At 40.3% G+C, this 57671-nt stretch carries 53 protein-coding genes, 1 tRNA gene and 3 pseudogenes (2 of these 57 running past the window's edge); 29 read left to right on the forward strand and 28 right to left on the reverse strand.

Annotated features, from left to right (window positions below; translation table 11 throughout):
- Both MKI85_RS02555 and MKI85_RS02560 read right to left on the reverse strand, forming a co-directional pair.
- A protein-coding gene (locus MKI85_RS02555; protein WP_241624685.1) for a toxic anion resistance protein crosses the window boundary here: on the reverse strand, positions 1-442 show its 5' portion. Its footprint begins 677 nt before the window's first position; only the first 442 of its 1119 coding nucleotides appear in the window; the start codon lies at positions 440-442; its stop codon lies beyond the left edge, outside the window.
- Positions 443-449: 7 nt separating this feature from the next.
- Positions 450-1250, reverse strand: coding sequence for a tellurium resistance protein (locus MKI85_RS02560; RefSeq protein WP_241624687.1), 801 nt, complete (start codon positions 1248-1250; stop codon positions 450-452).
- A gap of 289 nt (positions 1251-1539) precedes the next feature.
- Here MKI85_RS02560 and MKI85_RS02565 point away from each other — a divergent pair, with 289 nt between their 5' ends.
- Positions 1540-3594, forward strand: a complete 2055-nt coding sequence (locus tag MKI85_RS02565; RefSeq protein WP_241624689.1) for a TonB-dependent receptor plug domain-containing protein — start codon at positions 1540-1542, stop codon at positions 3592-3594.
- A 209-nt stretch (positions 3595-3803) separates the two neighbouring features.
- On the opposite strand, the gene MKI85_RS02570 is transcribed toward MKI85_RS02565, so the two are convergent.
- Positions 3804-4919: a beta-ketoacyl-ACP synthase III gene (locus tag MKI85_RS02570; RefSeq protein WP_241624691.1), complete on the reverse strand. Its 1116-nt coding sequence runs from the start codon at positions 4917-4919 to the stop codon at positions 3804-3806.
- A gap of 30 nt (positions 4920-4949) precedes the next feature.
- Positions 4950-8876, reverse strand: coding sequence for an ATP-dependent RNA helicase HrpA (gene hrpA, locus MKI85_RS02575; protein WP_241624693.1), 3927 nt, complete (start codon positions 8874-8876; stop codon positions 4950-4952).
- 504 nt (positions 8877-9380) lie between these two features.
- Between hrpA and ahpC the strand changes: the two genes are divergently transcribed.
- Positions 9381-9944 (forward strand): alkyl hydroperoxide reductase subunit C, encoded by a 564-nt coding sequence (gene ahpC, locus MKI85_RS02580; RefSeq protein ID WP_100241618.1) that lies wholly within the window; start codon positions 9381-9383, stop codon positions 9942-9944.
- Positions 9945-10141: 197 nt separating this feature from the next.
- On the forward strand, positions 10142-10348 hold the full coding sequence (locus tag MKI85_RS02585) for a KTSC domain-containing protein (protein WP_100241644.1): 207 nt from the start codon (positions 10142-10144) through the stop codon (positions 10346-10348).
- 59 nt (positions 10349-10407) lie between these two features.
- Here the strand turns inward: MKI85_RS02585 and MKI85_RS02590 are convergent, their stop codons facing one another.
- The 4 genes from MKI85_RS02590 to MKI85_RS02605 form a co-directional block, all read right to left on the reverse strand.
- Positions 10408-11010, reverse strand: a complete 603-nt coding sequence (locus MKI85_RS02590; RefSeq protein WP_241624695.1) for an O-methyltransferase — start codon at positions 11008-11010, stop codon at positions 10408-10410.
- 64 nt (positions 11011-11074) lie between these two features.
- Complete coding sequence (locus MKI85_RS02595) at positions 11075-11296, reverse strand: DUF1653 domain-containing protein (protein ID WP_241624697.1); 222 nt, start codon at positions 11294-11296, stop codon at positions 11075-11077.
- Positions 11297-11472: 176 nt separating this feature from the next.
- On the reverse strand, positions 11473-12567 hold the full coding sequence (locus tag MKI85_RS02600; protein ID WP_241624699.1) for a fatty acid desaturase family protein: 1095 nt from the start codon (positions 12565-12567) through the stop codon (positions 11473-11475).
- Between the two features lie 14 nt (positions 12568-12581).
- Positions 12582-13649, reverse strand: a complete 1068-nt coding sequence (locus tag MKI85_RS02605; RefSeq protein ID WP_241624701.1) for a ferredoxin reductase — start codon at positions 13647-13649, stop codon at positions 12582-12584.
- A 138-nt stretch (positions 13650-13787) separates the two neighbouring features.
- On the opposite strand from MKI85_RS02605, the gene fabR reads away from it, so the two are divergent.
- Complete coding sequence (gene fabR / locus MKI85_RS02610) at positions 13788-14483, forward strand: HTH-type transcriptional repressor FabR (protein WP_241624703.1); 696 nt, start codon at positions 13788-13790, stop codon at positions 14481-14483.
- A 75-nt stretch (positions 14484-14558) separates the two neighbouring features.
- Here fabR and rapA read toward each other — a convergent pair whose 3' ends face one another.
- The 9 genes from rapA to MKI85_RS02655 form a co-directional block, all read right to left on the reverse strand.
- Positions 14559-17396, reverse strand: a complete 2838-nt coding sequence (gene rapA / locus MKI85_RS02615; protein WP_241624705.1) for an RNA polymerase-associated protein RapA — start codon at positions 17394-17396, stop codon at positions 14559-14561.
- Positions 17397-17540: 144 nt separating this feature from the next.
- Positions 17541-18182 carry an RluA family pseudouridine synthase gene (locus tag MKI85_RS02620; protein ID WP_241624707.1) on the reverse strand — a complete coding sequence of 214 codons (642 nt, stop codon included), beginning with the start codon at positions 18180-18182 and terminating at the stop codon, positions 17541-17543.
- 131 nt (positions 18183-18313) lie between these two features.
- Complete coding sequence (locus MKI85_RS02625) at positions 18314-19018, reverse strand: phosphopantetheine-binding protein (protein WP_241624709.1); 705 nt, start codon at positions 19016-19018, stop codon at positions 18314-18316.
- A 4-nt stretch (positions 19019-19022) separates the two neighbouring features.
- Positions 19023-19436, reverse strand: a complete 414-nt coding sequence (locus MKI85_RS02630; RefSeq protein WP_241624711.1) for a GlcG/HbpS family heme-binding protein — start codon at positions 19434-19436, stop codon at positions 19023-19025.
- 62 nt (positions 19437-19498) lie between these two features.
- Complete coding sequence (gene hemL, locus MKI85_RS02635; RefSeq protein ID WP_241624713.1) at positions 19499-20800, reverse strand: glutamate-1-semialdehyde 2,1-aminomutase; 1302 nt, start codon at positions 20798-20800, stop codon at positions 19499-19501.
- Between the two features lie 40 nt (positions 20801-20840).
- Positions 20841-21461, reverse strand: a complete 621-nt coding sequence (gene thiE, locus MKI85_RS02640; protein WP_241624715.1) for a thiamine phosphate synthase — start codon at positions 21459-21461, stop codon at positions 20841-20843.
- 136 nt (positions 21462-21597) lie between these two features.
- Positions 21598-22002, reverse strand: a complete 405-nt coding sequence (gene rnk, locus MKI85_RS02645; protein WP_241624716.1) for a nucleoside diphosphate kinase regulator — start codon at positions 22000-22002, stop codon at positions 21598-21600.
- Between the two features lie 166 nt (positions 22003-22168).
- Positions 22169-23422, reverse strand: a complete 1254-nt coding sequence (glyA, locus tag MKI85_RS02650) for a serine hydroxymethyltransferase (RefSeq protein WP_241624717.1) — start codon at positions 23420-23422, stop codon at positions 22169-22171.
- Between the two features lie 154 nt (positions 23423-23576).
- Positions 23577-24803, reverse strand: coding sequence for an alpha/beta hydrolase (locus MKI85_RS02655; protein ID WP_241624718.1), 1227 nt, complete (start codon positions 24801-24803; stop codon positions 23577-23579).
- A 236-nt stretch (positions 24804-25039) separates the two neighbouring features.
- On the opposite strand from MKI85_RS02655, the gene MKI85_RS02660 reads away from it, so the two are divergent.
- The 3 genes from MKI85_RS02660 to MKI85_RS02670 all read left to right on the forward strand — a co-directional run bounded on the left by MKI85_RS02660 (position 25040) and on the right by MKI85_RS02670 (position 27042).
- Positions 25040-25738 (forward strand): exonuclease domain-containing protein, encoded by a 699-nt coding sequence (locus MKI85_RS02660; protein WP_241624719.1) that lies wholly within the window; start codon positions 25040-25042, stop codon positions 25736-25738.
- A gap of 87 nt (positions 25739-25825) precedes the next feature.
- A complete protein-coding gene (locus MKI85_RS02665) occupies positions 25826-26488 on the forward strand; it encodes a hypothetical protein (protein WP_241624720.1) in 663 nt (220 codons plus the stop codon).
- 206 nt (positions 26489-26694) lie between these two features.
- A complete protein-coding gene (locus MKI85_RS02670) occupies positions 26695-27042 on the forward strand; it encodes a hypothetical protein (protein ID WP_241624722.1) in 348 nt (115 codons plus the stop codon).
- Positions 27043-27728: 686 nt separating this feature from the next.
- Here the strand turns inward: MKI85_RS02670 and mobR are convergent.
- Entirely contained in the window at positions 27729-29405 is a 1677-nt protein-coding gene (gene mobR, locus MKI85_RS02675) for a phenol degradation transcriptional regulator MobR (protein WP_241624724.1), read from the reverse strand.
- A 386-nt stretch (positions 29406-29791) separates the two neighbouring features.
- Here mobR and MKI85_RS02680 point away from each other — a divergent pair, with 386 nt between their 5' ends.
- The 12 genes and pseudogenes from MKI85_RS02680 to MKI85_RS02735 form a co-directional block, all read left to right on the forward strand.
- Positions 29792-30058, forward strand: a complete 267-nt coding sequence (locus tag MKI85_RS02680) for a phenol hydroxylase subunit (protein ID WP_241624726.1) — start codon at positions 29792-29794, stop codon at positions 30056-30058.
- A 42-nt stretch (positions 30059-30100) separates the two neighbouring features.
- Positions 30101-31102 (forward strand): aromatic/alkene monooxygenase hydroxylase subunit beta, encoded by a 1002-nt coding sequence (locus MKI85_RS02685; protein WP_241624727.1) that lies wholly within the window; start codon positions 30101-30103, stop codon positions 31100-31102.
- 12 nt (positions 31103-31114) lie between these two features.
- Entirely contained in the window at positions 31115-31384 is a 270-nt protein-coding gene (locus tag MKI85_RS02690) for an MmoB/DmpM family protein (protein ID WP_241624728.1), read from the forward strand.
- A 50-nt stretch (positions 31385-31434) separates the two neighbouring features.
- Entirely contained in the window at positions 31435-32961 is a 1527-nt protein-coding gene (locus tag MKI85_RS02695; protein WP_241624730.1) for an aromatic/alkene/methane monooxygenase hydroxylase/oxygenase subunit alpha, read from the forward strand.
- Between the two features lie 67 nt (positions 32962-33028).
- The gene (locus MKI85_RS02700) at positions 33029-33391 is read left to right on the forward strand and encodes a phenol hydroxylase subunit P4 (RefSeq protein WP_241624732.1); all 363 of its coding nucleotides are present in this window, start codon (positions 33029-33031) and stop codon (positions 33389-33391) included.
- A gap of 12 nt (positions 33392-33403) precedes the next feature.
- Positions 33404-34465 (forward strand): NADH:ubiquinone reductase (Na(+)-transporting) subunit F, encoded by a 1062-nt coding sequence (locus tag MKI85_RS02705; RefSeq protein ID WP_241624734.1) that lies wholly within the window; start codon positions 33404-33406, stop codon positions 34463-34465.
- A gap of 115 nt (positions 34466-34580) precedes the next feature.
- Complete coding sequence (gene catA, locus MKI85_RS02710; protein WP_241624735.1) at positions 34581-35501, forward strand: catechol 1,2-dioxygenase; 921 nt, start codon at positions 34581-34583, stop codon at positions 35499-35501.
- A gap of 130 nt (positions 35502-35631) precedes the next feature.
- Entirely contained in the window at positions 35632-36513 is an 882-nt protein-coding gene (locus MKI85_RS02715; protein ID WP_241624737.1) for a SphA family protein, read from the forward strand.
- Positions 36514-37317: 804 nt separating this feature from the next.
- Positions 37318-38442, forward strand: coding sequence for an ABC transporter ATP-binding protein (locus MKI85_RS02720; protein ID WP_241624739.1), 1125 nt, complete (start codon positions 37318-37320; stop codon positions 38440-38442).
- A gap of 21 nt (positions 38443-38463) precedes the next feature.
- Complete coding sequence (locus MKI85_RS02725) at positions 38464-39480, forward strand: Fe(3+) ABC transporter substrate-binding protein (protein ID WP_241624741.1); 1017 nt, start codon at positions 38464-38466, stop codon at positions 39478-39480.
- An 82-nt stretch (positions 39481-39562) separates the two neighbouring features.
- Entirely contained in the window at positions 39563-41191 is a 1629-nt protein-coding gene (locus tag MKI85_RS02730) for an ABC transporter permease (protein ID WP_241624743.1), read from the forward strand.
- A gap of 441 nt (positions 41192-41632) precedes the next feature.
- A pseudogene (locus tag MKI85_RS02735) lies at positions 41633-42424 on the forward strand (cation transporter); the annotation flags it as partial.
- 381 nt (positions 42425-42805) lie between these two features.
- Here the strand turns inward: MKI85_RS02735 and MKI85_RS02740 are convergent.
- The gene (locus MKI85_RS02740; RefSeq protein ID WP_241624744.1) at positions 42806-43045 is read right to left on the reverse strand and encodes a thioredoxin family protein; all 240 of its coding nucleotides are present in this window, start codon (positions 43043-43045) and stop codon (positions 42806-42808) included.
- Positions 43046-43064: 19 nt separating this feature from the next.
- A complete protein-coding gene (locus tag MKI85_RS02745) occupies positions 43065-44084 on the reverse strand; it encodes a permease (protein ID WP_241624746.1) in 1020 nt (339 codons plus the stop codon).
- Between the two features lie 141 nt (positions 44085-44225).
- Between MKI85_RS02745 and MKI85_RS02750 the strand changes: the two are divergent.
- From MKI85_RS02750 to ribA, 3 genes and pseudogenes are all read left to right on the forward strand, one after another.
- Positions 44226-44455 (forward strand): annotated as a pseudogene (locus MKI85_RS02750) (Fic family protein); the annotation flags it as partial.
- A 109-nt stretch (positions 44456-44564) separates the two neighbouring features.
- Positions 44565-44765 (forward strand): annotated as a pseudogene (locus MKI85_RS02755) (IS5/IS1182 family transposase); the annotation flags it as partial.
- Positions 44766-44959: 194 nt separating this feature from the next.
- Positions 44960-45562, forward strand: a complete 603-nt coding sequence (gene ribA / locus MKI85_RS02760) for a GTP cyclohydrolase II (RefSeq protein WP_241624748.1) — start codon at positions 44960-44962, stop codon at positions 45560-45562.
- A gap of 119 nt (positions 45563-45681) precedes the next feature.
- On the opposite strand, the gene trpA is transcribed toward ribA, so the two are convergent.
- The gene (gene trpA / locus MKI85_RS02765; RefSeq protein ID WP_241624750.1) at positions 45682-46467 is read right to left on the reverse strand and encodes a tryptophan synthase subunit alpha; all 786 of its coding nucleotides are present in this window, start codon (positions 46465-46467) and stop codon (positions 45682-45684) included.
- Complete coding sequence (trpB, locus tag MKI85_RS02770) at positions 46464-47675, reverse strand: tryptophan synthase subunit beta (RefSeq protein ID WP_241624752.1); 1212 nt, start codon at positions 47673-47675, stop codon at positions 46464-46466. Before trpB ends, trpA begins: the two co-directional genes overlap by 4 nt.
- 102 nt (positions 47676-47777) lie before the next feature.
- On the opposite strand from trpB, the gene MKI85_RS02775 reads away from it, so the two are divergent.
- Complete coding sequence (locus MKI85_RS02775; protein ID WP_241624754.1) at positions 47778-48659, forward strand: LysR family transcriptional regulator; 882 nt, start codon at positions 47778-47780, stop codon at positions 48657-48659.
- Positions 48660-49153: 494 nt separating this feature from the next.
- Here MKI85_RS02775 and nudC read toward each other — a convergent pair whose 3' ends face one another.
- The 6 genes from nudC to MKI85_RS02805 form a co-directional block, all read right to left on the reverse strand.
- Positions 49154-49927 (reverse strand): NAD(+) diphosphatase, encoded by a 774-nt coding sequence (nudC, locus tag MKI85_RS02780; RefSeq protein WP_241624756.1) that lies wholly within the window; start codon positions 49925-49927, stop codon positions 49154-49156.
- A gap of 750 nt (positions 49928-50677) precedes the next feature.
- On the reverse strand, positions 50678-51610 hold the full coding sequence (locus MKI85_RS02785) for an IS5 family transposase (RefSeq protein ID WP_241624758.1): 933 nt from the start codon (positions 51608-51610) through the stop codon (positions 50678-50680).
- A 78-nt stretch (positions 51611-51688) separates the two neighbouring features.
- Positions 51689-52006: a hypothetical protein gene (locus MKI85_RS02790; protein WP_241624761.1), complete on the reverse strand. Its 318-nt coding sequence runs from the start codon at positions 52004-52006 to the stop codon at positions 51689-51691.
- A gap of 1 nt (position 52007) precedes the next feature.
- Positions 52008-52202, reverse strand: coding sequence for a hypothetical protein (locus tag MKI85_RS02795; RefSeq protein ID WP_241624763.1), 195 nt, complete (start codon positions 52200-52202; stop codon positions 52008-52010).
- Entirely contained in the window at positions 52180-52638 is a 459-nt protein-coding gene (locus MKI85_RS02800) for an integrase arm-type DNA-binding domain-containing protein (RefSeq protein WP_241624765.1), read from the reverse strand. The genes MKI85_RS02795 and MKI85_RS02800 overlap by 23 nt, the downstream gene beginning before the upstream one ends.
- A 163-nt stretch (positions 52639-52801) precedes the next feature.
- Positions 52802-52878: transfer RNA gene (locus MKI85_RS02805), tRNA-Arg, on the reverse strand.
- 179 nt (positions 52879-53057) lie between these two features.
- On the opposite strand from MKI85_RS02805, the gene MKI85_RS02810 reads away from it, so the two are divergent.
- The 6 genes from MKI85_RS02810 to mltB all read left to right on the forward strand — a co-directional run.
- Positions 53058-53993, forward strand: coding sequence for an ABC transporter ATP-binding protein (locus MKI85_RS02810; protein ID WP_241624768.1), 936 nt, complete (start codon positions 53058-53060; stop codon positions 53991-53993).
- Positions 53990-54763: an ABC transporter permease gene (locus MKI85_RS02815; protein WP_241624770.1), complete on the forward strand. Its 774-nt coding sequence runs from the start codon at positions 53990-53992 to the stop codon at positions 54761-54763. The genes MKI85_RS02810 and MKI85_RS02815 overlap by 4 nt, the downstream gene beginning before the upstream one ends.
- On the forward strand, positions 54763-55578 hold the full coding sequence (gene queF / locus MKI85_RS02820; protein WP_241624772.1) for an NADPH-dependent 7-cyano-7-deazaguanine reductase QueF: 816 nt from the start codon (positions 54763-54765) through the stop codon (positions 55576-55578). Before MKI85_RS02815 ends, queF begins: the two co-directional genes overlap by 1 nt.
- A 27-nt stretch (positions 55579-55605) precedes the next feature.
- Entirely contained in the window at positions 55606-56256 is a 651-nt protein-coding gene (locus MKI85_RS02825) for a hypothetical protein (RefSeq protein WP_241624774.1), read from the forward strand.
- 136 nt (positions 56257-56392) lie between these two features.
- Positions 56393-57535 (forward strand): rod shape-determining protein RodA, encoded by a 1143-nt coding sequence (gene rodA / locus MKI85_RS02830; protein ID WP_241624776.1) that lies wholly within the window; start codon positions 56393-56395, stop codon positions 57533-57535.
- A gap of 20 nt (positions 57536-57555) precedes the next feature.
- A protein-coding gene (gene mltB, locus MKI85_RS02835) for a lytic murein transglycosylase B (protein ID WP_241624778.1) crosses the window boundary here: on the forward strand, positions 57556-57671 show its 5' portion. 886 nt of this gene lie beyond the right edge of the window; the window shows 116 of its 1002 coding nt (coding positions 1-116); the start codon lies at positions 57556-57558; the stop codon falls past the right edge of the window.

Consider the following 57671-nt stretch of genomic DNA (forward strand, 5'->3'; position numbering starts at 1 on the left):
CTTCAATTTCTTTAACCAAAGCATCAATCTGCTCTTTGGTGGTATTAAAGTGCTGATCAAAACTCTGCTTCGCCCCTTTAAACTTATTTAAAATACTGCCCAAAAAGCCAGAACTTTTAGATTGATTCAGAATGCTGCTACCATTTAATTGCTGTGCGACTTGCACCACTTGGTTCAACTTTTGCCCTGTAGCATCTAAATCTTTGTTTTGCACCAAATCTAACAGCTCATCGGTATAAGTTGAGGTTTGCGTGGCAATATGTTTCCCATACTCCGCGACACTCTGATGATTCATATCTGCTAGTTCTTTGGTGGCGGTCAGTACCTCAGCCAAATCTGACTTCTGTAAACCCAGCTCTTTTAAATTCAGTTGCTGAAACTGTTGTTCCACCATATCTTCGGTCATGATTACAGGGAAGTTATTGTGTTCTGAATTGGTCATAATTCACCTAATTTTGTGTTGAGTTCCCAGAGGGCTTCTCTAATGATTTTCTTAAAGTTTTAATCAGTTTTTCGCGGCTATTATCGAGCTTTAATAGCTCAGCAGTCGAATCTGTCTGTTGACTTTGTTTGACATGATATTGCCAAGCAGGAATCAACACCTGTTGCGCTTCGGTAAAACGATCCAGCAAGCCTAAAGAGAGCTGCTGCGAAAGCTGCATTTGCTGCATGGCAATATCATTGCTGGCCTGTACGGTTTGCAGGCTATGAATCTTTTGGGATAAGCGTTCGGAAAATTGATCTAAAGGATGTTGTGTCCGTAGCATCTTGGGATACTCTTGCACAAACTCCTGCGCGGCAACCACATAATTTGCCATTCTTACACGCAAACCCAGTAATTGCTGTACCCGAGATTGAGACTTTTGTATTTCCAAGCGCAGTTTTTGACTTAAATGTTGACTACGATCGAGCAATACATCCAAATTTTTATAGTAGTCGATTTGCCCTGATCTATGTTCAATGTCAATGCCGAGCCATTTTTGTAAGGCATTAAATTTACGTTTCTTTAAATATTTATTGGATTGGGTCAGGGCTTGAATCAGTGCCTCTATACTTTGTCTGAATTGCTGTGTCAGTCGCGGATCTACCCCCTGCAACAACACGGCCTGAGCTTGAACAATCTGTTCAGCATAATGATGCAGCAATGCCGCATTATTAAAAATGGGCACCAATTCATTCCGTTGAATCGCCAAAACGTCCTGTCGATTGACCTCTATTTCAGATAAAGGAATCAGTTCAGTAACTTGCATTGCAATTTAGATCATGACCAGTACCCCTCTGTTTTAACATAGCCATTAAAATTATCAACACCGTATTTTTATATGAAGGTAAAACATGAACAGGTCAGGATCTAAAATAAACAATAAATAAATTACAATAAGTTAAAAAATAGCCTTCCCTGAAAATATTCATTCAATCCCCCATCCAGCAGACGGATTAATTTTTTTATTGCGAATGAGAATAAATTAAGAACTCCACAATCTTTCTACATAATTTTAGTTTAATCTTAGGCGAAATTACATTTGGAAACATAAAGTCATGGATGCGTTACAGCCTTGTTGGAAATTCAGTGCACTGACTTGCGCACTTTTGGGTATCTCTATTACAGGCTGGGCTGCCGATACCACTCAAGCGACTGTGACAGATGAACCTGTACAAACACTCAAAACCTTAAAGCTCCAAGCAGACTCACCTACCAATAAAAATAACGACATCAGTGCAATTGCCAAAACCATTATCAATCGTGAAGAAATGCTGAAATATGGCGATCAAACTGTCAGTGATGCCTTAAGACGTGCCGCAGGTTTCCAAATGCCATCGGGTTCTGGTCCTCGTGGTCCAGGCGGTGCATCAGGTATGCGCTTTCGTGGTAGTGGTGCACCGATCTTTATGATTAATGGTGAGCCTATACAAGGTGGTCCACGCGGTGGCATGTCCATTATTGATACGCTCACACCTTACATGATTGAACGGATTGAAATTACCAAGCAGCCGAGTGTGACCCAAGCTTCGGTCGCTGTTTCTGCTGTGATTAATATTATTCTTAAAGAACCGCTACAAAGCACTCGTCTTAGCGGAACTGCTCGTATGGGTTATGGACTTTACAATTCGGGCGCTTCGGAAAACGAACGTAAAAACCTCACTCTACAAATGGATGGACGAGATAGTCCTTGGCTTTATAGTGTATCTGCCAACCAGAGTTGGGACGACACCACCTCTATCACAGAAACTCAAACATCAAGCCAAACTCGGGTTCAAAAAAATGTCTCCGAGCGTAAATCATCCATGATCAGTCCACGAGTTGAATATGAAATTGATGATGAAAAGAAAGTTGTAGCAGAACTGTTTTACCGTAACCATGAGCGTGATGGTACCCGTTCTGACCAAGTTCAACAGGATAAAAATGACAGTCTACGTCTCAACACCCGCTTTGAACGCCAAGTCGATAAAAACTCCGACAAAGTCCGTTTCTCTTATGAAAAGCAGGATGAAACGGAACTTACCCGTTCTTCGCAAGCATCCCTCTATATTGATCAGCAAATTGAAGAGTATGGCTTGGCTTACGATGGTATTCGCCAGTTTGATGCGGATCGCCAAATTAAATTCGGGTTAGACACCCGCTCAAACACTCTTGAAAGTAATACTGCTGATACCTTAGATGAGCAACGTTATGCCCTCTATAGTGAAGGCAGTTGGCGTTTCACCGATCAGCAAACTTTAACCTTGGGATTACGTCAGGAATGGATTCATCGCTCAGGGCTAGTAGATTATGATGATCAGCACCTGAGTCCTGTACTGGCACATCGTTACAATTTTGATGATCAATGGTCATTACAAACCAATATTAGTCAGGCTTTCCGCAGCCCCAAAGCCAATAATTTATTACCAACAGTCTCCATTTCAACCGACAGTGATGCGGGCAGCCTGAACAACCCAGACCGTGGTGGTAATCCATTTTTACGTCCTGAAAAAATTCAGGCTTATGAGTCGACATTAGGTTACAACACTGCCGCAGGTGGTGTGAATTTGACAGGCTTCTACCGCCAGATTGATGACTATATTGAATCGGTGATTCGTCAGGAAAATGGACGCTATGTACAACGCCCACAGAATCAACCGCATGCAACTACCTATGGGATTGAGCTTTCAGGGCATTATGCCTTAAAACAAGATGAGCAAGGTCATTCTTGGATGTTGAACAGTCAACTGTCGACCATACGCGCCAAAGTGGAAGATGACACGCAACGAGAACGCTTGGTAAGCGATGTTGCACCCTATACAGCCAGTATGGGACTGTCCTATAACTTTCAACCTTGGCGACTGTCGACCAGTATCAATTTAAGTTACACCCCTGAATTTACCCGTGCATTGGAAAATCAGCCCTATAACCGTACCAGCAATGAACGTGTGAACTTAGACATCAGTGCGACCAAACGCTTTAAGCAAGGCTGGTCTACCAGCTTAAGTGCCCGCAATCTGCTCAGCACGGACTATAAAGAGCGCTTGAACAATCAATCGGATGACAGTTTGTATCAAGCGCGAATTAGCCAAGCCATTCCAAGTTTATTGCTCAATATAGAAAAGAAATTCTAAGACCAATCACAATCAAAGACTATGGTGCTTCCTGTGAATACTTGATGAAGCACCTAGATTCAATGTTTCACACTCGAATGATGTACTGCACCTTACGGAATGTATTGAGCACCAAACATAAAAAAGCACCACTCACTGGATTAAAATGAGTGGTGCTTTAATTTCACTGTCATCAATCAAATTGAAAACAGCAATTCAATTTTGGGGTATTAAGCGACGTGCTTTTGTACCAAGATTGATCCAACAGAATAGCCTGCACCGAATGAGCACAATACGCCATATTCACCATCATTCACTTCATGTGCTGAACGGTGTAATGCAATAATCACACCCGCAGATGAAGTATTGGCAAACTCATCCAGAATGATTGGTACAAGGCTTGGATCTGCTTCAGCCGCGTCCTTACCCACCACCAATTTCAAAATCAGCTCATTCATATTCTGATTAGCTTGATGTAACCAGAAACGCTTCACTTGCTCAGGTTTAATCTGATTCTTCTCAAGCTGATTTGAAATCATTTTTGCCACAAGCGGACAAACTTCTTTAAATACTTTACGACCATCTTGACGGAATTGCTTGTCATCACGTGAAGTGAGTTCAGAACCGTTTAAGAAACCAAAGTTATTACGAATGTTGTTTGAGAATTGTGTGAACAAATCTGTATCTAAAATTTCAAAACCAGATTTAGTCTCTGTATTTTCAATAATTGAAGCCGTTGCTACATCACCAAAAATAAAATGACAATCGCGAGAACGGTAATCAGTATGACCCGAAGTTAACTCAACATTCACCAACAATACGCGACGTGCACCCGATTTAATTGCGTCGTAAGCTTGTTTTAAACCAAACGTCGCTGCTGAACATGCCACATTCATGTCATACGCATAACCTTGAATACCGAGTGCCGTCTGAATTTCAATGGCAACTGCTGGATAGGCACGTTGCAAGTTTGAACACGCCAAAATCACCACATCGATGTCTTCTGCCGTCACACCTGCATTTTCCATCGCTTGCTTGGCAGCAATTACACCCCATTCAGCTTGGATCGACAATTCGTCATCACTACGTTCTTCTAAACGTGGACGTAACCGGTTTGGATCAAGCACACCTGTTTTTTCAGCCACATAACGGCGCTTCACACCCGATGCTTTTTCAATAAACTCTGCACTAGAACCGCGACGTTCTTCTAACTCACCTGCTGCAATTTGCTCAGCATGGTCTTGGTTATACTGTTCCACATAAGCATTTAGACTTTCAACTAACTCTTCATTGGTAATGACATGTTCTGGGTGGAACAAGCCAGTACCTGTAATACGGATGCCCATGTAAAACTCCTACTCTGAATTCGTTCAATTTTAACTGATACTAAGACGTTCCCACAATTTTTGTAATCGTGTCGCAGAAATAGGCATCTTGGTTTTCATCGGTTGAGAAAACAGCGAAATACGCAACTCTTCGATCATAAAGTACAATTCTTTCAAACGAACGTCATTTTTATATTTAAATAATTTATCCATCCACGGATCAATTTGTCCAATGGCAGCAATATCTCGTTGGAGATTATTGGGCAAGCGGTCCAAACGCAATAGCAAAGCTGCTAAATATCGTGAATACTCAGTCCACACATCGACGGGTTTGCCATAGACAAAATCCGCCAATTGCATTAGGTCTAATTGGTCTTCAATATCGTCTATGCTGCGTCCAAATATATCGCCATCTAACATCAATAGTTTCTGACGAATGCCTTGCCACTGAATAAAAATATCACTCATCATTTTTAACGCCTGTTGTCCGTGCGTTAAAAAGTTTTGTTTGACCTTCTGCAATAACTGCTGGAATTCAGTCTGGTTGATAGGCAGTTCTGTAATTGCCAATTGTAGCGTGGCGTAAACCAGCATCTGTTCCAGTTGAGCCTTGTCACCTAAAGGAGAATATGCCAGTGCCATCGGCTTGGGAATCTGCTTTTTCAATTGACGAACCAAATCGCCCAATTGCAAATGAACTAAACGGATCACCCCTTCGCGATGTTGCTTAATCGCTTCATCTTGGTCATTAAAGGTTTGAACCACAATGCCCGAATCATCTTTCTGCTCTAACTTGGCAAAAACTTTCACAGGCACCAATGCTTGATACTGCTTCACCACCACGCCCGTCACTTTATGCGAAGCTTCAAACACAAAATCCTCAGGGAAGGTTTGGAACTGCCCTTTGGCTTGTTTGACTGGACTATGGGTTTCGGTACGGCAACGTGCTTTCAAGTCAGCTAAATTGCGCCCTTTTTCAATTACACGTCCCTTCTCATCAATCACTTTGATAAACGGCAACAAATATTGATCAATTTTCTCAAATGAAAAATCTTTTTCAGTAATCTGCTCGCCGCGTAATTGGAATGCCAAGTAATTAAATAAGTGCTCACGCAAATGTACAGCATCCACGCGCTGCATCAGCTTTTTCGCAGTATCAGGAATCGGCACCAAATTACGGCGCTTATCTTTCGGCAAAGCTTTTAATAAAGCTTCAATCAAGTTCTGACGCCAGCCTGGAATTCCCCAAGACCAAATGTTTTCATCCACTTGAGGTAAAGCCTGTACTGGAATATTGACGGTCGCACCATCTTCATCATGGCTTGGATCAAAACGATAACTTGTAGCTAAACGCAGTTCACCATTATGTAAATGATCAGGGAACTGCTGAGTTGTCGGGCGATCATTCAACCACAATGCATCATCTTCTACATACAAGAAACGTGGTTGTTTCGGCTCAACCGTCGCACGCCAGTCTTCAAAACTACGACGACTGGCAATTTCAGTTGGGACTTTCGCTGCATAGAATTGATAAATGGTTTCTTCATCCACCACCAAATCACGACGACGTAATTTATCCTCAACTCGTTCAACTTCTTCCAGTTTGAGTAAGTTATGCTTTAAAAAAGGCGGCATAGTACCCAAATTGCCTGTAGTTAAAGCATCTCTCAAGAAAATTTCATGTGCCGCAGGTTGATCGACTTTTTCATAGTTGATCATACGCTTCGGTTCAATAATCAGACCAAACAGTGAAATCTGCGCATAGGCATTCACGATACCTGCTTTTTTCGACCAGTGCGGTTCGAAATAATGGTATTTCAGCAAATCTCGCGCAGCTAAGAGAATCCATTCCGGTTCAATTTTAGCCAGTGTGCGCAAATAGACCTGTGAGGTTTCCACCATTTCAAATGCCATAATCCACGAGGTATTGGTCTTATGTAAGGTCGATGCTGGAAACACACGTGCCTTCTGCTGGCGCACAGCCATAAACACATTACGCTCATCGGTTTTATTGGCAATAAACGACAACAGACCTGTTAAAAGTGCACGGTGCAAATTTTCATAGCTGGCTTTTTTATCATTAAAGGAAAGATGCAAACCTTTGGCTAGATCTAGCAATTGCTCATGCGTTTTTTTCCATTCACGTAAACGCAGCCAACTCAAGAAATGCTGGCGCGCAAAGCTACGGCGTTTATTTTCGCTCATTGACTCGACAGGATCGTGAATCGCTTCCCACAACTTTAAATAAAATAAAAAGTCAGAATCTGCTTCACGGAACAAAGCATGCTTCTGATCCGCCTGCATTTGCTTATCCGCAGGACGTTCACGCGGATCTTGTACGGCTAATGCCGCGACAATAATCAGTACTTCGTTTAACACACCAAAATGCGCGCCACCCAAAATCATACGGGCTAAACGCGGGTCGATCGGCATTTTTGCCATCATCTGACCTACTTTAGTGAGTCCATTACTAGGATTGGCTTTATTACCGCGCGCAGGCTCTAGAGGTTTTTCGACTTGGGTTTCAGTTAAAGAGGTCGGACTCTTTTCAGTCATTGCACCCAATTCAACCAATAACTTACGACCATCATTCACCAAGCGATGATCTGGCGGCTCAATAAAATCAAAAGCTTCAAGTGTACCTAAATTTAAGCTTTGCATTTGCAAAATGACCGAAGCCAAGTTGGTGCGCTTAATTTCAGGTTCGGTAAATTCAGGACGACTTTGAAAATCTTCTTCACTATATAGACGAATACACACCCCAGGTGCGATACGACCACAGCGCCCTTTACGCTGATTGGCTGCTGCCTGTGAAATCGCTTCAATCGGTAACCGCTGCACGCGAGAACGGTAGTTATAACGTGAAATACGAGCAAAACCGCTGTCAATCACATAACGAATGTTCGGGACGGTCAAAGCAGTTTCAGCGACGTTGGTTGCAATAATGATGCGTCGTCCACCACCGCTAGAATTAAAAATCTTTTGCTGATCTGCCAAAGCCAAGCGTGCATAGAGTGGTAAAATCTCGGTATGCTTTGGACCATACTTCTGCAAGGTTTCTTGTAATTCTCGAATTTCCTGCTCAGTACTGGCAAAAATGAGAATATCCGCATGTTCAGGATGCCCCTTTTCTTGCGCATCCTGAAAACATTCTTCTACCGCTTGCACCACCGCACGCGGTAAGTTTTCTTCAAAATCGTCAAATTCATCGTCATCACTACCGCCAATGCTCAATTCTGAAATTGGGCGATAACGTACTTCTACAGGGAAGCTCCGTCCTTCCACTTCAAAAATTGGCGCATCATTAAAATACTGACTGAAGCGATTAACATCTAAGGTTGCCGAGGTCACGATGACTTTTAAATCTGGGCGCTTAGGTAGCAACTGCTTTAAATAGCCCATGATAAAGTCAATATTCAACGAGCGTTCATGTGCTTCATCAATAATGATCGTATCGTACTTACTTAAAAAACGGTCATTCGATAACTCAGCCAGCAAAATACCATCGGTCATTAAGCGGACAATTGAATCCTGAGAACCTTGCTCATTAAAGCGGACTTTAAAACCAATCGACTCACCCAGCTTTTCCCCGACTTCTTCGGCAATACGCTGTGACACACTACGTGCTGCTAAACGTCGTGGCTGTGTATGACCAATCATGCCCGTTAAACCACGTCCCGCCAGCATGGCAATTTGCGGTAGCTGTGTGGTTTTACCCGAACCCGTTTCACCCGCCACAATAATCACTTGATGCTGTTGAATCGCAGCCATCAATTTTTCAGCTGACTGAGTGACAGGCAAGTCTTGATTCAATTTAATTTGTGGTAGGCGTGCAAACCGTTCTTGAACTTTACGATTAGACTGCTCGAACAGTTCTTGATATTGCTTTGGATCACCATCTTTACTGCGGCGTAGTCGATTTAAACGATGACGGTCGCGGGCCATAACCCATTGATCGATATTTAAATGACTTTGCACAGATGATTAATCCCGAGAAAATTTTGAATCCTGCATTTTACGCCTTAAGCGAGCATAGAGAAAGCCTCTCGCCCACGATACTGAAATACGGCATAAAATGTGCTTATTTTTCATGCCGATTGATACAAAAAATGCTTAAAGCAAACAGTTGGATCAAGAAAGTGAGCTCTCGGTGACTTCCAGCCATTACCTTCCATATGTGAAAAAAGTAAGCAACTGCAACATACTAAAATATCTTTTTTCAATTACACCCTTGAAATTCGAGGTTAATGACTGCATGTTGAATAACGATTCAAATACGACAATTTGATTGTGACGTATTGTCATTTTTTCATCATCAAATTCAATTGTAATCGATGATGATGCTATTGAATGAAATGGCATTGAAGTTACATTATTCGGTTTTTCCGATGCTTGTAATGTAAAAATACTGTTTCAGCAATAATTAAAATTTCGATATTCTACTTCCAAATTTAAAAACTAACCTCAATCATGGAGACAATGATGAGCTTAATTAATACTGAAGTTAAACCATTTAAAGCACAAGCTTACCTTAACGGCAAGTTCATTGAAGTTACAGAAGCTGACCTTAAAGGCAAATGGTCTGTAGTTTTCTTCTACCCAGCAGACTTCACTTTCGTATGCCCAACTGAGCTTGGTGACCTTGCTGACAACTACGCTGAATTCAAAAAATTAGGCGTTGAAATCTATGCAGTTTCTACTGACACTCACTTCACGCACAAAGCTTGGCACGATTCTTCTGCTGAAATTAAGAAAATTGAATACCCAATGGTTGGCGACCCTACTTGGACGCTTGCTAAAAACTTCGAAGTATTAATCGAAGCTGCTGGTCTTGCTGACCGTGGTACTTTCGTTATCGATCCTGAAGGCAAAATCCAAATCGTTGAAATTAACGCTGGTGGTATTGGTCGTGACGCTCAAGAACTTCTTCGCAAAGTTAAAGCTGCTCAATACGTACACGCTCACCCAGGTGAAGTTTGCCCAGCTAAATGGAAAGAAGGCGACGCAACTTTAGCTCCGTCTATCGACCTAGTGGGTAAAATCTAATTTTTGAATTAGATTGCATCGAAAAAACCACGCGATATGCGTGGTTTTTTTATAACTTAATTTCGAGTGATTTTAGCAAGAATGTATTTGAAGTCCCTGTAATTTCTGCTATACATCTAAATAAGCCTTCTATTTTATTCAGTTTGGATATTAAAGTTAGGTCATTGAGTTTTTTATACAAATTCAAGGAGGTATGTATGGGGATAATGCTTGCCGTGACTTCTTGGAAATACAATGCGACTTCAAGATACTTAAAAATTTTTTATAACAATGGTTCTGGAGAACTCTACCACCCTGTGCCCAAATTTGTTTATGCCAACATGTTACGATGTAGTGATAAAGCCGCCTTTGTCCACAAATACCTAGAATACGACTTGCACTTCACCCGTATCACCATCCAATAAATAACAATAAAAAATCAGGGCAAGCCCTGATTTTTCATATCAATCCATTCACTTGCTACTTAACTATTATAATCCTTGGCAGTAATCACCAATAAACCAGCACCTAAAGACAAGGTCGATAGCAAATAATTGCCTTCTTCTTTCACCAAATTCGTGAATGCTTTCACTTCTTCCTCATGGGAAATTACATTATCTACAATCAAAACGCTACCTTGCTTTACCAACAAGCGTTTTAAGTATGGCCAATAATCCACATAGGCATCGCGTTCCGCATCAAGCAAAATTAAATCAAATTGCGCACTAGATTCTACCAAATAGTCTTTGGCATCGCCTACCCAAAATTGAATCAGCTGATCCAGCCCAAATTCCTGTGCATATTGCTGCGCCTGCGCACTACGAGCAGCTTCAATTTCTAAAGTGGTGAGTTGCCCTTGTGTGACTTGTAAAGCATCTGCCAGCCATAAGGTGGAATAACCTGTCGAGGTACCAACTTCCAGAACATGTTTCGAATTTTGAATCCGAATCTGCATTGCTAAAAATTGCGCAGAATCAGGTTCGATATTGCGGTAACGCTGTAGTCGATCTTTCTGAGTAACATCATGTTCTTTAAAAGATACGTAGAGATCATTTATTCTTGCTTTAAATTGCTGACTCAAGCTCATCGAGACTTTCCTGTGCTTAAATTTGATTTACGTTAAATTTCATTTTTTATTCTTTGGCTTTTATTCATATAGCCGTTTTTTGAATCAATTTAAAGCGAGGAAGCACTTTTCCATCATCCAAAGTCACGTGCTCGGTAAACATGCTGAGTGGTCGCACCCATAATGAGTAATCACCATATAGACATTGATAAACCACCAACTGTTCTTCGGTTTCACTATGTGTTGCCACAGAAAATACCTGATACAACTGACCTTTATAATGCTGATAAATACCACGTTCTAACATTGTTAAACTCTACCATTATTTGTGATGCTTCATGCTAAATCATTCAATCAAGTTTGGAAATTCAATCTGTTGAAGTTATTGTATTTTCATGCTTATCACGTCATAACTTGAGCGTTGAGCAACGCTAGATTTAGGCACATAAAAAAACCACTTCCGAAGAAGTGGTTTTCATTGAATTATTTCTTAAATGGGAATGCATATTTCACAATACGTTTAATCACGCTGCCGTATTGCTTCACCAAACTGGCATTGTTGTAATTTAAGCCATATTTCTCACACACTGCTTGTACTTTTGGCGCCATTTTACGATAGCGACGTGCTGGAATATCTGGGTACAAGTGATGTTCAATTTGATGACTTAAATGTCCAGTCAAAATGTGGAAAGCTTCTGAACCTGTTAAGTTCGAAGAACCACGAATTTGACGCATATACCAATGACCACGGCTTTCGTTTTGTAATACAGTTTTTGGGAAAACTTCCACATCTTTGGTAAAGTGGCCGCAGAAAATCACACTGAAGGTCCAGATATTACGGATACCATTCGCTACAAGGTTACCTGTAAACACTGGCAATGCAGCAGGACCTGCAATCAATGGGAAAAACACGTAATCTTTAAACAATTGCTTGGTAATTTTACGCTGTGTAGGTTTCCACTCTTCTTTCAACTCTTGCTTGGTTTTACGACCCAACCAGACTTTACCTATTTCTAGATTCTGGATCGCAACACCCCATTGGAACAACAAGCAGAATGGAATGCTATACAAAGGCTGTAATAAGAACCCTGGTTTCCAGCGTTGTTCTGGGAACAAACGTAATAAACCGTAACCGATATCATCATCCATACCTTTAATGTTGGTATAGGTATGATGTTTATAGTTATGGGTTTGACGCCAGTTGTCCGAAGTACCAACGATATCCCATTCGTAGTTTTTACCACTGAATTTAGGATCATTCATCCAGTCATATTGACCGTGCATGACATTGTGACCCAATTCCATGTTTTCCATGATTTTAGCAAAGCCCAACAAGCCTGTGCCTAAAATCCATGCTGGTGGGAACCAGCCTGCAAACAAGCAAGCACGACCAGCAATTGAAGCATACTGTACAGTTGAATAAACACGACGGATATATTTGGCATCTTTCTCGCCAATATCATCCAAAACTTCTTGTTTAATCGCGTCTAGTTCACGCGCCAATTCGTCTAACTCAAATTGAGTCAATTCACGATTCTTTGGGTTCTTAAAATATTGTGCTTTTACAGGCATATTCATGATATTGAACTCTCTTATAGATCAATCACAAGATCTGTTTTTGCAGAACTTACACATAGTTTTAATGGATTACTTGGCTCACTATTTTGTTGACCATTCAGTATGTCTTGCGTTGAGCCCTGTACTTTATTACATACACATTTATGACAAACACCCATACGGCAACCATAAGTCGGTTTCACGTTGGCATGTTCTAGACCCACCAAAATTGATTGTCCGCGTGGAATCGCAACCACTTTGTTGGATTTGCTTAACGTCACATTCACAAAGCCTGTGTCGTCATTTACCACAGGAGTCATGCTAAATGCTTCACTCTTGAAAAGTTGCGCTTGAGCAAACAGCTGTTCTGCTTGCTGAACGAAACCTGAAGGACCGCAGGCATACACGACTGACTGATCGATATCGGTCAAGACATCAACTTGAGCTTCGTTTAAACGTGGATCCGCTTTTTCTTCTTGGGTATAAAACACTTGATAAGAAAATTGAGGATATTGCTGCGCCCATTGTTCAAAATATGATTTAAAGGCGAAATCTGCATAGTGTTTAACCCAGTACATCACATGTACTTTACGGTCACGCAGTTGTTCTGACTTACTTAATGCAGTCAGCAAACTGTACATTGGAGTAATACCACTACCTGCAGCCAACAAAATCAACGGTTGATTTTGTTCAGGCAACAACATATCACCATAAGGCTGACCAAATTCAAGCACATCGCCAACTTGAGCTTGATTGATTAACCAATTGCTGACTTTACCTTGTTCAACTTTTTTCACGCTAAGCAACACATGCTGCGCATCAATCTGAGTCAAACTATAGGTACGCTCATAACGCGCGCCTTTCACATCCACCATCACAGGGTGATGTTGACCTGCTTGTCCCATTTTGAAATGACGGTTGACTTCAATGGTCAAACTCACCATTTCATCTGCCGTAGTGTCTTTTTGAACAATCTTACCGAGTGCCTGATCAACAGACCAAAGTGGATTGACTTTTTGCAACCAGAAATTCAACGAATGTTGATTAACAACACTGTCGACTAAAAAATTAAGGGGAGAATTCGATTTTTTTAGCATGAACATAATGAGGACCACGCAATTGACTTTTAATTATTATACACGTGTATATATATTTGTATATATATTCGTCCTTTTTTATTCATTTCACTTCATCCACAGTAAAGGCTATAATGCAAAAAAGCATTTAATCTATTGAAAAATATGAACCAGCCTTCGATCAAAGCAAAACTCGACACTACAACACATGAGCTAAATCCGGCACATGAACCCGTTGTAGTACGTTCTGTCGGTCGTAAAGCTACCATTACGAAAGATGAATTATTCCAAGCAGCACTCAAACTGATTGGACCAGAAAAAAGTATTGCCTCTTTAAGCCTACGTGAAGTTGCACGTGAAGCTGGCATTGCTCCAAATAGTTTTTATCGACATTTCAAAGACATTGATGAACTCGCGATTGAGTTGATTGACCGCTCAGGGATTGTATTGCGCCAAATTTTGCATGAAGCACGCTTAAAAGCAATCAAGCAAAGTGGCATCATTCGTAGTTCGGTGGAAGTATTTATTGAACAGTTAAATACGGATGAAGGTAATTTAAGTCTGTTGCTACGTGAGGGCTATACAGGCTCTACATCCTATAAACAAGCGGTCGATCGCCAACTAAATTTCTTCCAGCAAGAACTCAAAGATGACCTGATTCGCTTAGAACGTCTCAATCACAGTAAAATGGCACATCCTGAACTTGCAGCCAAAGCCATCACCCAACTGGTATTTCATATGGGTGCCAAAGTGATTGATTTACCCAATCATGAGCGCAAGGCTGTCGCTGAACAAACCATGATCATGATTCGTATGATTTTAGAAGGCGCACGCCATTTGGATGAATCGCAAATTCGTTAAACTCAGAAATGCATTCATTCCAATAAAAAAAGCACCTAATGGTGCTTTTTTTATTTCTAGTTCGAAAGTTAAACCTTAAGGTTTAACCACAACCAAGACCTGAATGGCTTCTGGTGTAACAGATAAGCCATCCAATAAGCCGATGCCTTCTTTTTGCAATTTTTGTAAGCGTGTAATTTCATCTTCACGAATACTTGGGTTAAATTGCTTCAAATAGCTTAAACGGTCAATTTCATATTGCCATTTTCCACCATAGATCTCTTTGGCTTGCTGCTTCATATCTGGTAAAGCGGCTTTGGCAATATTCAAGGCTTGTTGATAGCGCTCTTCAATCACGTCACGACGTGCTTTCACCACTTGACGGCAACTGTTGCTGTCTAAATGATGTAAATATGGCTTCAAAATACTTGGTTCGATCTTCATCGATAAATCTTGACCATTTTCACTAAGCAATACGCGAATCAATTGCTGTGGCAAGCTCGATGGCAGATTCAATGCTTTAGGCGCAATCACATCGACCTTAAACCACACTTCAAGCAAAACTGAACCTTGCTTTAATGCATTCGACTTTAAAATCGCGACATTAGTACTACCAAAGGCCTGCGTATTGATCATTTCCATCACGCTTTCAGTGAATGGATGCTCCAAAGTCAAATACTGTGCATCTTCACGCACTTGCGCTTGATCACGATAGAAGGTCGCAGTCATGCCTTCTTCATCCAAGGTGAGACCTTGAACTTGCATTTGATCTGTCGGTTTAATAATCACTGTACCATTGCTTTGCTCATCAAAATCAATGTTAGTTGAAGCCATGAAACGCTTCATAAACATTGGCAAAGTGGTATTGTCATCATAATCTTCAAGCGCTTGCACAATTTCTTGTGCCACGATTGGACGGCATGAATTGTATTCCAGTAAACGGTCACGCCCTGCTTGTAATTCAGCCTCAAGCGCTTCACGTTGCACACTCACTTCTTCCAGCAAGTCTTCAAACTGTTGCCCCATATCAGTAAGCAAGCAGTCTTTTAAATGCACAATGAAGTTTTCTTGTAAGGTTTGCGCTGTCGGTGAAATATTACTGAAAATATTCAATGCTTCGTTATACCAACGGAACATACGCTCTTGTGCAGTGCCTTCCAAATATGGCACATGAATCTGAATACGGTTTTCTTGACCAATACGGTCTAAACGACCAATACGCTGTTCCAACACATCTGGGTTGGCTGGCAAGTCAAATAAAACCAGATCAGAAGCAAACTGGAAATTACGCCCCTCAGAACCAATTTCAGAACAGAGTAAAATCTGCGCACCATAAGAATCTTCAGCAAAATATGCCGCAGCTTGGTCACGCTCAAGCAAGCTCATGCCTTCATGGAACATGGCAGTACGGATACCTGCATGTAAACGTAACGCATTTTCCAAAGCTTCCACCACAGGACCACTACGTGCAATCAATAACACTTTTTTGTGCTTGAGCTGAGTACGCAGCATTTCCATCAGCCAACCCACACGTGGGTCAAACTCCATCCATGCGCCATCCAACTGGGCTTCTTCAGGCCACATTTGTTCACGCAATTTACCATCTTTAGACCAGTTCTCTGGTGCTGGAAGTGGTGCAGGCTGGCAATCACGACCTGGGAAGCCTTGAATCGCTTCACGCGTATTACGGAATAAAATACGACCTGTACCATGACGGTCTAATAACTCATGAATTGCACGGAAACGTTGTTCAGGTTCATCTGTAATACGATGACCCAATAACTGTTCAATTGCCGTTAAATGGGTTTCTTCGAGTGGTAAATTCGACATCAACACTTCAGCAATTTTAGCAGTATGTTGATATTTCTCTTCTTCATCCAAGAAACGATCTAACGAGCTAAAGCGCTGTGGGTCAAGCAAACGTAAACGGGCAAAGTGACTTTCTACACCCAGTTGTTCTGGTGTTGCAGTCAGGAGTAAAACACCTGGTGTTTGCTCCGCTAACTCTTCCACTAGATCATAACGATCATTGCCGCCTTCTTCTTCATTCCACATCAAGTGATGGGCTTCATCCACCACCAGAAGATCAAAACCAGCTTCAAGCGCTTGTTCACGCAAGTCATCATGGTCAATCATCAAGTCAACACTGGCAATAATGCATTGCTCGGTCAAGAATGGATTGAGGTCTGGATCATGTTCTTTGATTGATGCAGTACGCGTTAAATCAAAAATAGAGAACGCTAAATTGAAACGACGACGCATTTCAATCATCCACTGATACTGCAATGAATCAGGGACTAAAATTAGAATACGTTCAGAACGACCCGTTTTTAATTGTTGATGGATAATTAAACCCGCTTCAATGGTCTTACCCAGACCTACTTCATCTGCCAATAAAACACGCGGTGCAAAACGCTTACCCACTTCGTGCGCAATATAAAGTTGATGCGGAATCAGACCAACACGGGCACCAACCAAACCACGTAATGGGCTGCTTTGCATATTGGCTTGCATCAGCATGGCTTCAATACGCAGGTCATACCATTCTTTGTAATCAATCTGGCTTGCCAATAAACGGTCTAATGGCTTCGATAACTGGATTTGCGCCCCAATACGGGTTTCATTCAGCGTTTTACGTTCTTGAGAACCATCATCTAAAGTACGTACCACAGCATAACGCACCACACCATGATTATGCTCTAATGACTCGACTAGCCATTGCGTGCCTTCCTGATCGTGGACTTCATCATTCGTATTAAAAACGATACGAGATAGAGGTGCATTGTTGCGGGCATATACACGCGTTTCATCGCTTTTAGGGAATAAGATACTAATCGATCGTTCATCCACGTCGATTAAAACCCCCAAGCCAAGCTCTGTTTCTGTGTCAGATAACCAACGTTGACCAATAGCAAATTGCTGCAATTTTTCCACCTTTATCTCAAATGTAGACCAAGAAATAATTGCTCATAACAGAATATTATTTGAACAAAATTTCAGGTCTTTAAGCAATATATTTTGACATAAAGCTCACTAAAAAAGTGGGCTTATTCGAATCTGAAGCGTATTTTTTTCGCCTTAAAATGGCACTGGGCAATAAAACTCAACCAACTGCTCGGTCTTCGGATGAAGAAAGCTCAGGCGTTCAGCATGCAGACATAAACGATCCAACAATAGCTGCTCGGGTGTGGCATACAGCGTATCCCCTACGATTGGATGTCCTAAGTACTGCATATGTACACGTAACTGATGCGAACGACCTGTAATCGGTGTCAGTGCCACACGGGTTACCGCTTGACCTCGCATTTCAAAATGCTCAGTCGCCTTCCAGTGTGTCAATGCGGGCTTATTGTGACTCGGATCGGCAATGTGCAAAGGCGGACGCGTTGGATCATAGATCACAGGCACATCTACCGTTCCTTCACCTTGTAAATGCCCAGCCACAACTGCTTGATAGATTTTTGAAGTTTGTCGTTCTTGAAACTGACGAGAAATTCGGTTTTGCCCGAATTTAGAGAGTGCAAAAACCAAGATGCCTGAAGTATCACGGTCTAGACGGTGAATCAGCAAGGTTCTCGGTTCTTCTTGTAGCAACCGATTAATCACACAGTCTTGCAAGTCAGCCGTTTTTCCTGGCACTGTAAGTATCCCCGCAGGTTTATGGATTACCATAAAATCCTCATCACGGTGGATCAGATGTTCATTCAGAAATTGACTCAAGAGATTTTCCAAGCTGACTGTGCAAACAAGCGGGCAATAATAAAAAGCTCACTCAAAAATTACAATGCAGAATAAGATAAAAGTCAGCGTTTTTTACGATTATATCCAAAAAAATGCTGATTATGCCCGTATTATGAATGTACCGTTAACTGCTTAATCAGTTTTCCTAAATTCTGGCTATGCAATACATCTTCATAACTGATATTCGCGCCATTGGCTCGCCATAGTCCCACCAAACTCATGATTGCAACAGAGTCTAATGCATACGCAAGTAAATCCTGTCCTAAATCCAGTTCTAAAGGTTGCATTCCTAAAGCTTCTGCAACAGCATAAAGAATACCTCTCTCGGACAAGATAAATTCTCTTGGCGCACTAAGCGACCAAAGTCGTAACAAACTTTGTGTATTCATATGCAACATGTGCTGTGAGCTGATTTTTTCGATCCATTGCACATGCTGCTCGAGATTCGGGAGGGTTATTGCATCATTAATAACACAGATCTGCTCGCTTACCGAATGAATATGTTCTAAAAGCTGCTTTACCACTGGAGTAATTAAGCCAGTCACCACCAACTGTTGTCGATTAGACAGATGCTCACCCAAGCGTTGCATAGTCTCAGCTGGATTGGTGAGATCCAAGTCCAAGATTGGAACATCAAGCGCTTGGGCTTTTTGTATACAACGTTGAACATTCGATGCCAATTCGCTGTTGATCCAATCTGCTTCGGCTCGTAACTGCTGCAAACCAATGACCAACAAAACACTTTGTGTAGAACTCAGCGACCAATTGGCTGATGAAGCGGCTAGCTGGATCTTTTTCGGCAAGGGATAAAACATTAGCCTAGACCTGTGCCAAAAATTGTTGTATCGCATATTGTGCAATTTCTGCATCTTGGAATGATTTCACCCCAGAAATGCCCACTGCCCCTACGAGCTGTCCCTGATACAAAATCGGCTCACCCCCTTCAAGCATTCCCGAAATACTTTCTACGCTAAGAAAACCCTGTTGTCCATTACGGATTAAATCTTCAAACAATTTTGTTGGACGCTTACTGATAGCAGAGCATTGTGCTTTTTCATGACTTAAGCGAGCAGTCATTGGCGATGCCCCATCCATACGTTTCATGCTCAACAGGCAGCCCGTTTCATCTACCACGGCGATACTAACAGCAAAGCCGTGTTGTAAAGCGTATTCATAGGCTGCATTTAAAATAAATTCGGCATCAGCTAAGTCTAAACAATGTTTGGTTTTCATCTTTTTCCTTGCATAAAAAAGCCTGCAACTCAGTCACAGGCTTTTAAGACATTCAAAATGGATTACGCTTTCATTTCAGCAAAAGTTTCTTTAGCTGCTTGAATGGTAAATGCAATATCTTCATCGCTATGCGCACTTGAAATAAAGCCAGCTTCAAATGCTGATGGTGCCAAGTTCACACCACGATTCAACATGCCATGAAAGAATTTACGGAAAGCCGCCACATCACATTTCATCATCGAATCGAAACTGGTGATGTCTTCTTGATCGGTAAAGTACAGACCAAACATCGCTCCTGCTTGTTGGGTTTTGAAAGGAATTCCCGCAGCATCAGCTTCTTGCTGTAAACCTACCAGCAATTTTTCTAATTGAGCAATTAAGTTTTCATAGAACCCCGGTTGACGCAGATGTTTGAACATTTCAATCCCTGCACGCATCGCCAAAGGATTACCTGACAAGGTGCCCGCTTGGTACACTTTACCCAATGGTGCAATGCATTCCATCACTTCACGTTTACCGCCAAAAGCACCTACTGGCAGACCTGCACCAATAATTTTACCTAAAGTGGTTAAGTCAGGCGTAACGCCATAGTGTGCTTGTGCACCACCCAGTCCAACACGGAAACCTGTCATCACTTCATCAATAATGAAGACGGAACCATGTTCATCACACACTTCACGAATCGCTTGTAAGAAGCCTTCAACAGGTTTTACCAAGTTCATGTTGCCTGCAACTGGCTCGACAATTACACCTGCAATTTCAGCACCAAATTTTGCAAAGCATTCTTTGAGTGTTGTAATGTCGTTATACGGCAGAGTTAACGTGTGCTTGGCAAAATCGGCAGGTACACCCGCAGAAGTCGCTTCACCTTCACCTGTGGTCAGTAAGCCTGAACCCGCTTTCACCAATAACGAATCCGAATGCCCGTGGTAACAGCCTTCAAATTTGACAATTTTGTCACGACCTGTATAACCACGTGCCAATCGAATGGCAGTCATAGTAGCTTCAGTCCCTGAGTTGGTCATACGAACCATTTCAATCGATGGCATGATTTCACAAATCACATCTGCCAAGGTCGTTTCATGTACCGTCGGTGCACCAAAACTCAAACCATCCACCGCAGCTTCTTGCACCGCTTTAATAATGTCAGGATGAGCATGTCCAAGAATCATCGGTCCCCAAGAGCCGACATAATCTACATAACGCTTACCATCCACATCAAACAAATAGGCACCTTGCGCTTTTTCAATAAAAACAGGTGTACCACCCACGCCATTAAATGCGCGTACAGGAGAGTTCACCCCACCTGGAATATGCTTACTGGCTTGTTTAAATAGTTGTTCTTGCTTTGGAGATAAACTCATGAATCACTCAACCTAAAAAGAAAATAATCGACTTACAACATTATGCAGTTTCAGCAAATAACTGTGTCCATGCATGCACACGAGATGGGATGTCAGCTACATTCAACGCTAATATATCACTAATTACTGCGCAAAGGTCTGCCCCCTTGCTGATCACAAGCGCTGAATTTTCAACAGTTAAGCCACCAATTGCACAAATCGGTACAGCAAATTTCTGCTTCGCCTGAGCAATCACCTCAATCCCGACATTCCCTGCTTCAGGTTTGGTTGCTGTGGCATAAACTGCACCAAAAGCCACATAGCTCGCCCCTTCAGCAATAGCTTTTTCAGCCAACTCTAAGGAGTTTAAACAGGTACGTCCAATAATGACGCCTTGTGGTAAACGTGCAACTGCATCGGCAATTTCACCATCATCCTGCCCCAAATGCACACCCAATCCGTATTGTTCTGCAAGAGCCAAATCGTCATTAATCACAAACGGCACATGGTATTGCTCACATAATGCTTTGATGTGTTCGACTTCCGCTGGTTGATCTGCCTGACTTATTTTTTTACGGCGATACTGCAGAATTGCAACGTGCCCTGTTGCCAAAGCGGCGTGTAATTTTTCCAGTAATACATTTAAAGGATCATCATTGGTAATGAGGTATAAACCACGCATAAAAACGCCTATCCACAACTGTTTAAAGAATCTACCTCTAAATAGATTCTAAGATTTCATAAAAAAGCCATCATAGCATTATGATGGCTTTACGAAAGATCAGATTTGCGCGAATTCCGTATGTTCAGCGCCAAACTTATAAATCATTGCCTTCGCGTTCTGGTTGATACAGTACGCGTTCAATTTTGACTTTCATTAAATGTCCATCGGGTTGCGGCCATTCAATTTCCTGACCTTCAGCCAGCCCCAAAATTGCAGCACCAACGGGCGCCAGTACATTGACCTGTCCTTTATCGCCACGAAAATCGTGCGGATAAACCAAGGTAATTTCCGTTGCAGTCGTTTCAGGGGCAATAATCACCAATACCCGTGCATTCATGGTCACAACATTGGCAGGAACATCTTGCGGGGCAACTACATTCGCACGTGCCAACTCATCTTCCAAATGTTCCATGGTAGGGGTTAATTTAGATTGATGCTCTAACATGGTTTCTAAACGATTTAGATCCTGTGCAGAAACAATAATGGTAGGTTTATCCATAAAACCGTCCTTCTCAAAAATTTATGTTTTAAGTTTTACGTTGTATGTTCTTTATTTTCACTTACTCAGTTATTTATAGCAGAAAATGAAGAATGGTGATGATAGGCATTTTGTATAGCTATAAAAAAAGCCCCCCTTGAGGGAGGCTTCTCAAGCAAAATCTAAATTATTTTGCATATACTGGGAATTTAGCACATACAGTTTCAACCTTCGCTTTCACTGTTGCAATGACAGTTTCGCTACCTTTTGAATCTAGGATGTCAGCAATCCAGCCCGCCAATTCGCGAACTTCTGCTTCACCAAAACCACGAGTCGTAACTGCTGGAGTACCAATACGGATACCAGAAGTCACAAACGGAGAGCGTGGATCATTTGGTACAGAGTTTTTGTTCACAGTGATGTGAGCAGCACCCAACCAAGCATCCGCATCTTTACCCGTAATGTCTTGTTTGATTAAAGACAACAAGAACAAGTGGTTTTCTGTACCACCAGAAACAACGTCATAACCACGCGCGATTAAAACTTCAGCCATTGCTTGAGCGTTTTTAACCACTTGTTGTTGATACGTTTTATATTCTGGCGCCATTGCTTCTTTAAAGCAAATTGCTTTAGCAGCGATTGCGTGAACTAATGGACCACCTTGGTTACCTGGGAATACAGCAGATTGAAGTTTTTTCTCAATTTCTTCATTCGCTTTCGCAAGGATTAAACCAGAACGCGGACCACGTAAAGTTTTATGAGTCGTCGTCGTGGTAACGTCAGCAATTTGTACTGGGCTTGGGTATACACCCGCCGCAACTAAACCAGCAACGTGAGCCATATCAACAAAAAGGTAAGCACCTACTTTGTCTGCGATTTCACGGAAACGCTGCCAATCTACGATTTGGCTATACGCAGAGAAACCAGCAACGATCATACGTGGCTTGTGTTCAACTGCTAAACGCTCAACTTCTTCGTAATCGATCTCGCCAGTTTCTGGGTTTAGACCGTATTGAATTGCATTATACGTTTTACCAGAGAAGCTTACTTTCGCACCGTGAGTCAAGTGACCACCGTGAGCCAAGCTCATACCCAAAACGGTGTCGCCTGGGTTAAGTAAAGCTAAATAAACTGCTGAGTTTGCTTGTGAACCCGCATGTGGTTGAACGTTAGCGTAATCAGCACCAAATAATTCTTTAGCACGGTCAATTGCCAATTGTTCGATGATGTCTACATATTCACAACCGCCATAGTAGCGTTTGCCTGGGTAGCCTTCTGCATATTTGTTAGTGAGTTTTGATCCTTGAGCTTCCATTACTGCTGGTGAGCAATAGTTTTCTGATGCGATTAACTCAATATGAGCTTCTTGACGAGCGTCTTCGTTAGAAATTGCTTGAGCTAATTCTGGATCAAATTCAGCAATAGAGATATTGGCAAACATTAGCGAGGTCCTATGTATTTAGGGCTTTTAAGCCGTGCTAAGATTGGCGCGTATTGTAGCATGAAGTTTGTAAATTTTGAGAATGAAGTTTGCGCTGTTTTACATAAAAAAAGCTCATGCAGATAAAAACATGAGCCGAGTTGTTCAAACCAACTTATTGAATTGGCATTAGTGTTTGTACATCTACTAAAATATTCGGAATATTCAACACATACGCTGTGCCATGATCCCATGTCGGTCCAGTCCGATAAGAAATAGATGAATTTTTCGCAGCCTCTCCACTTAACAGCGTATCGGTCGCAATTTTTGGCACTGTCGTATCTAGCGCACCCTGATAAATAATTATTGGCGTACTAATTTTAACTTGAAGTGGTTGCGAATCACTATCTAGGAATTTCTTAACTGGGGACAACGTCATAAAGTTACTTTGTGTTCGCGGATAATTACTAATATCCCCTGCATTATTTTGCGCATAAGAAAGCATACCTAGACCAAACTCTTGCCCCAAAGAGATATAACAGTCAGTTTCAGCATTATCGGCAATTTGATCGGTTGGGGATTTAAACACCTGACTATACTGCAAACTTGGATTTGGATTACGTAATCCCGCAGTAATTAAAGCCGTAAAGGTATCTAATGAGGCTAAGGTAGTAATTTTTTCACTTAAATCTGTTTGCTGTGCGGCAAGACCCTCACCGACTGTTAAGATCAACTCAAGATTCGAGGCAGGTGCAACAGCAACTGTGCCTTTATAGTCTAGCTGTGCCCGAGATTGATATTGTGCTGCAGCTAATGCGGCATGCCCACCTTGTGAATGTCCAACCGTCATCCAGCGATTTGAAACTTTATTGCCTAAATAGTTTCGTGCTGCCACAACTGCGTCAGTAATCGAAAAGGCTTCACTTTTTACATTCAAGAAAGGATGTAATTCATCATTGGCAGGTTCACCTAAACCCTCATAATCTGGTGCAACAACAACATAACCTGCTGCCAAGAAACCATTAATCATTGCCTGAATATAACTATTCAACTGATTTCGACTCGGTGCACAAATATCGGCTACACCCGTTGTGCCATGTGCCCAAACTACAATTGGCCAACCTTTAGCAGGTGGTGCTGTTTTAGGGGTAAACACCAACGCAGTTGCTTGAACCTCAGTATTGTTCATGCCAAGCATTTTATAGGTCATGACCACACTTTCACCCGCAGTTGCAGACATATCCGTTAAGGTATAAGCAGTTGGTGTAGTCACCACTGGGTTCACAATATTATTTTTAGGAATACTATCGCCAGAAACATAAGAATCATGATCATCATCATGACAGGCACTCAACAACAGGGTGGAACTGGTGAAAATCGCGATCAGCAATTTTTTCTGCATGGTTATTTCCTTATTCAATTTTTATTGTTTTTTGCTTCATTCTCAGCAACGTTTTATTTTTACGCCTTTTTCTATCTCTGTTCAATTTTATTTTAAATTCAATCTGAATAATGCCAATTTAGCCGTTTTCTAAAGTAAAAATATCAAATGAACGGATTAAACCCCTCCTTTATATTTGTTTCACGATGCTTGAAAATGTTAAATTGAGCCATTCAGCAGCACCTTAGGATTTCCATATGCAAACCATTATTCTGGATACAGAAACTCATACCTTAAATGGTCAACCGATTGAAATTGCATATGCACCTATTGATGTTCAGAACGGCAAACTGACCTTAGATAAATCAAAATTATTTGACCAACTCTATAGTGTCGATGAACCTATTTCTTTTGCTGCGATGGCTGTACATCATATTCTTGAATCTGATCTACAGAATCAACCGCACTACACTACCTTTACCCTACCACCCGATACACAATACATTATTGGACATAATATTGATTATGATATTCGGGCAATTGAGAAATGCGGTGTCAATACCAGTTCGATTAAAGCAATCTGCACATTGGCATTGGCACGTCGTGTCTGGCCAGATGCCGAAGCCCACAATATTTCTGCCTTAATTTATATGATCAGTAAAGGCAGTGAAAAAGCGCGAGAAATGATTAAAAAAGCGCATCGTGCCGATATGGATATTATTCTGACTGCCAATATTTTGATGCATATCGTGCATCAACTGAATATTAACAGCATGGAAGAACTGTATGCGGCTTCTGAAGATGCACGTATTCCGCGCAGCATTAACTTTGGCAAGCATCGCGGCACCAATATTGCCGATTTACCGGCTGACTATATACAGTGGTTATTGCGTCAAGATGATCTAGATCCATACCTACGTAAAGCGCTAGAAAATGTGAATTTAGTTACACTATAAATCTATGATTTGTAATTAAATTTTAACAATAGTGTAATTTTCACGCAGTATAGTCTGCTTAATTTATCTCATGGAATAAATTAAGACATGATTCACTATTCTAAAACACAACTAGGACATGACGCACTAAAACAACGTAGCTTGCCTTTAAATGCACGTCAACGCCGCTTACTGGTTCTGATCGGAACTGAAGATTTTGAGTCCATGAACGAAATCTTCAAGCAGCGTCTTGCTCCACCTGAATTGATTGAACAACTGAGCGAAATGGGGCTGATTATGGCTTCCAGCGTTAAAGCTATGGATAAGCCTGATGTTCAAACTGTGCAAACGGTAGCTGAACCGCAAAGTTCAGCAACTCAGCATGCATCAAATCCTATTTTCACACCAACTACTGAACCCAACGCTCAGCTAGCAGCAATACCTGAATCGTCCCCTCAGGCGGCATTACTTTCTCATGACCAGATTGTTCAATCTGCTAACCCAGAACCCACTGAACCTGAATTTGAAGATTCAGTTGCACTGGATTTTGAGGATGTAAAATATTTAATGGCGCAGCTTCTACAAAAATATTGTGGGCTGATGGCAAAACAGCTGGTGCTGCGCATTCAAGGTGCCGAAGATCTTCGGTCTTTAAAACTCTGCCAAATGCAGTGGATTACCCAATTACAAGAAACCCGCATTCCACCGAAAGAGTTAAATCGGATTTTGCATCAGATTAATTTCTCACTGCAACGGCTCAATCCAGCATAAATTTTAAGAGATATTTTGTTTAAGCTCAGTGGAATGAACACTTAGCAGCATATTTATAAATTTTAAAAGCTTATATTTATTAGAATCTTGGCGTACTTTTTCAATTTTAAATATTTCATGCAACGCTTGGTGTGCCAATCCTTCTACTTAAGCGTTATAGCTTTTGGAAACAATATCGGTGAAATAGAACAATTTTAGGGCAAGCCATGAAGCCACTCCACCTTGTTTTTCATCCAGATGATCATCCCGCACAACTGAAAAAGGTGGGTAATTGGGTTATTACTTTTCCTGCACGTAGAGAAAACAATGAAACACTACAACTGATTATTCGTAGTGTGATTCCGCAGCAAATGAACCAGAACATGCAGTTACTGAATCTAGAAATTCATCAAAGTACGCTTGATCATTACTGGGAAATCCTAACAATGAGCTATTTTGATGGCGAGCAAGCCATAGAGTTGCATCCAAATACAAAGAACACGATTGCTATAAAAATGCTGAAAGAGCTGATTCAAGAATTTGGGAAATATGATGTAGAACTACAATTGAAATAAACTGAAAAAATTAAGCTCGTTATAGATAAGCCATCAAAGATATTATGGTTTAAAATTGAATACTACAAACAGCAAGAACTCGCATTTCTGCGAGTTCTTTTATGTTGGATGGCTAGTGCTGATTTTTTATTTGAACTTTACGTTGCAAATTCAATTAGCTGTCAATGATCCGTCCAACTACTTCGTAGCTCTTAGTGTTGCTAGCTACTGTAGTTTTAATATAGGACGATGCGCTTTAATTGGCAAGTGGCTGTGACATTAAGCTACAAGCGTTATATCAAAACCATATTGACTAAAAAGCCATCAAATATTTTAATATTGAGCCTTTCACCAATCGACATCCACTCGTCGATTCGGACCTAAACAATAAATTAAACTTTCACTGTACTGATCACCGTCACAGCTTTGAAATACATCAGTTTTATTATTGGCTTCTATTCGAATGCGCTGCGTAAACACACCGCACTGCTTCAAAGTCCCATACTTTGCAATCATCAAAAATAATGAATAACTCGATCAACCATCAAGAGTGAACTGATGAACTCCATCTATCACAAGATAGCAAGTGATTAACATTTTTAAGTAAAGGCTTTACTTATATATATGACATTCAAAAGCCCCTCTTATAAATAAGAGAAACTTCATGAATAGGAACTCTCGATATATGAGTCGTGCAAGAACCTAACTTAAGGAAGTTCTATTTTCTTCAAACGATAATCTAAAGTCGCTCGACTAATCCCTAACATACGAGCAGCTTCGGACACATTATGACTGCATTTATTCATAGCACCACAAATAATGTCCTTTTCAAATTGTTCCAGAGAGAAATTTTCCGTTAATAAATCATCAATATTAGACTTAAATGAGTCATCTTTTTTTTCCAAATCTAGGTGCTGAGGAAATAAGCTTTCTAACTTAATTTCCTGTTGATGATCCGTCAGTAAGGTTGCTCGTTCTAATAGGTTTTCGAGTTCACGGATATTGCCGGGCCACTCATAGGTCATGACAAAGTTTTTTGCCTTATCACTCAGTCCTTTAAGTTTTTTATCATACATGGTTTCAAAACAAGATAAAAAATGTTGAATTAATAATGGAATATCTTCGCGGCGCTTGCGTAAAGGAGGAATTTTTACAGGGAAAATATTCAAACGATAATATAAATCAGCTCGAAAACGACCATCTTTTACCGCCTGCTCTAGATCTTCATTACATGCCGTGACGATTCGTACATCGACTTTTCGAGTTTGGTTATCTCCCACCCGTTCGAATTCACCTTCTTGTAGCATCCGCAATAATGCGGCCTGCGCCCTTGGCGACAACTCAATCACTTCATCCAAGAAAATAGTGCCTCGATGCGCACGCTCAAATTTACCGATCCGAGTTTGTGTGGCTCCAGTGAATGCCCCTTTTTCGACTCCAAAAAGCTCAGATTCAATGAGATCTGGTGGAATACAAGCACAGTTCACTGCTACAAATGGCTGTTCCTTACGTAAACTCGCCTCATGTATCCCTCTGGCAAAAGCCTCTTTACCAACCCCAGTTTCTCCCTGAAGCAAGACCGCTACTTTACTTCCAGCAGCTTTTTTTAAAAGTTCACACACCTTTCGATATGCATTGGACTCACCAATTGAATTAAACATGGTGTAGTCTGCTTCAATATCCGTATAGATATTCTTCTTTAATTCATTTAATTCTGATTGTAATGCGATCAGCTCATCAGAGACTGGATCTGGAGACATGAACTGAATCAGCTCATCCGCATTTTCCCATTCTTCAAGCGGCTTACCAACAATACGGCAGCATGGGTCACCCTGAGCAATACAATGCGTTTCTTGATAAATAATGGTTTGCCCCATGACAAAACTACTATAACCACATGCATATCCCAACAGCATCCAACACGCGGGTTCATCCGACGTACCAAATTCGTTAACATGAACTTCAGCTTCAAATGAATTATGCCAATTAAAATCTGCATAAAATTTGTGCTCATCATGACTTAACAGCAATTGATTGACTTCAACTTGAACCATGCCACGTATGCCGTGCATTTGTGGACCTGCCATAAAGGCTTCAGCTTCATTTAAATTCGGACGTAATTTGGAAGTTACCTTGGCATCTCTGACTCCAGCTTGATAACCACAACGAATAAAAAAGCGTTTCGTCCGTTCCCAACCGAGCATGTCATATAAGTCTTTACGTAAATACCCCATGATGCTGGTATGCATCAACAGCATTCTGTTTTCTTCGAACCAAATTTTACCGTGCTGGACATCAAATTGAATTTTATCCAGTAAGTCCTGAATATCATTATTCTTTTCTAAAATCCGAGTATAAAACTTTGCATCTTTTATTTGAGACATAAGTCAATATCCGTCCGTGGCTCTATATGTCAGTGCCATTATCTTACCCAAACTAGAGTGAAAAGTTTTAGTTTCTTATTTATATAAAGTTATACCCAAAAGGTATCGACATATTAAATTGAGTCAACTCATAAAAATAGCTTTAGTCGTTTTCAAAAATGATTGCTCTACATCCAACTTCAGCATTTCATGATTTGATGAAAATAGCCTTGTCTCGTTTCAGGATTTGATGAATTTTCTTCATTCATTATTCTCTTAATTTTAAATCAAGATATTGATTTTATTAAATTTAAAATAATTGGCACACCTTTTGATATATACCGCATAACAAGTAAAAAATTACAGCACTGAAATGATTTCGGTGTAGGTACAAAAGGACGTTCCATATGAGCCAAAAACCGCAGCCGAACCCGCTTACGAAATACATTCGTATTACGGGTGAACGTGATGCCAAATTTATCGAATTTGATTTCGCCATTCATGATCCAACCCTATTTGTCGAACTGGTCTTGCCCAAAGAGGCTTTTCAACATTTTTGCGAAATTAATCAGGTCGTTGAAATGACGAATGAGCAACAAGCTTGGAATGATGCGCAGGAAGATAAATGGCGTTACGGCATTGAACCCACCCTGCTCAATCCCTCACAGCAATAATGCGATCAAGACGATCAAACTTTTATTCATAAGGAGCTAGTGATGACTTTAGAAATTAAAACCTCAAACCTTGAGCCAATTCGCCAAACCTATGCCTACATCGAACGACGTTTTGGCACTAAGCCAGCCACGCGTTATCAAGAGGTTAGTTTTGATATTCAAGCATCCACCAACTTTCATTACCGTCCATTATGGAAGCCTGATAAAACCTTAAACGATAAAACTTACACTGCATTACAAATGCAAGATTGGTATGTGTTTAAAGACCCACGCCAATTTTACTATGGTGCTTATGTTCAGCATCGTGCACGCTTACAAGACACAGCAGAAAGTAACTACGCATTTTTTGAGAAGCGTAATTTGGTTGAAAATATCAGTGATGAAGTCAAACAAAAAATAATTTCGTGCTTGCTGCCTTTCCGTTATGTCGAACAAACGGCCAATCTGCACATGATGTCGGGAAGTGCCTACGGCTATGGCACCGTCATTACCCAAGCCTGTATTTATGCAGCCATGGATCGCTTAGGCATGGCGCAATATCTCTCACGCATCGGCTTGTTAATTGATGGCAATACAGGAGAGTCGTTACAACAAGCAAAAGATGTCTGGATGAATCATGCTGCTTGGCAGCCCTTACGAAAACTTTGCGAAGAAAGCCTGACTGAACAGGACTGGTTCAAACTTTATGTTCTGCAAAATCTACTGATTGATAGCCTGATGCAATCACTGGTCTATGGGAAATTTGACCAACTCCTAGTGAACAGTGGTGCACGTGATGTCGCCATGCTCACAGAATTTATGCAGGACTGTCTAACAGACTTACGTAAGTGGTCAGACCCTGTTCTCAAAGTAGCTATCGTAGAGTCAGAACACAACAAATCACTTATCCAATCTTGGACTTCTGAATTACTTCCACAAGTTCAACACGCCTTCAGTTCATGGGCAACACTTGCATTTAATGATTCAAATATCGAACAAGGTCTGGTCGTGATTACTGAACGCAGTAAAAAAGCGGGCTTCACTCAAATTGAAAATGCTGCATAAGGAATTGCAATCATGACATCTAAAGTTTATTTGGCACTACAAGACAACGACACCTCACGCTACATCATTGAAGCGATTGAACAAGATAACCCTGAGGCAACCATTCAATACTTGCCCGCCATGATCCGTGTAGAAAGCACTTCTGAATTGATCATTCGTGCAGAAACCGTTGCTGAAAAGCTTGGACAGGATTGGGACATTCAAGAACTACAGCTCAACATGATCACGCTTGGTGGCAATGTCGATGAAGACGATGACACGTTCACTTTGAAATGGAATTAAAACGTCAGTTATCAATAACTGAATCATAAATATTGAACAGGATGATCAACATGAATAATAGCCAAGCTAAAACAGCAACAAAAAAACTGAATGCCAAAGATCGCTACCGTATGCTTACACGAGACCTAGATTGGGACTTCAGTTATGCAGATCGTAAAGAAGCATTCCCATATGAAGAATTTGAAGGCATTAAAATTACCGACTGGTCCAAATGGGAAGATCCTTTCCGCTTAACCATGGATGCTTACTGGAAATATCAAGCCGAGAAAGAGAAAAAACTCTATGCCATTTTTGATGCATTTGCTCAAAACAATGGGCAAATGAATGTAACCAATGAGCGTTATGTCAATGCACTCAAATTATTTCTAACCGCCGTAACCCCATTGGAATATCAAGCCTACCAAGGTTACGCCCACGTCGGTCGTCAGTTTGGCGGAATCGGGGCTCGTATTGCTTCTCAAATGCAATCCATTGATGAGCTACGCCATGTACAAACCCAAATTCATGCCATGAGCCACTACAACAAATTCTTTGATGGCTTCCAAGATTGGGCACACATGCATGACCGCGTTTGGTATTTATCAGTCCCAAAATCATTCTTTGAAGATGCTCGCTCTGCTGGTCCATTTGAGTTTTTACTTGCTATTAGTTTTGCCTTTGAATACGTACTGACCAACTTACTGTTTGTACCTTTCATGTCAGGAGCTGCTTATAACGGTGATATGGCGACAGTAACATTTGGCTTTAGTGCGCAATCGGATGAAGCACGCCATATGACACTTGGTTTAGAAATCGTGAAATTCTTGTTGGAACAACATGAAGACAACGTGCCTATTGTTCAAGAATGGATTGATAAATGGTTCTGGCGCGGGACTCGTCTACTCTCAATCGTCGGCATGATGATGGACTATATGCTGCCTAATAAAGTGATGTCGTGGAAAGAAGCCTGGGAAACCTATTTTGAAGAGGCTGGCGGCGCTTTGTTTAATGACCTCAGCCGTTACGGTATCCGTATGCCGAAATATTCAGAAGTCATTGAGAAAGAGAAAGAACACGTCTCACATCAGGCATGGTGGATTTTCTACAACTTCGGTCATGCCGCAGGTTTCCATACATGGATTCCAACAGATGAAGAAATGGATTGGCTCTCTGCAAAATACCCAGACACCTTTGATAAATACTACCGTCCACGTTGGGAACTCGCTCGCAAAATGGAAGCAGAAGGCAAACGTTTCTATAGCGATGGTTTACCGCAACTTTGCCAAGTCTGCCAAATCCCAATGACCTTTACCGAAATGGATGGCGATCAAACCATGTTTAGTTATCGTGATTCAATTTATCAAGGTGAACGTTATCACACCTGTTCAGATGGTTGTCATGACATTTTTGAGCGTGAGCCAGAGAAATATATTCAAGCATGGCTGCCTGTAAACCAAATTCTACAAGGCAATTGTGGCGGTCCTGATTTAGAAAGCATTTTACGTGACTATTACCAACTGAATGTGGGTGCAGACAACTTGGATATCGAAGGATCGCCCGATCAGCTTCGCTGGAAAAAATGGAAAGGTGTGGCTTAACACCATTGGAAAGAAGATCTTCCGCTAAACGGAATGATCTTCACTCAAGGAATTTAGGAGTATTCTCATGTCAGTACAAGCTATTCAAGAAAACTATCAATTCGAACCTCGTGACCTGCAACGCAACTATGGCGATAACATGCTGCTTTTTATCGGCTGGGATCATCATACGCTTTTTTGCTCGGCACATGCCTTCTTGGTTTCTCCCCAACAGACCTTACAAGATTTAATTGATCAACAAATTCAAGCAGGTTTCCACCAACATCCAGATTTTAATCAAATTGACTGGTCTAAAGTACAGTTCACCTTGAATCGCCAACCGCTCGAGGCGGAATTTTCTAAAACCTTATCTGAGTTGAATTTCGACCATAAATCGCTACTGCGCTTTGTAACGCCAAATTTAAAGGGTTATCAAGGCAGTCATGTATAAGGGAGAAATAAAATGAGCTATCAAGTTACGATTGAACCGCTAGGAACCAGTATTGAGGTTGAAGAAGATCAAACCATTCTGGATGCTGCTTTACGCCAAGGGGTTTGGCTCCCTTTTGCCTGTGGTCACGGAACCTGTGGCACCTGTAAAGTCAAAGTCACAGACGGTTTTTATGATGTGGGAGAGGCTTCACCCTTTGCACTCATGGATATTGAGCGTGAAGAAAATAAGGTCTTGGCCTGCTGTTGCAAACCTGAATCCGACATGGTCATTGAAGCAGATGTCGATGAAGATGAGGATTTCTTGGGCTATCTTGTTCAAGATTACCAAGCCAAAGTTTTAGAAATTACAGACCTTTCTCCAACCATTAAAGGGGTCCGTTTGCAGATTGACCGCCCAATGGATTTCCAAGCAGGTCAATATATCAATATCCAATTTCCAGATATCGAAGGGACTCGTGCATTTTCAATTGCGAACTCACCCAGTGAGTCTGGCATTATTGAACTGCATATTCGCCAAGTACAAGGCGGTGCTGCAACGACTTATGTACATGAAAACTTAAATATTGGCGATGATCTGCATATTTCAGGACCATACGGACAATTCTTTGTACGTAAATCTGATGAGAAAGATGTCATTTTCATTGCAGGTGGATCTGGTCTATCTAGCCCTCAATCCATGATCTTAGATTTACTCGAGCACAACGATACGCGAACAATTTATCTGTTCCAAGGTGCACGAGATGTCGCGGAGTTATACAACCGCGAGATATTTGAAAAATTAGTCAAAGACTATCCCAATTTCCGATACATCCCTGCCTTAAATGCACCTCGTGCAGAAGATAACTGGACTGGATTCACAGGCTTTGTTCACGAAGCGGTTGCAGATTATTTTGAAAATAAATGCAGCGGACATAAGGCTTATTTATGCGGCCCACCACCGATGATTGATGCTGCCATTTCAACGCTGATGCAAAGCCGCTTGTTTGAAAAAGACATTCACACTGAACGTTTCTTAAGTGCTGCCGATGGGGCTTCTTCACCCTCTCGTTCCGCACTGTTCAGACATATTTAAATTCTAACATTCAAGCATCTAGAGTCATTTACATGATTCTGCCCATTTTCGAATGATCTGTTTCATGTCCGTTCCAGATCATTCGGATCTCAATTTATATCAAAGGAAGATCACCATGAACCGTCAGGAAATAGACAGATTAGTCAAACAAATGAATGTTGATACGGCGACAGGCGAAGTCGATCAGCGTGTTCAAACCATTATTGTTCGTTTATTGGGGGATTTATTTCAAGCGATTGAAGACCTAGATATTCAACCTTCTGAGGTCTGGAAAGGTCTTGAATATTTCACGGATGCAGGTCAAGCCAATGAATTGGGCTTACTCGCCGCAGGCTTAGGGCTTGAACACTATTTAGATTTACGTGCAGATGAAGCAGATGCTCAGGCAGGTATTACAGGGGGTACCCCACGTACAATTGAAGGTCCACTCTATGTCGCAGGCGCACCTGAATCCATCGGATTTGCACGTATGGATGATGGTTCAGAATCAGACAAGATCGATACTTTAATTATTGAAGGTACAGTGACGGATACAAATGGCAATGTGATTGAAGGTGCCAAAGTTGAAGTTTGGCATGCCAATAGTTTAGGTCACTATTCTTTCTTTGATAAGTCTCAATCGGATTTTAATTTACGCCGCACAATCATGACTGGTGCTGATGGTAAATATGTTGCACTGACAACCATGCCTGTTGGTTATGGCTGCCCACCAGATGGCACGACTCAATTTGTACTGAACAAATTAGGTCGTCATGGTAACCGTCCTTCTCATGTTCATTATTTCGTTTCTGCACCCAGCTTCCGTAAATTGACCACGCAATTCAACATTGAAGGTGATCAATATTTGTGGGATGACTTCGCTTTCGCTACACGTGATGGCTTAGTGGCAACTGCGGTTGATGTATCTGATGAAGCTGAAATTCAACGTCGTGGTTTAGACAAACCATTTAAATACATCACATTCAATATCGAACTGGTGAAAGATGCGGGTTCTGCACCTTCTACTAAAGTAGATCGTCGTCGAGCTAAGGCTTAAGTCACTCTAAGTTCACAATTTTGCACCTTTTCGTTGAAATAGGTGCAAAGCAAATCATGACAAGTTCATGCCTTTAGCCTGAAATATTTCAACGAATTCGCGTTCATAAAAATACAGAATAGGAAGTTCTATGAATAACAAAATCGCTGCTCTTCTCTGCGGTTTACTGACCAGCTTTCACGTGTCTACAGCATCAGCAACGGAAAATGGTTCCGACTCATTTTCTTTAGGTGCGGAAGGGATCATGGCAGGTGCTTTGCCACCTGCTGGGCTATATTTCCTTGGTTATTATCAAAATTACCATGCCAATGAATTTATAGATGGTCCATCACAATTCCATGTAGATGCCAATGCACTTGTTCCCCGCCTTGTATGGATGACCAATTACCAAATTGCTCATGGACAATGGGGTATGTATGCAGCCCAACCCTTGGTCGATCTAAAGGTCAATATTAATGGGCTACATGACTCAAATCAGGGATTAGGAGACCTTTATCTTGGCACAATGCTCGGTTGGCATCATCAAAACCACCATTGGCTGGCGGCACTAGAAACTGTTTTAGGCACTGGTGACTACAAAGCACCGAGTCAAACAAATCCAGTTAGAGCAAACATCGGCAAAAATTACGACACGATCAGACCTATTTTTGCCTATAGCTATATCAACCCAAATGGACTAGATCTTTCCACGAAAATTTCCTATAGCTGGAATAATCGAAATGATGCGACAGATTATAAGTCTGGAGAATATTTTGCAGGTGACTACAGTTTAGGTTACCGCATACAACCTAAAGTCAAAGTTGCAGTTGAAGGATACTACTTTAAACAAACCAAGGAAGATAACATCAATGGAGAAGATATTGACTTTAAAGGACAAGCTTTCGCAATAGGTCCTGCGATTCAATATGCAGACCAGAATTGGTCACTTGAAGCAAAGTTTCTCAAAGAAACAAATGTTGAGAATCGCCCCGAAGGACATACCAGTTGGTTAAAACTCGTTTGGGCATTCTAAATATTCATGCTTTATAAGTAGAATCATGAGCCAAGAATCCATAATGGGTTTACTCGCATTATGGATGATTTGCCCCAATTTTTAAAAGACTAGAGTCCATTAAGCCTGTGCTCCTGCTATCAGGATCTCTTATGCTGTCTTTATCTTCTACTCCTAATAGATCTACTGATGTGTTTTTAAAAGACTAATTCGTGTGATTCATAGACATCCTTTTCAATACCACTCTATCACCTAACTCCAGATCAAAGCAGTACATCATTGCATCAAATACCTTACCGTTGATAATCAATTAAGCACTGTACAGAATATTCATTTGCAGCAATAGCTAGTGTAGCAATAAGAATAGTTGCTATTAATATTCATGTTTTTCTATACTTACCGCCGAATTAATGAAAGTAAATATATTAACTTTGACATTGTCAGCTCTTTACGAATAGTTAAATTGCTTAATCATACTTTTGTCTTTGTTCTTTCTCTAGGTCGTGAATTCTACCGAGTAAATGCACTCTTTGCTCCTACTCAAATTCAAAAGCTCTCTCAATATCATCAAACTTTTTGGAACCCACCCAAATCATATTTATGGATTTTTGTTTGCTCCTTTAATTGTGAGACGAGCTTAGTTACCCAATAGACCATATTTGTCTAGGAGAGTGGTGGCAGTCCATACAACAAAACATTATGATGTGCACACCCCTCTTGCACACAAATCAAACACCTAATTCGACATATAAATGATAAAAAGACTCAACACAAGAAAGATTATCAGTTATTATTTGACGCGATCAATAGCCATGTGAACTCGATATGAATGCCGATGCAAAACATTCAGCCAAAGTCTTAATCATCGATAAACTAAGCAAAAAATTCGATTCACGTTTTGCTGTCAATGAAGCGACATGGTCGGCGAGCAATGGTCAAATCACTTGCTTACTGGGTCATTCAGGTTGTGGTAAAACCACTATGCTACGTTTGATTGCAGGTTTGGAAACACCAACGAGTGGCTCAATTCAACTTGAACAAAACATTCTATTCAATGAGGAACAGCATCTCCCTGCTGAAGTGCGTAATATTGGTCTAGTTTTTCAGGACTATGCATTGTTTCCGCACCTGAACGTGCTAGAAAATGTGATGTTTGGCTTAAAAAAATTCAATAAAAATCAACGACAAGAAATTGTAGAACAAGCCTTAAAACTTGTATCTATGCATCATCATATCCTAAGTTATCCATATACCTTATCGGGTGGAGAACAACAGCGTGTTGCCTTGGCACGTGCCTTAGCCCCTAAGCCGCACGTACTGCTGATGGATGAACCTTTTTCTAATCTGGACCATCGCTTACGTGACCAGATCCGTAAAAGTACAATCGATCTGTTGAAAAAGACAGAGTCTACTGCCGTGATTGTCACGCATGATCCTGAAGAGGCATTACAAATTGCTGATCAGATTATCTTAATGCATCAAGGACAAATTATTCAGATTGGCACCCCTAAACAGCTATATTTTCAACCCTCGACCCTGTTTGCAGCACGCTATTTTTCAGCTTTGAATGAAATACCAGCTCAACGATTAGGGAATCAAATCAGAACCATTTTTGGTCACATTTCAGTACCTGAAAACCTGAGCGATGCTGAACAGTCTATTTCCTGTTATTTCCGCCCACATCAGGTTCAGGTGAGTCGAGCGCCTGCTGCGGGCATGGTTGCAGCCAAAGTCATGTCCTCAAGCTTTATGGGACATGCCTATCAATTACAACTCCAACTTGTTTCTGAGTCAATTACGGTATTGGCGCAAGTAGATCACCTACAGCAATTTTCTAATCATGAAATCGTCCATGTGTCCGTAGATTTAGCCGCCTGTTTTTTCTTTGCGCCCGATGAGCATTCTGGCGTACTCAATACATCTCAATTTGAACAAGACGTTCAGAATTAAACTCTGTTAAGGAAATAAGAAATGAAGCCACTATCAAAAATTCATCTTCTTTTAACTGGTCTGGTAGCCTTCAGTGGAAGCTGGGTACATGCAGCTGAAGTCAACCTGTATACCACGCGAGAACCTGCTTTAATACAACCTATTTTAAAAGAGTTTAGTCAAAAAACAGGGGTGAAAGTCAATACGGTCTTTATTAAAGATGGTTTGCTGGAACGAGTAAAAGTTGAAGGCCGACGTTCCCCTGCCGATGTAATGCTCACGGTTGACTTTGGAAACTTGGTCGATCTAGTCGAAAGTGGTTTGACGCAACGCGTCGATTCAAATGTTCTAAACCGTTCAATTCCAGCAAACTTACGAGCTGCAAATGGACACTGGTATGCCTTATCCATGCGTGCACGTGCAGTTTATGTGTCCAAAGATCGTGTTCCGCTGAATGCGATTTCCTATGAAGATCTGGCAAATCCGAAATGGAAAGGCAAAATCTGTATCCGTTCGGGGAGTCATCCATACAACACAGGCTTAATTGCAGCCCATATTGCTCATCATGGCGAGAAAGAAACTGAAAAATGGTTGCGTGGTGTTAAAGCCAATTTAGCACGTCCTGCGAGCGGTGGTGATCGCGATGTGGCACGGGATATTCTGGGTAAGATTTGTGATATTGGTGTAGCAAACACCTACTATGTCGGTACCATGCGCACAGGTGATGCTGAGCAACAACGTTGGGGGAACGCCATTAATGTGGTTCTACCTCAATTTAACAATGGCGGCACACACGTCAATGTTTCAGGTGCTGTTGTATCAAAATATGCACCTAACCGTAAAGAAGCGGTCCAACTGCTAGAGTTCTTAGCATCAGATCAGGCTCAAGCCATGTATGCGAAAAGCGACTTTGAATATCCAGTGAAACCTGGGGTTAAAATTGATCCTATTATTGCAAGCTTTGGCAAACTCAAAGTGGATACCATTCGCTTAAGTGACATTGCCAAACACCGCAAAGCCGCTAATCGATTGGTTGATAAAGTACAGTTCAACCATTAAGTCTCGCTTGTCTTACAGGAAGTAATTGACGCTTCCTGTAAGATTAGATCTATTTCCATCTCTCACTAGACCTACACCTTCAATGCCAAACAAGAAATTTGCATTTAGTGCTTTATTTTCACTCAGTGGACTATTGACGCTTCTCGCCTGTTTACCTGTCCTTGCTTTAGTTTGGACCGCACTGCAAGGTAATAGTGAGATTTGGAATCATCTGATTCAGTATGTCATTCCCCCGACACTGGTCGAAACCTCCATCCTTCTTCTCGGGGTCGGTGTTTTAACCATCCTGATTGGTACAGGCAGTGCCTGGATCGTCACAGCCTATCAGTTTCGTGGTCGTGCTTTTCTGGACTGGGCACTGCTCTTACCTCTTGCTGTACCCACTTATATTATTGCTTATAGTTATATTGATATTCTGCATCCTATTGGTCCGGTTCAAAGTCTGTTACGAGACGGGATGGGATGGGACATGCAACAGCTCTGGTTTCTGAATATCCGTTCGGTATGGGGCGGAATCTTTCTATTAAGTTTCGTGCTTTATCCTTATATCTATTTAAGCACCCGTGCGATGTTTTTAATGCAGTCCGCTAGTCTGATTGAAGTCGCGCGCAGCTTGGGACTGAAACCTAATCAGATCTTTTTAAGAGTGGCAATACCACTCGCTCGACCAGCAATTGCGGTAGGCACCAGTCTGGTATTAATGGAAACTATTAATGACATTGGGGCAACCGAGTTTCTGGGCATTAAAACGCTGACCTTATCCATTTATTCAACCTGGATTAACCAATCCGATCTGGCCAGTGCCGCACAAATTGCCATTTTTATGCTGATGATTATTACCTTTTTGGTGATCTTCGAAAGATTGGGCCGTCGTAAACAACGTTACATGAACTCTGCTCAACGCAGTAGACTCATGCCTGCTCAGCCTGTGACAGGAAGTAAAGCGCTCACTTTGCTCGGACTTGGTCTCATCCCTGTCTGTATCGGATTCCTAATTCCATTCATCCATTTGCTGGTTGAGTCTTATAAACGTATTCAATATGCCGGTTTATCCGACTATTTATTACAATCCTCCCTCAATACCCTCATCTTAGCCAGCATTGCAACCTTTATAACCATTCTGATCGGTTTCTTCATTGTCAGTGCAGCTCGATTTAGTGGAAATACTTGGTTTAGCAGAATTTCAAGTTTAGGCTATGCCGTTCCAGGTACGGTACTCGCGATTGGCCTAATGCTTTCACTGGGTGTGATTGATCATGCTGTAGCAGATTTTCTTGAATTCCAACTAGGCATTTCTACGGGATTACTGTTTTTAGGTACCAGTTTCACTTTAATCTATGCTTATACGGTTCGTTTTTTAGCGATTTCAATTGGTGGCATAGAATCTGGCTATAACCGAATTCATGCTGTTCTGGATGATGCTGCACGCAACCTAGGACAGAACCGACTGGGGATTTTATGGCGAGTACATTTCCCACTTTTACGCCCTGCGATCATTTCGGCTGCATTATTGATTTTTGTCGACTGTATGAAAGAACTGCCGGCCACCCTACTGCTAAGACCGTTAAATATGGAAACGCTTGCCACACAGCTCTATGCAGAAGCATCACGAGGTACCTATGAAGATGGGGCGATAGCCGCTTTATTAATAGTATTGGTTGGACTCATCCCAGTGATTTTACTTGCTCGGATGAGTAAAAATAGTCGATAAAATAAATATATAGACCCAAAAGAGGCTTAAACCCTTTAGATTTAAGCCTTTTTGCATTATATAACGTGATATTCGGTCATATTAAGTATGGTATGTGGTTCATAATGGCGTCAATTGAACTCACAACCCAAGCAACTGTTTTTATAAAATTTATAAGAAAAAATATATTTCATTGACTCAATTTTGACCCACTGAATTTTTGTAGGTATTTTTGAAACTTAGGGCTTAGAAAAGGCATAAGAATTTTTTAGAAAGTTCACCAAGGTTTAAATGCATTGATTTTATATTTTCAAAACTCTGGACTCTATAGTAACTATAGGGATTCTAATATTTGAAGTTTATAAATTTTTAATGGGTATTATTATGAGTGACTGTGAATGTAGCAAAGAACCCCCATGCGAAGATAAAAAGTTTCAACAAGAGAATACTTCAAAAAATTCTAAATACACAAGTGAATACATAATTCCCAAAATGGATTGTGCTGCTGAAGAACAGATGGTTCGTATGGCTCTTGCAGATATTGAAACAGTAAAAGGCCTCAGTTTTGATCTTTCTAATCGGAAACTTAAAGTCTTCCATAATAATGGGGTTGAGCAAATTACAACCAAACTTGAAAGGCTTGGTTTGGGTGCGAAACTCGCTGAAACACAACTGACTTCAGAAGATATCCCCTATATACCTGACCCTATGAAGCAAACCAAAGTACTTAAACTGCTATTAGGGATTAATGCTCTATTGTTCTTTATAGAATTCATTAGCGGTATTATTGCAGCTTCTACAGGATTGGTTGCTGATTCTCTAGATATGTTCGCTGATGCAGCTGTTTATGGTATTTCTCTATATGCCGTCGGAAAAGCTGCGAAGTATCAAGTAAAGGCAGCTCATTTTGCAGGTTGGATTCAGTTAATACTCGCTATTATTGTGATTGTCGATGTAATCAGACGTTTCATGTTCGGAAGTGAGCCAGAATCAATTCTAATGATGATTATTGGCTTTCTTGCACTCATAGCCAACGTAACATGCCTATATCTTATTTCTGGCCACAAAGAAGAAGGTGCACATATGAAAGCTAGTTGGATTTTTTCGGCAAATGACGTTGTGGTAAATATAAGCGTTATATTCGCTGGTGTACTTGTGGCTTTGACTGGTTCTGCTTACCCAGACTTAATCATTGGCACACTGGTATCTCTATTTGTGCTCAATGGTGCTCGAAAAATTTTGGCATTGAAATAAATCAACAATGAAAATAGCTCAACAAGAAATCAAAAAATGGGCTTCAAGTGATCAACCTCACAGTTAGAAGGTTTAATTCAGCCTGTCGTAATACAACAATACCCTAAGTTGAAGCAGAGACATTATCCGTCGACTCAGGGGCAAGTGAAGTTGAAACTTAACTGATTAAAGCTGAAATTTCAGCTCAAACTGATATAAAAACAGCAAAAAAAAGAAGGAGTTGCTCTGAATGTGATGGGATCACATGGACGAAAAGGCATTAAAACTGGTCAAATTACCAGTGTGAATTGCAAAACAGTAAAGCGTATGGCTTGTTCCTCATTATTAATAAACCAGTGGTTTAAGCCACTGGTTTTCCTTTTAAAAAGTATAGTTTTAAAGTTATTTATTCTTTTCAATCAGTCCTGCTACAGCCTGAGCTTCAAGTACTTTACCGCTCGATACGATTTTATTGTCAATAATCAAACCAGGGGTACTCAATAGGCCTGTTTCTGCGATTTTCATCATATCTGTAACATATTCAATTTCAGCTTGCACACCGGTGCTTTTAACTGCTTCCTCTGTCGCTGCTAAGAGTGCTTTACATTTTCGACAGCCTGTACCGACAACTTTAATTTGCATATTTTATTCTCCCAACGTTTTATAAAAACCAGTAACCGAAAGTGTTAAGGCTATAACCAATAATCAAGATTCCCACAAAAATAATCCCAATGAACAGGCTCAATAAGCGGGTTTTTACTACTTGTTTTAGCAAAATCAATGATGGCAATGAAAGAGCGGTTACGGCCATCATAAAGGCCAATACTGTACCTAAGCCCACACCCTTCGCCACCAAAGCTTCCGCAATCGGCAAGGTACCAAAAATATCCGCATACATCGGTATACCCGCAATCGTGGCAATTAATACAGAATACCAATGTTCCTGACCAAGTAAGGCCGCAATCCATTGTTCAGGAATCCAGTTGTGAATAGCGGCACCTATTCCCACACCAATCAAGACATACAGCCAGACCTTGTTAAAAATTTCGACCACCTGTTCCCAAGCGAACTCGCGTCGCTCTTTCACGGTCATACTAAAATCTTCTTCTCCTTGAATAGCGCCATTATGCGTTACAAACTCAGCCACATACTTTTCCATTTTTAAATAGCTGATGAATGATCCTCCTAGTACTGCCAGCACCAACCCAAGCAACACATAAACCATGGCAATTTTCCAGTTGAAGATACTGGCCAATAAAATAATAGAGGCAAGATCGACCAGAGGAGATGAAATCAAAAATGAAAAAGTCACGCCCACTGGAAGCCCGGCACGGGTAAAACCAATAAACAGCGGAATGGAGGAACAGGAACAAAATGGAGTAATGGTACCGAGCAGAGCTCCCATAATGTTGGCTTTGATCCCGCTCATTCGTCCTAAAATCTGTCGGGTACGTTCAGGCGGAAAATAACTTTGAATATAAGACAGTGAATAGATTAAGACAGATAACAGAATAAAAATCTTGAACACGTCATAGATAAAAAAGTGAATACTGCCACCCAGCCGAGTTGTGACCGATAAACCCATTATATTTTCGACAAACCAACGCACACCTTCTGAGAGCCAGGTCATTTTGAGAAGGACATCGTTTAACCAAGCAAAGATTGCGATTATGCTGTCCATTTAAGTCTCCTGATTTTGACCAAATAACAATGCTTGGGTAAATAAACACAATTCTTCAGCACAAATGTGGTTCTGTGAATAGTACATTCTGCATTCTTCTTTATACGCTTTTTATACTTAGAAAAGCATATGCGAATTTTTCACATACACCCATTTATTGATGGAAATGGTCGTACATCACAGCTATTGATGAATTTAGAATTAATAAAACTGCACATCCATCGTTTGCCATTAGAGTTGAAAATCTTTTAGCGTACTATGATGCTTTAGACCAATATATGGCTAAGAGCAAAACCAACTCATTCATCTCATTGATTGCTAATGCTGTACTGAATAAATTTAAATCGTATCAAATGGTTTCGAGAAATTAAAAAGTATCCACAGAATTTATGGATACCTTGATAGCAAATATTAATTCTATAATTTAATGTAAAATGGCTTTGTTGCAAAAATCTAGCGTCAAAACTAAAACCGGCCAACCGTATGGGAAGAACAATCTGGAAAAAGTGGTCGGATTATCATCGACGAATTTGGTAGAAACCAAGATGCATTGTATTAAATTATTAGGCTAAATTATCAGCAAAGCATTTTTCAAGTCAGGTTAATGAAATTCATGTACGTGTGACTGTCTTAAATAAATTTACAGAATTAGGTCGACCTCATACCCGAACTGTAAGCTAAATTTGTATAACCCCAAGATATCTTCAATTTATAAATCTTTATGCAACAAAGCCGAAAAATATGTTTATTCTTAAAAAAGATTTCACATAAAATTCACTATCCAAGACATATTCTTTAATTAAAAGTCAAAGTCAGCACTTTAAAAGTTGCTTAAACATATTTTATCCAATACCAACATATAGGTGGGTTCTTCCGTGGCTATAGAATTTGTTTCCAAATCAAAGTTACCTACCGCTTTTGGTGATTTTGAAATTATAGCATTTCAGGATAAAAGTACGGGTGAAGAACATATTGCTCTTGTAAAAAGCATGCATACTATTTCTGATCAACCTGTACTTGTTAGAATTCATTCAGAATGCTTAACAGGTGACGCTTTTGCTTCACTGAAATGTGATTGTGGTCCACAATTACACTCAACCATGAAAATGATCAATGATGCAGGCCAAGGTGTCATTTTATATCTACGCCAAGAAGGTCGTGGCATAGGACTAACCAATAAAATTCGTGCCTACGCACTTCAAGACCAAGGTCATGATACTCTTGATGCAAATTTATTATTAAATTTACCGGCAGATGCTCGTAAATATGATATGTGTTCCGTTATGTTAGATTATTTAAAAATAAAAAATGTAAAACTCATTACGAACAACCCGCTTAAAATTAAATCTTTAACGGATTTAGGAATTAATGTTATTGAACGCATTCCTTTAAAAGTTGGTTTAAATATTTTCAATAAAAATTATCTAGAAACAAAGCAAAAACGTATGTCACATCTATATGATAATAGTGATTTTTAAAAAGCGATCACTTTCAGTAACAAATCCACATATAAAACCATCTCCCTTACGGGAGAAGGTTTTATAGCATATGGTTGTTATTAAATTAACTTGAAGATACTGATTAAAGAAACAAGATATTATTTATTTTCTCTAAGTATCTGTGAAAAAACTGTGACTTTTTCTAAAGTCGCGTTCATCCCCTTATTAAAAAAAGTATCGACGAGTGCTGAACCGATAACAATAAGATCTACTTTATTGGCTAATGCTTTAACATGGCTTTCATTTTTGACCCCAAAACCAATTGCAACAGGAATATTAAAAATAGGCTTAATTTCAGCAATCTTTTTCTCAAGATTAGGTAGATTTAAGTCTCCTCCTGTTAAACCATTTTCTGCAACATGATATAAAAAACCTGTCGCGCGCGCTGAGATTTGCTCTAACCTTTCAACTGGAGTGGTTGGTGCTGTCATTGCTATTAAATGCATATTTTTTTCATTTAATTGCGTTTCAAATTTTTCCCGATATCCATATGGAGCATCTAAAATCAACACTCCGTCTATAAGATTTTCTGTTTCGGCGACAAGTGTATCGAAACCATATTGCATCATCGGATTTAAATAAGTCATGAAAATTATTGGTGTTTTTTCATCATGTAGCCTGATTGCTTTTACCAATTCAATCGTCTGTTTAACCGTTTGACCTGTACTTAATGCCCTAAGATGCGCTGCCTGAATGATCTCTCCATCTGCCACTGGATCAGAAAATGGAATGCCAACTTCAATAATGTCAGCCCCAGCTTGACCCAATTGGCTTAACAAACGACAACTTTCAGCGAAATTAGGATCCCCAGCAGTAAAATAACAGACCAAACCACTTCGATTTTCCAATTTCAATTGCTCTAATTTTTGATCTAGACGGTTCATACTGTAGCTCCTGCAAGATATTTTTTGACTGTGTTTAAGTCTTTGTCACCTCTGCCACTTAAATTGACAATAATGATCTGTTCTGGCTGCATTTCTTGAGCCAGTTGAATCGCATACGCAATCGCATGTGAACTCTCAAGCGCAGGAATAATGCCCTCCTGTTGACTTAAAAGCTGAAACGCTTTTACCGCTTCTTGATCGGTGATCGCCGTATATGTCACACGCCCAGTTTCAAACAGAATGCCATGTTCAGGTCCAACACCAGGATAATCTAAGCCAGCTGATATAGAGTGCCCCTCTAAAATCTGCCCATCTGAATCTTGTAATAAATAGGTTAAATTGCCATGCAGCACACCAACTTGACCTTTGCAAATAGAGGCAGCATGTTCACCTTGATGTGTTCCTTTTCCTCCCGCCTCAACACCAAACATTTTGACATTCGGGTCTTCTAGAAAAGGATGCATCAACCCTAATGCATTTGATCCTCCACCGACACAAGCAACTAAGGCATCAGGCAGTTTATTTTCTTTGAGGAGTATTTGGTTTCTGGCTTCTAGACCAATAATTTTCTGAAATTCTCTCACCATCGTAGGATATGGATGAGGACCTGCGCCAGTACCCAACAGGTAATAGGTTGTATCAACATGACTAATCCAGTCACGTAAGGCTTCATTCATCGCATCTTTTAAAGTACCACGACCTTTTTGAACACTTCTGACTTCAGCCCCGAGTAATTTCATGCGCTCAACATTCATTTGTTGGCGCTGAATATCTGTTGCTCCCATAAAAATGGTACATTCCATCTTAAACAGTGCGCAAACAGTGGCTGTTGCAACACCATGTTGTCCAGCACCAGTTTCTGCAATGATTCTGGTTTTCCCCATAAATTTGGCCAATAAGATTTGCCCAACACAATTATTGATCTTATGTGCACCCGTATGGTTCAAATCTTCTCGCTTAAGATATATTCGAGCACCGCCTGCATAAGCTGTTAGGTTTTTTGCATAAAAAAGAGGACTAGGACGACCAACAAAGTCAGTTAAAATATGCTGATATTCAGCCCAAAATTCAGGTTTTTGCCGAACAGTATTAAAGGCTTGCTCTAATTCTTGAAGTGCTGGCATTAAGCTCTCTGGCATGTAACATCCACCAAATTTACCAAAAAATCCCAAGTCATCAGGACCATTACCTGTATAAGGGGTTGTCATCTCATATCTCTTTCAGTATCAAAACTTGTTTGATCTTAAAATATTTTCATTTTTCTGATAATTGATATATTTTGGGCTTATGGTGTTAGAAAATTTTACAACATGAAACGCAGAACATTACCTCCCCTTAATGCTTTAAAAGCATTCGAGGCAGTCGCTAGAAATAAAAGTTTCAGCTTAGCTGCTGAAGAGTTGTGTGTCACCCATAGTGCGATTAGCCACCAAATAAAGCAGTTAGAAGAATGGTTGGATAAAAAATTGTTTATTCGACATTCCGCTACCATCTCTCTGACCACGGACGCAGAAGAATTATCTCTAGTTTGTACGCATCTTTTTAATCGTTTAGAACAATGCATCTTTGAGCTAACCAATAAAACGTCAGAGGTAGAAGTTGTCATAGGCGCTTCTCATAGTTTTATGGCAAATTGGCTGATTCCCCGATTAGAAAAAATCGAAATAATCTATCCCAATATCCATATCAAATTAATGACATGTAATGACTTAAAATTGTTAGAAAAAGAGAAAGTTGACATATTTATCAATAGCATCAGTGAAAACAATATACTTCCTGACTTTTTGAATAAATATCTTTTATTTCCCGATAACATGGGGCCTATTTGTAATCGTGAAATAAATCCGCTTGATACAGAAAATGATCTTTTAAATTATCCATTACTTCATACCCACTCAAATAAAAGTGCATGGCATACTTGGTTTGATCAGTCTAAGATTAACTTTTCCCCAAAAGCGAATGATCGTTATTTTGATAGTCTCAATTTAATGATAGAGGCGGCTGTTTCAGGCTTAGGAATTGCCATAGCACCTCAAATTCTAGTAGAAAAAGAAATATTAAATGGAAGGGTCATTGCCCCTTTTGGTTTTATCTATTGTGACTATAATTTTTATGCAATGGTCAGAAAAAACAATGAAAATCGTGATGTCATGAATATCATTAATTGGTTAATGGCTGAAGAAAAAAGTTAAAAATTTAATCTTTGATTACCAAAATTCTATGCAATACATGGTCTTTCGCTTATATCCTCATATTTTATTCACTTTAGCCGATTCTAAAGTATGAGGATAAATTGTGAACTTAAAGAGCAACTTGTTAAGTATGACTTTAATGTTAATTAAAAAAAAACCGAACTGTAGAGAGAATGTTCAGTTCGGCAAAAGGGTAGCAAATAGATACAATACTTTGATTAATTTTGTGTCATTACACGCATAATGCCTCGTAATTTGAAAATACGCCTATCGTTCAGTTTTAGACTCTCGACCGAGAGGTCGAGTCATAGCACCTCGTCATTTTCTTTTGTAAACAACATATATTTTCAAGCTTTAGAAAAACGCCGAACTTCAATTCACTCATCTTGATGCTGTGATTATGATAAACAAATTACATGTGAACTAAGCGTGAAAATAAGATGACGAAATTCAATGATTGATACTTCAGAAAAGGTATTCTGCCAATTTTTCCTTCAAAGCCATTCTTTAGTATCATCTGCCACAGGTGTGCCATTTATCACATGATTAATCATGGCATACGCAATACTGCCTTTAAATGGAATCTCAGGTAATTGATCAAACTTGAAAAATTGAGCATCACTGAGTTCATCTTTCTGAATCTGGATCTCCCCTGCATGATATTCTGCTTTGAATGCCATCATCAAATTGCTTGGAAATGGCCATGGCTGACTTGCAAGATATTGTATATTTCTAATCTGAAGTCCAACTTCTTCCAAAGTTTCACGACGTACAGCTTCTTCCAAGGTTTCCCCTACTTCAACAAAACCTGCAATCAAACTGTACATCTGAGATTTATTCCGCGCATTTTTCGCTAATAGAATTTCATTTTCACCCCGTGTAATGATGGTAATCACACAAGGATTAACACGCGGATATTGGTTGTAACCACAAGATGGACAGCACATGACATACTGACTAGGGTGTTGAAAAGTTGCATGACCACATTTACTGCAAAAACGATGATTACGATGCCATTCTAATAACTGTACTGCACGGCTAGCTTCTGCAAATTCAATTTGGTTCCACACTTGTACCAGTTGTCGGATCGGAATCAACTGATAACCTTCTGGCACAGGCTCATCCTGTTTTAAATCCCGCGCAATGATCTTGCCATTTTCTAACAGATTCAGATCATGCTGAAGACGTTCTACCTGCGGTAATTGAAAATATTCATCTACCAGTAATTTCTGCTCTCTAAAAATATATGCTTTTGAATGTATGCTCATACGACCCTCAGATTAAAAAAAATCCCATACTGAAAAGTGTATGGGATGGAACCAAGGAAGCTTACATGGAGTAACTTCAAGAAGAATACTAGGCACTAAACGTCAGAATTACAATCATAATAATTTGTATCTTTTTGATTAAAATCACAAAATTTTCACAGCATCTATGAATCTAATAGTCTTACTTTCCAAGTATCCTAACCAGTTTTAAATGCTCTAATTGCTATTTCTCTACCTTTACAAATGGTGAGCTAAGATATACCTAAACGACAGCCACATCAGTTACAGAATATCAACGTTCGGTAATCAGTATTTAACCGCTTGATCTTTAAATTCTGGGTATATCCACCTATTGCCGCATACAACTTATCCCAAACAAATTGATTCCTTCGCTGAGTACTTGGCTTGAGTTCTTCTGTCTTTCGATATTCATCTGCTATTAATTTAAATGTATTTTTTTGAATTTTCTTTAATTCATCTTCGCGTTGCTTCTAAATTAAAAGATCAATATTTTGAGCAAGCAACTCTCAAAACTCACTTCGTTTTGCACGAGCATTGGATAATGTACAACTCGGATAAATAGCAATAGTGGCTCTTTTCTTCAAAATTGGGCGAATATAATCAAAACGCTAATATGCCCCACCCTTTTTATCTATTAAAAGAACAAGCGATCACCATCTGAAAGCTTCATATTTTTTGGCTTTGTTGCACAAAAATTTAAAAACTAGGATTTCCTATATCTACTCAAATTTAAGTGACAACTCGGGTGTGAGGTCTGCCTAAATCGGTAAATCTATTTAATACTGCCACTCGTGCATGAATCTCATTGACTTGGCTTTGAAAGTTTCTCGCACTAAGTTTATCTCCCAATAATTTGATACAGTGCATCTTAGTTTCAACTAAACTTCGTCGATGATAGCCTGACCATTTTTTCCAAATGGTTCTGCCTAAATGTTTAACTGTTCGAAGTAGTTCATTTCGCTCTAGCGAGCTCGTCTTTTTATCTTTCCATGGCTTTGCATTTTTCCTAGGTGGAATCACTGCTTGTGCTTGTCGATCTGCAATGACCTGACGGCACTGCTTGGTATCATAAGCTCCATCTGTATATACGGAGTCGATCTGCTCATCGTGTGGAATCTGATCAAGTAAATCAGCAAGTACCTGTGAATCACTGACGTTGTTTGTAGTAAGTTGAACAGCTCGTATTTGTAGCGTTTCAGCATCTATACCAATATGCAATTTACGCCATTGGCGGCGATATTCAGGCTGATGTTTCTTTCGTTTCCATTCACCTTCACCTAGAAACTTTAAGCCGGTAGAGTCGACAAGTAGATGGAGTCCACCACTAATTTTTTGATAGCTAATTGCGATATCAATATGCTTTTGTCTTCTGCAAATGGTCGAGTAATCTGGAGCTGTCCAATCTAGACCACACAGTTTAACGAGACTTTGAACAAAGCCAGTGACCATTCGCAAAGACAATCTAAATAGAGATTTAATCATAAGACAGCATTGAATCGCTGTGTCAGAGTAAGTTTGATTTCGACCTTGTTTACTTTTTGGTTGTGCATACCATTGAGTTTTTTGATCAAACCAAATGGCAATATTTCCACGATTAATGAGTGCTCGGTTGTATGTAGACCAATTGAGAGTACGATAAATTTTAGGTGTGGGCTTATTCATTTGAAAATTATATTGTGGAATAAGCCTTTAGAGATAGGTTTGTGCAACAAAGCCCTTTATTAGTAATCCATACACCTATTATTCATATGGGTAATCATGTAACCTCGACTCCAACTCAATTACAATCTTTTCAAGAATTTCTTTAGATTTTAAATCAGTTGAATAAAAACAATTTCCTATATCATCATGATGTTCTAAAATTAAACTTATATTATTAATATTTAAATAAGCTTTTTTGGTATATATTCCCTCATCAAGGTTCAGCAAAATAGCACCAAACTCTTGTTTAATAAAACTTAATAAAGTATCAAAAAAATCTTTATCATCAAGCCCTAAAACATGATATTCAACAATCCCTGATTTTGACAACTGTTTTGATATAACCTTACTATCCATACTATTTTACTCCCAATGCTTTATTAACACTTGATCTAGATCTTTGTGAACTTTTAATAATTTCTTGATAAATTTTATCAGATGATGGAGTAATACCTTGCTGACTTAATTTGGTTGAAGTTTTATTAACCAACTGTTCCCAAGTCATATTCGTCTCTTCACTAAATAGACGATCAGCAGTAATACGATCTTGCATATCCTCCTATTGCCGCATACAACTTATCCCAAACAAATTGATTCCTTCGCTGAGTACTTGGCTCGAGCTCTTCTGTCTTTCGATATTCATCTGCTATTAATTTAAATGTATTTTTTTGAATTTTCTTTAATTCGTCTTCACGCTGCTTCTGAATTGATGGATCAATATTTTGAGCAAGTAACTCTCTAAACTCACTTCGTTTTGCACGAGCATTGGATAATGTACAACTCGGATAAATAGCAATAGCAATAGTGGCTCTTTTCTTAGAAATTGGGCGAATATAATCAAAACGCCAATATGCCCCACCTTTCTTATCTAATAACAGATAAAGACCACCACCATCTGAAAGCTTCACATTTTTTTCAAATGATTTCTTTTGCATTGATATTGCAGATTTAATTTTTGAGTCGGTTAGACTAATCACTAATTTAGGCATCTTTTTACGGTATATTTTTTGCAAAACGGGATATACCGTAAAAAATACCGTAAAACTTTACGGTATCCTAAAACGCCGTCGGACAGCGTCAAACAACCCAATCATGTAAGTTGCTTATTTTTAATGGTTTTAAGATTTCATCGGATGGGGTAAAATAGGAAATTGGTGCGCTCAGCGGGAATCGAACCCACGACCCCAAGCTTCGGAAACTTGTACTCTATCCAACTGAGCTATGAGCGCGCGAGGCACATCATAGCAAAAAAATAACGAAGTGAAAGCAACTCTTTAGAAATCATTCATTTTTATGCTTAGACTTTAATCAATGTTCTAAGTATGCAACACAGTATTCCCTGTTATTTACTTGGTTTATTGAGCAAGATCGCTCACAATAGCCTCACTCTTTATGCTGTGAGAACTTCATGACCGATGCATTACTGATCAGAGATTTGTCTAAAACTTATCGTAATGGCTTTCAAGCCCTTAAAGGAATTAATCTAACCGTACCTGAAGGCGAATTCTATGCCCTTCTTGGACCCAACGGTGCAGGCAAATCAACGACCATCGGGATTATCAGTTCTTTAACCAAAAAGACGTCTGGGACAGTCGAAATTTTTGGTCATAATCTCGAAACTCACCCATCGCAGGCTAAACAATGTCTCGGTGTTGTACCGCAAGAATTTAACTTTGGTCAGTTTGAAAAAACCTTCGACATTCTGGTGACGCAAGCCGGTTATTATGGCATTCCCCGTAAAATTGCTGAACAACGTGCCGAACATTATTTAGAAAAATTGGGGCTTTGGGAAAAACGTAATACTCAAGGTCGTATGCTGTCTGGTGGTATGAAGCGTCGTCTCATGATTGCCCGTGCCATGATGCATGAACCCAAACTACTAATTCTGGATGAGCCAACCGCGGGCGTAGACATTGAACTGCGTCGTTCAATGTGGGATTTCCTGACTGAAATGAATGAAAATGGTACATCCATCATTCTGACGACCCACTATTTAGAAGAAGCGGAAATGCTGTGTCGACGTATTGCCATTATTGACCGTGGCGTGATTAAAGAAGACACCACCATGAAAGCCTTCCTCAATCAATTACACGAAGAATCTTTCATTTTCGATTTGGTCGAACCGATTCAACCGCTACAACTGGAAATTATTGGGGTACGTTTTAATTTAATCGACCCTGTGACCTTAGAAGTCACCATGGATAAAGCCCATACTTTGAATGAACTCTTCCAGTTACTTGAGGCACAAGGCATTCAAGTTCGCAGTATGCGTAATAAATCCAACCGTCTTGAAGAACTGTTTGTCAGACTTGTGGAGAAAAATTTGGAAGGAGCTACACCATGAACATGACTCAAATGCGTGTTGCGCTTTTCACACTGGTACACAAAGAAGTACGTCGCTTTATGCGAATCTGGCCGCAGACCCTTTTACCGCCAGCGATTACCATGAGTCTGTATTTTGTGATTTTTGGTAATCTGGTCGGCTCACGGATTGGCTCAATGGGTGGCTTTAGCTATATGCAATTCATTGTACCTGGCTTAATTATGATGGCGGTGATTACCAACAGTTATGCCAATGTCTCCTCCAGCTTCTTTAGTGCCAAATTCCAAAAAAGTATTGAAGAACTCATCATGAGTCCAGTACCACTACATTTGGTACTCTGGGGTTATGTCTTAGGTGGATTATGTCGTGGCGTTTTGGTCGGTATTATTGTGACTGCCATGAGTCTGTTTTTTACTGACTTATATATTACCAACTGGTTTGTAACTATATATACCGTCATTGTGACTTCATTATTGTTCTCACTGGGTGGATTTATTAATGCTGTCTATGCGAAGTCATTTGACGACATTTCTATTATTCCAACGTTTGTACTGACTCCGCTGACCTATTTAGGCGGTGTGTTTTATGCCATCAGCGCTCTCAGCCCATTTTGGCAAAATCTGTCTTTAATTAACCCAATTGTATATATGGTGAATGCTTTCCGTTTCGGAATTCTTGGTCATAGTGATGTGAATGTTTCGATTTCACTCACCGTGATTACTTTATGTTGTGCTGTCCTTTACGGTATAGCGTATTATTTACTTTCTCGTGGCTCAGGAATGCGTGAATAATGAGTGTAGAACATTCTTTACTTGGTAAAGACACCCAGTATCCATCAACATATCAACCAGACATCCTTTTCCCTATTGAGCGTGCGCAAGCGCGTTCAAGCTATGCCCACATAGAAGGCATTCAGCAAGGCAAAGACTGGTGGCATGTGTTTGAAATTTCTTGGCTCAATGCTCAAGGTATTCCGCAAGTTGCCATTGGTCGTTTGACCTTACCAGCAACATCGCCCAATTTGATTGAATCGAAATCACTCAAGCTTTACTTCAATAGTCTGAACTTTACCCAGTTTGAGTCTGAAGCTACATTTATTGCAACCGTAGAACAAGATTTGTCTGCTGCTGCAGGTGCAACTGTCACGATTCAACTCTTCCAAGTCGATGCATTAGAAATCCATCAACCTGAAGGAATCTGTATTGATCATCTGATTCCTGAACGTTTAGAGAATCACCCTGATGCATCACTACTTGGCTTTGATGCTGAAAATAATGAGCAAGTCGAAGTTCAACTTTATTCACATCTGCTCCGCAGTAATTGTCCAGTGACGGGTCAGCCAGACTGGGGCACGGTTTTTATCCGTTATCAGGGCAAAAAGCCTTGTTATCGTTCGCTTTTAGCCTATATCATCTCGTACCGTCAGCATAATGGCTTTCATGAGCAATGTGTGGAACAGATGTACGCCGATATCTGGCAAAATCTGCAACCTGAAAAGCTCATGGTTTATGCAGCGTATACCCGTCGAGGTGGTTTAGATATCAATCCTTGCCGTGTATCGGATTTGACATGGATGCCTCGCCCCATTCGTTTGGCGCGACAATAAAATGAATAATATTGAGGTTAAATAGCAATGCCTTTTTTTGGTTTTGTCCCTTCTGAAACACTCTTAAAGAGTATTCAAACTGGTCAGCAAAAGAAAAACTCGAGTGAACCACTCTACCCTTTACGTGACCAAACCGCGTTATTGATCAATGACGAAATTATTGATGCCATTTTAACGGAATTGGTGCGTCGTTTCCCGCCTAGCGATAAACGCGACACCGCCGAAAAATTAGCAGGATATGTCAAATCAACCGTGGCAGTGTTGTTAAAACAACTATTGAGCAAAGCCTCAAATGACGTGGTGAAACAATCGATCGAGTTTTCTGAAAAAAGCTTGTTCAAAGACGCTCAAGGGCAATATCGAGTCGGTGAAAATCTCGACGCAAGCTTGGTCACCAATTTAAAGACCACGTTTGCTGACATTCGCGCAGGTAGCGACACCAACAAAGCTGTTCTAGTCGAGTTATACAAACAATTCGCAGAAGCGACTGTGCGCCATTTTATGAGTGATTTTAATAAAACCCTCGACTTGGGTATGATTAAGCGTAAAGCGGCGGATATCGGCTCTGCGGCAGTGATTAAAGCTGTGCATATTGCAATTGATAAAATCTTCCCGCATTTGACCAAAGAAGAGCTGACCATTTTAGCAGAATATCACGATACTCTGTTCCATCAATGATAGAGAATCAAACTATCGGAAACCTAGCTTTTGCTAGGTTTTTTTATTGCTAAAAATTGATATACAGCATCAATACACAAGTATAAGGTAGCAGGCGCAAAATACCGCCTAAGACTTGATTCTACTAATATCTTCCATGACTACTCCTCCACAGTCCAAATTTTTACGCCAAGCCCCTCGTGATGGTTTAAGTACAGCATTATTACCTTCAAAGTGGCACAAATTACACCTAGACCCATGGTTATGCCTCTATTTATTGTTAACTGCATTATTAGGTTTAACGGTGCTTTATAGCGCTTCAGAGCAAGACTTGAGCTTGGTATCAAAACAAGCCATGAGTTTTATGATTGGTTTCTTCACCATGTTAGGTTTAGCTCAGGTTCCTCCGAAGGTATATCAATCTTTTGCACCTTATCTATATATAGTGGCACTGTTATCCCTGATTGGGGTCAAACTATTTGGGGAAGTCCATTTAGGTGCCCAGCGCTGGATTAATATTCCTGGTCTTGGCAGTGTACAACCCAGTGAATTTATGAAAATTGCCATGCCGTTAATGATTGCATGGTTTTTAGCAAGACGCCCCCTGCCCCCGAAAATCAGCCAGATTGGCATATGTTTGATCTTTATTGGTATCCCCTTTATTTTAATTGCGGAACAGCCTGATCTCGGTACGTCATTACTGGTACTTTCCAGTGGGATCTTTGTTTTATTCTTAATTGGCTTATCTTGGCGTTTAATTACTGCCGCCATTGGGCTTGCTGTTCTTATCATCCCAATTGCTTGGCAATTTTTACTGCATGATTATCAACGACAACGAGTTTTCACCCTGATCCATCCTGAAGCAGATGCACTCGGTACAGGCTGGAATATTATTCAATCTGAAACTGCGATTGGATCTGGGGGTATTTCAGGCAAAGGTTACCTCTTAGGCACACAATCCCACCTACATTTTTTACCCGAAGGTCATACCGACTTTATTATTGCAGCATTTTCTGAGGAATTTGGGCTAATTGGTATTATCATATTGATTGTGTTGTACTTTGCGATCATTAGCCGAACGTTTCAAATTGGATTGAACAGTTTTCATAATTTCGGGCGTTTGGTGGCCAGCAGCTTTGCTTTGTCATTTTTTGTATATGTCTTTGTCAATGCAGGTATGGTCAGTGGTATTTTACCTGTCGTGGGTGTGCCTTTACCTTTTATGAGTTATGGCGGTACTGCAATTATTACTTTAATGGCCACTTTTGGCGTTGTGATGTCCATTCATACACATCGATAATTTTTTAGGATTTAACCTATATGGCAAATTTGTCTATTTATAACAAACTGAAGCGTTTATCTTTACTTATTGGTACATTTTCAATTACCAGTTTTTGCCAAGCCAATGATTTTGCAACGGATCCTCAATATTCCAG

The organism is Acinetobacter zhairuonensis (genome assembly GCF_022601715.1).
Lineage (GTDB): Bacteria > Pseudomonadota > Gammaproteobacteria > Pseudomonadales > Moraxellaceae > Acinetobacter.

What these genes read in the sequence shown, in the direction of transcription:
- MKI85_RS02560 (WP_241624687.1), bottom strand. Translation starts at nt 1,250, where the DNA reads ATGCAAGTTACTGAACTGATTCCTTTATCTGAAATAGAGGTCAATCGA.
- MKI85_RS02565 (WP_241624689.1), top strand. Translation starts at nt 1,540, where the DNA reads ATGGATGCGTTACAGCCTTGTTGGAAATTCAGTGCACTGACTTGCGCA.
- MKI85_RS02570 (WP_241624691.1), bottom strand. Translation starts at nt 4,919, where the DNA reads ATGGGCATCCGTATTACAGGTACTGGCTTGTTCCACCCAGAACATGTC.
- ahpC (WP_100241618.1), top strand. Translation starts at nt 9,381, where the DNA reads ATGAGCTTAATTAATACTGAAGTTAAACCATTTAAAGCACAAGCTTAC.
- MKI85_RS02585 (WP_100241644.1), top strand. Translation starts at nt 10,142, where the DNA reads ATGGGGATAATGCTTGCCGTGACTTCTTGGAAATACAATGCGACTTCA.
- MKI85_RS02590 (WP_241624695.1), bottom strand. Translation starts at nt 11,010, where the DNA reads ATGAGCTTGAGTCAGCAATTTAAAGCAAGAATAAATGATCTCTACGTA.
- MKI85_RS02595 (WP_241624697.1), bottom strand. Translation starts at nt 11,296, where the DNA reads ATGTTAGAACGTGGTATTTATCAGCATTATAAAGGTCAGTTGTATCAG.
- MKI85_RS02600 (WP_241624699.1), bottom strand. Translation starts at nt 12,567, where the DNA reads ATGAATATGCCTGTAAAAGCACAATATTTTAAGAACCCAAAGAATCGT.
- MKI85_RS02605 (WP_241624701.1), bottom strand. Translation starts at nt 13,649, where the DNA reads ATGTTCATGCTAAAAAAATCGAATTCTCCCCTTAATTTTTTAGTCGAC.
- fabR (WP_241624703.1), top strand. Translation starts at nt 13,788, where the DNA reads ATGAACCAGCCTTCGATCAAAGCAAAACTCGACACTACAACACATGAG.
- MKI85_RS02625 (WP_241624709.1), bottom strand. Translation starts at nt 19,018, where the DNA reads ATGTTTTATCCCTTGCCGAAAAAGATCCAGCTAGCCGCTTCATCAGCC.
- MKI85_RS02630 (WP_241624711.1), bottom strand. Translation starts at nt 19,436, where the DNA reads ATGAAAACCAAACATTGTTTAGACTTAGCTGATGCCGAATTTATTTTA.
- hemL (WP_241624713.1), bottom strand. Translation starts at nt 20,800, where the DNA reads ATGAGTTTATCTCCAAAGCAAGAACAACTATTTAAACAAGCCAGTAAG.
- thiE (WP_241624715.1), bottom strand. Translation starts at nt 21,461, where the DNA reads ATGCGTGGTTTATACCTCATTACCAATGATGATCCTTTAAATGTATTA.
- rnk (WP_241624716.1), bottom strand. Translation starts at nt 22,002, where the DNA reads ATGGATAAACCTACCATTATTGTTTCTGCACAGGATCTAAATCGTTTA.
- glyA (WP_241624717.1), bottom strand. Translation starts at nt 23,422, where the DNA reads ATGTTTGCCAATATCTCTATTGCTGAATTTGATCCAGAATTAGCTCAA.
- MKI85_RS02655 (WP_241624718.1), bottom strand. Translation starts at nt 24,803, where the DNA reads ATGCAGAAAAAATTGCTGATCGCGATTTTCACCAGTTCCACCCTGTTG.
- MKI85_RS02660 (WP_241624719.1), top strand. Translation starts at nt 25,040, where the DNA reads ATGCAAACCATTATTCTGGATACAGAAACTCATACCTTAAATGGTCAA.
- MKI85_RS02665 (WP_241624720.1), top strand. Translation starts at nt 25,826, where the DNA reads ATGATTCACTATTCTAAAACACAACTAGGACATGACGCACTAAAACAA.
- MKI85_RS02670 (WP_241624722.1), top strand. Translation starts at nt 26,695, where the DNA reads ATGAAGCCACTCCACCTTGTTTTTCATCCAGATGATCATCCCGCACAA.
- mobR (WP_241624724.1), bottom strand. Translation starts at nt 29,405, where the DNA reads ATGTCTCAAATAAAAGATGCAAAGTTTTATACTCGGATTTTAGAAAAG.
- MKI85_RS02680 (WP_241624726.1), top strand. Translation starts at nt 29,792, where the DNA reads ATGAGCCAAAAACCGCAGCCGAACCCGCTTACGAAATACATTCGTATT.
- MKI85_RS02685 (WP_241624727.1), top strand. Translation starts at nt 30,101, where the DNA reads ATGACTTTAGAAATTAAAACCTCAAACCTTGAGCCAATTCGCCAAACC.
- MKI85_RS02690 (WP_241624728.1), top strand. Translation starts at nt 31,115, where the DNA reads ATGACATCTAAAGTTTATTTGGCACTACAAGACAACGACACCTCACGC.
- MKI85_RS02695 (WP_241624730.1), top strand. Translation starts at nt 31,435, where the DNA reads ATGAATAATAGCCAAGCTAAAACAGCAACAAAAAAACTGAATGCCAAA.
- MKI85_RS02700 (WP_241624732.1), top strand. Translation starts at nt 33,029, where the DNA reads ATGTCAGTACAAGCTATTCAAGAAAACTATCAATTCGAACCTCGTGAC.
- MKI85_RS02705 (WP_241624734.1), top strand. Translation starts at nt 33,404, where the DNA reads ATGAGCTATCAAGTTACGATTGAACCGCTAGGAACCAGTATTGAGGTT.
- catA (WP_241624735.1), top strand. Translation starts at nt 34,581, where the DNA reads ATGAACCGTCAGGAAATAGACAGATTAGTCAAACAAATGAATGTTGAT.
- MKI85_RS02715 (WP_241624737.1), top strand. Translation starts at nt 35,632, where the DNA reads ATGAATAACAAAATCGCTGCTCTTCTCTGCGGTTTACTGACCAGCTTT.
- MKI85_RS02720 (WP_241624739.1), top strand. Translation starts at nt 37,318, where the DNA reads ATGAATGCCGATGCAAAACATTCAGCCAAAGTCTTAATCATCGATAAA.
- MKI85_RS02725 (WP_241624741.1), top strand. Translation starts at nt 38,464, where the DNA reads ATGAAGCCACTATCAAAAATTCATCTTCTTTTAACTGGTCTGGTAGCC.
- MKI85_RS02730 (WP_241624743.1), top strand. Translation starts at nt 39,563, where the DNA reads ATGCCAAACAAGAAATTTGCATTTAGTGCTTTATTTTCACTCAGTGGA.
- MKI85_RS02740 (WP_241624744.1), bottom strand. Translation starts at nt 43,045, where the DNA reads ATGCAAATTAAAGTTGTCGGTACAGGCTGTCGAAAATGTAAAGCACTC.
- MKI85_RS02745 (WP_241624746.1), bottom strand. Translation starts at nt 44,084, where the DNA reads ATGGACAGCATAATCGCAATCTTTGCTTGGTTAAACGATGTCCTTCTC.
- trpA (WP_241624750.1), bottom strand. Translation starts at nt 46,467, where the DNA reads ATGAACCGTCTAGATCAAAAATTAGAGCAATTGAAATTGGAAAATCGA.
- trpB (WP_241624752.1), bottom strand. Translation starts at nt 47,675, where the DNA reads ATGACAACCCCTTATACAGGTAATGGTCCTGATGACTTGGGATTTTTT.
- MKI85_RS02775 (WP_241624754.1), top strand. Translation starts at nt 47,778, where the DNA reads ATGAAACGCAGAACATTACCTCCCCTTAATGCTTTAAAAGCATTCGAG.
- nudC (WP_241624756.1), bottom strand. Translation starts at nt 49,927, where the DNA reads ATGAGCATACATTCAAAAGCATATATTTTTAGAGAGCAGAAATTACTG.
- MKI85_RS02785 (WP_241624758.1), bottom strand. Translation starts at nt 51,610, where the DNA reads ATGAATAAGCCCACACCTAAAATTTATCGTACTCTCAATTGGTCTACA.
- MKI85_RS02790 (WP_241624761.1), bottom strand. Translation starts at nt 52,006, where the DNA reads ATGGATAGTAAGGTTATATCAAAACAGTTGTCAAAATCAGGGATTGTT.
- MKI85_RS02795 (WP_241624763.1), bottom strand. Translation starts at nt 52,202, where the DNA reads ATGCAAGATCGTATTACTGCTGATCGTCTATTTAGTGAAGAGACGAAT.
- MKI85_RS02800 (WP_241624765.1), bottom strand. Translation starts at nt 52,638, where the DNA reads ATGCCTAAATTAGTGATTAGTCTAACCGACTCAAAAATTAAATCTGCA.
- MKI85_RS02810 (WP_241624768.1), top strand. Translation starts at nt 53,058, where the DNA reads ATGACCGATGCATTACTGATCAGAGATTTGTCTAAAACTTATCGTAAT.
- MKI85_RS02815 (WP_241624770.1), top strand. Translation starts at nt 53,990, where the DNA reads ATGAACATGACTCAAATGCGTGTTGCGCTTTTCACACTGGTACACAAA.
- queF (WP_241624772.1), top strand. Translation starts at nt 54,763, where the DNA reads ATGAGTGTAGAACATTCTTTACTTGGTAAAGACACCCAGTATCCATCA.
- MKI85_RS02825 (WP_241624774.1), top strand. Translation starts at nt 55,606, where the DNA reads ATGCCTTTTTTTGGTTTTGTCCCTTCTGAAACACTCTTAAAGAGTATT.
- rodA (WP_241624776.1), top strand. Translation starts at nt 56,393, where the DNA reads ATGACTACTCCTCCACAGTCCAAATTTTTACGCCAAGCCCCTCGTGAT.